The sequence below is a fragment of the Azospirillum tabaci genome (assembly GCF_014596085.1).
Taxonomy (GTDB): domain Bacteria; phylum Pseudomonadota; class Alphaproteobacteria; order Azospirillales; family Azospirillaceae; genus Azospirillum; species Azospirillum tabaci.
The window spans coordinates 1-55,315 of the sequence record NZ_JACCJY010000026.1 but is presented as its reverse complement, the minus strand read 5'-3'; the positions used below and the strand labels follow the sequence as shown (position 1 = coordinate 55,315).

The 55,315-nt window shown below is 69.9% G+C and carries 55 protein-coding genes (1 of these 55 cut by a window edge); 24 read left to right on the top strand and 31 right to left on the bottom strand.

The features are described from left to right. On the bottom strand, window positions 1–283 hold the start of the coding sequence (locus H0B54_RS21650) for a beta-glucosidase (protein WP_188262048.1). It extends 866 nt beyond the left edge of the window; 283 of the gene's 1,149 nt are visible here — the first part of the coding sequence; the start codon lies at window positions 281–283; its stop codon lies off the left edge, out of view. Between the two features lie 215 nt (window positions 284–498). Further along, window positions 499–2,814 carry a UDP-galactopyranose mutase gene (gene glf / locus H0B54_RS21645; protein WP_188262047.1) on the bottom strand — a complete coding sequence of 772 codons (2,316 nt, stop codon included), beginning with the start codon at window positions 2,812–2,814 and terminating at the stop codon, window positions 499–501. Window positions 2,815–3,388: 574 nt separating this feature from the next. Here glf and H0B54_RS21640 point away from each other — a divergent pair. Continuing rightward, window positions 3,389–3,781: a ribbon-helix-helix domain-containing protein gene (locus tag H0B54_RS21640; protein WP_188262046.1), complete on the top strand. Its 393-nt coding sequence runs from the start codon at window positions 3,389–3,391 to the stop codon at window positions 3,779–3,781. An 84-nt stretch (window positions 3,782–3,865) separates the two neighbouring features. On the opposite strand, the gene H0B54_RS21635 is transcribed toward H0B54_RS21640, so the two are convergent. The 3 genes from H0B54_RS21635 to H0B54_RS21625 form a co-directional block, all read right to left on the bottom strand. Continuing rightward, entirely contained in the window at window positions 3,866–5,437 is a 1,572-nt protein-coding gene (locus tag H0B54_RS21635; RefSeq protein ID WP_188262045.1) for a GMC family oxidoreductase, read from the bottom strand. Between the two features lie 28 nt (window positions 5,438–5,465). Beyond that, entirely contained in the window at window positions 5,466–5,984 is a 519-nt protein-coding gene (locus H0B54_RS21630; protein WP_094306071.1) for a Twin-arginine translocation pathway signal, read from the bottom strand. 101 nt (window positions 5,985–6,085) lie between these two features. After that, complete coding sequence (locus H0B54_RS21625) at window positions 6,086–6,481, bottom strand: VOC family protein (protein WP_035682787.1); 396 nt, start codon at window positions 6,479–6,481, stop codon at window positions 6,086–6,088. A gap of 191 nt (window positions 6,482–6,672) precedes the next feature. Between H0B54_RS21625 and H0B54_RS21620 the strand changes: the two genes are divergently transcribed. Both H0B54_RS21620 and H0B54_RS21615 read left to right on the top strand, forming a co-directional pair. Next, entirely contained in the window at window positions 6,673–7,056 is a 384-nt protein-coding gene (locus tag H0B54_RS21620) for a hypothetical protein (protein WP_188262044.1), read from the top strand. Between the two features lie 102 nt (window positions 7,057–7,158). Then, entirely contained in the window at window positions 7,159–8,070 is a 912-nt protein-coding gene (locus tag H0B54_RS21615; RefSeq protein ID WP_188262043.1) for an MBL fold metallo-hydrolase, read from the top strand. Between the two features lie 13 nt (window positions 8,071–8,083). Here H0B54_RS21615 and H0B54_RS21610 read toward each other — a convergent pair whose 3' ends face one another. Next, window positions 8,084–8,299: a YjiS-like domain-containing protein gene (locus tag H0B54_RS21610; protein WP_188262042.1), complete on the bottom strand. Its 216-nt coding sequence runs from the start codon at window positions 8,297–8,299 to the stop codon at window positions 8,084–8,086. Between the two features lie 117 nt (window positions 8,300–8,416). Between H0B54_RS21610 and gcvA (H0B54_RS21605) the strand changes: the two genes are divergently transcribed. Both gcvA (H0B54_RS21605) and H0B54_RS21600 read left to right on the top strand, forming a co-directional pair. After that, entirely contained in the window at window positions 8,417–9,337 is a 921-nt protein-coding gene (gcvA, locus tag H0B54_RS21605) for a transcriptional regulator GcvA (RefSeq protein ID WP_188262076.1), read from the top strand. Between the two features lie 29 nt (window positions 9,338–9,366). Continuing rightward, on the top strand, window positions 9,367–9,897 hold the full coding sequence (locus H0B54_RS21600) for an ankyrin repeat domain-containing protein (RefSeq protein WP_188262041.1): 531 nt from the start codon (window positions 9,367–9,369) through the stop codon (window positions 9,895–9,897). A 6-nt stretch (window positions 9,898–9,903) separates the two neighbouring features. Here the strand turns inward: H0B54_RS21600 and H0B54_RS21595 are convergent, their stop codons facing one another. The 3 genes from H0B54_RS21595 to H0B54_RS21585 are packed head-to-tail and all read right to left on the bottom strand — an operon-like array spanning window position 9,904 to window position 11,407. Next, window positions 9,904–10,413, bottom strand: a complete 510-nt coding sequence (locus H0B54_RS21595) for a periplasmic heavy metal sensor (protein WP_188262040.1) — start codon at window positions 10,411–10,413, stop codon at window positions 9,904–9,906. After that, on the bottom strand, window positions 10,410–10,838 hold the full coding sequence (locus H0B54_RS21590) for a hypothetical protein (RefSeq protein WP_188262039.1): 429 nt from the start codon (window positions 10,836–10,838) through the stop codon (window positions 10,410–10,412). Before H0B54_RS21590 ends, H0B54_RS21595 begins: the two co-directional genes overlap by 4 nt. Further along, window positions 10,835–11,407 (bottom strand): RNA polymerase sigma factor, encoded by a 573-nt coding sequence (locus tag H0B54_RS21585; RefSeq protein WP_188262038.1) that lies wholly within the window; start codon window positions 11,405–11,407, stop codon window positions 10,835–10,837. Before H0B54_RS21585 ends, H0B54_RS21590 begins: the two co-directional genes overlap by 4 nt. Window positions 11,408–11,641: 234 nt before the next feature. Between H0B54_RS21585 and H0B54_RS21580 the strand changes: the two genes are divergently transcribed. From H0B54_RS21580 to H0B54_RS21570, 4 genes are all read left to right on the top strand, one after another. After that, window positions 11,642–14,281 (top strand): tetratricopeptide repeat protein, encoded by a 2,640-nt coding sequence (locus tag H0B54_RS21580; protein WP_188262037.1) that lies wholly within the window; start codon window positions 11,642–11,644, stop codon window positions 14,279–14,281. Then, window positions 14,278–15,408 (top strand): glycosyltransferase family 9 protein, encoded by a 1,131-nt coding sequence (locus tag H0B54_RS21575; protein WP_188262036.1) that lies wholly within the window; start codon window positions 14,278–14,280, stop codon window positions 15,406–15,408. Before H0B54_RS21580 ends, H0B54_RS21575 begins: the two co-directional genes overlap by 4 nt. A 207-nt stretch (window positions 15,409–15,615) precedes the next feature. After that, entirely contained in the window at window positions 15,616–15,741 is a 126-nt protein-coding gene (locus tag H0B54_RS30325) for a hypothetical protein (RefSeq protein WP_281390100.1), read from the top strand. Window positions 15,742–15,879: 138 nt separating this feature from the next. Continuing rightward, entirely contained in the window at window positions 15,880–16,581 is a 702-nt protein-coding gene (locus H0B54_RS21570; protein WP_211109483.1) for an SDR family oxidoreductase, read from the top strand. Window positions 16,582–16,660: 79 nt separating this feature from the next. On the opposite strand, the gene dctP is transcribed toward H0B54_RS21570, so the two are convergent. From dctP to H0B54_RS21555, 3 genes are all read right to left on the bottom strand, one after another. Continuing rightward, complete coding sequence (dctP, locus tag H0B54_RS21565) at window positions 16,661–17,692, bottom strand: TRAP transporter substrate-binding protein DctP (protein WP_094306082.1); 1,032 nt, start codon at window positions 17,690–17,692, stop codon at window positions 16,661–16,663. A 130-nt stretch (window positions 17,693–17,822) separates the two neighbouring features. Beyond that, on the bottom strand, window positions 17,823–19,025 hold the full coding sequence (locus H0B54_RS21560) for an MFS transporter (RefSeq protein ID WP_188262035.1): 1,203 nt from the start codon (window positions 19,023–19,025) through the stop codon (window positions 17,823–17,825). A 53-nt stretch (window positions 19,026–19,078) separates the two neighbouring features. Then, window positions 19,079–19,975 carry an HpcH/HpaI aldolase/citrate lyase family protein gene (locus tag H0B54_RS21555; protein WP_188262034.1) on the bottom strand — a complete coding sequence of 299 codons (897 nt, stop codon included), beginning with the start codon at window positions 19,973–19,975 and terminating at the stop codon, window positions 19,079–19,081. A 135-nt stretch (window positions 19,976–20,110) separates the two neighbouring features. Between H0B54_RS21555 and H0B54_RS21550 the strand changes: the two genes are divergently transcribed. From H0B54_RS21550 to H0B54_RS21505, 10 genes are all read left to right on the top strand, one after another. Then, complete coding sequence (locus tag H0B54_RS21550) at window positions 20,111–20,608, top strand: MaoC family dehydratase (protein WP_094306085.1); 498 nt, start codon at window positions 20,111–20,113, stop codon at window positions 20,606–20,608. A gap of 79 nt (window positions 20,609–20,687) precedes the next feature. Further along, window positions 20,688–22,094 carry an MmgE/PrpD family protein gene (locus H0B54_RS21545; protein WP_188262033.1) on the top strand — a complete coding sequence of 469 codons (1,407 nt, stop codon included), beginning with the start codon at window positions 20,688–20,690 and terminating at the stop codon, window positions 22,092–22,094. Between the two features lie 23 nt (window positions 22,095–22,117). Next, a complete protein-coding gene (locus H0B54_RS21540; RefSeq protein WP_014200019.1) occupies window positions 22,118–23,296 on the top strand; it encodes an acyl-CoA dehydrogenase family protein in 1,179 nt (392 codons plus the stop codon). Window positions 23,297–23,400: 104 nt separating this feature from the next. After that, window positions 23,401–24,591: a CoA transferase gene (locus H0B54_RS21535; protein ID WP_188262032.1), complete on the top strand. Its 1,191-nt coding sequence runs from the start codon at window positions 23,401–23,403 to the stop codon at window positions 24,589–24,591. Further along, window positions 24,588–25,352 carry a GntR family transcriptional regulator gene (locus tag H0B54_RS21530; protein WP_188262031.1) on the top strand — a complete coding sequence of 255 codons (765 nt, stop codon included), beginning with the start codon at window positions 24,588–24,590 and terminating at the stop codon, window positions 25,350–25,352. The genes H0B54_RS21535 and H0B54_RS21530 overlap by 4 nt, the downstream gene beginning before the upstream one ends. 76 nt (window positions 25,353–25,428) lie before the next feature. After that, a complete protein-coding gene (locus H0B54_RS21525; protein ID WP_188262030.1) occupies window positions 25,429–25,665 on the top strand; it encodes a hypothetical protein in 237 nt (78 codons plus the stop codon). Next, the gene (locus H0B54_RS21520; RefSeq protein WP_188262029.1) at window positions 25,662–27,050 is read left to right on the top strand and encodes an amidase; all 1,389 of its coding nucleotides are present in this window, start codon (window positions 25,662–25,664) and stop codon (window positions 27,048–27,050) included. Before H0B54_RS21525 ends, H0B54_RS21520 begins: the two co-directional genes overlap by 4 nt. A 14-nt stretch (window positions 27,051–27,064) precedes the next feature. After that, entirely contained in the window at window positions 27,065–27,667 is a 603-nt protein-coding gene (locus H0B54_RS21515) for a TRAP transporter small permease (protein ID WP_188262028.1), read from the top strand. Between the two features lie 44 nt (window positions 27,668–27,711). Further along, entirely contained in the window at window positions 27,712–28,983 is a 1,272-nt protein-coding gene (locus H0B54_RS21510) for a TRAP transporter large permease (RefSeq protein WP_188262027.1), read from the top strand. Window positions 28,984–29,064: 81 nt separating this feature from the next. Next, window positions 29,065–29,835 carry a GntR family transcriptional regulator gene (locus tag H0B54_RS21505; RefSeq protein ID WP_188262026.1) on the top strand — a complete coding sequence of 257 codons (771 nt, stop codon included), beginning with the start codon at window positions 29,065–29,067 and terminating at the stop codon, window positions 29,833–29,835. A 7-nt stretch (window positions 29,836–29,842) separates the two neighbouring features. Here H0B54_RS21505 and H0B54_RS21500 read toward each other — a convergent pair whose 3' ends face one another. Then, window positions 29,843–30,007 carry a hypothetical protein gene (locus H0B54_RS21500; RefSeq protein ID WP_188262025.1) on the bottom strand — a complete coding sequence of 55 codons (165 nt, stop codon included), beginning with the start codon at window positions 30,005–30,007 and terminating at the stop codon, window positions 29,843–29,845. Window positions 30,008–30,166: 159 nt separating this feature from the next. Between H0B54_RS21500 and arsC the strand changes: the two genes are divergently transcribed. Together arsC and arsB are read left to right on the top strand one after the other, a co-directional pair. After that, window positions 30,167–30,643, top strand: coding sequence for an arsenate reductase (glutaredoxin) (gene arsC / locus H0B54_RS21495; protein WP_188262024.1), 477 nt, complete (start codon window positions 30,167–30,169; stop codon window positions 30,641–30,643). A gap of 31 nt (window positions 30,644–30,674) precedes the next feature. Then, entirely contained in the window at window positions 30,675–31,715 is a 1,041-nt protein-coding gene (arsB, locus tag H0B54_RS21490) for an ACR3 family arsenite efflux transporter (RefSeq protein WP_188262074.1), read from the top strand. Between the two features lie 14 nt (window positions 31,716–31,729). Here the strand turns inward: arsB and H0B54_RS21485 are convergent, their stop codons facing one another. From H0B54_RS21485 to H0B54_RS21415, 15 genes are all read right to left on the bottom strand, one after another. Beyond that, window positions 31,730–32,533 (bottom strand): ABC transporter permease, encoded by an 804-nt coding sequence (locus tag H0B54_RS21485; protein WP_211109486.1) that lies wholly within the window; start codon window positions 32,531–32,533, stop codon window positions 31,730–31,732. A 5-nt stretch (window positions 32,534–32,538) separates the two neighbouring features. Continuing rightward, window positions 32,539–33,435, bottom strand: a complete 897-nt coding sequence (locus H0B54_RS21480) for an ABC transporter permease (protein ID WP_246472673.1) — start codon at window positions 33,433–33,435, stop codon at window positions 32,539–32,541. A gap of 38 nt (window positions 33,436–33,473) precedes the next feature. Further along, the gene (locus H0B54_RS21475; protein ID WP_188262021.1) at window positions 33,474–35,039 is read right to left on the bottom strand and encodes an ABC transporter substrate-binding protein; all 1,566 of its coding nucleotides are present in this window, start codon (window positions 35,037–35,039) and stop codon (window positions 33,474–33,476) included. 187 nt (window positions 35,040–35,226) lie between these two features. Next, window positions 35,227–36,282 carry a helix-turn-helix transcriptional regulator gene (locus H0B54_RS21470; RefSeq protein ID WP_188262020.1) on the bottom strand — a complete coding sequence of 352 codons (1,056 nt, stop codon included), beginning with the start codon at window positions 36,280–36,282 and terminating at the stop codon, window positions 35,227–35,229. A 159-nt stretch (window positions 36,283–36,441) separates the two neighbouring features. Beyond that, complete coding sequence (locus H0B54_RS21465; RefSeq protein ID WP_188262019.1) at window positions 36,442–36,849, bottom strand: glycine-rich domain-containing protein; 408 nt, start codon at window positions 36,847–36,849, stop codon at window positions 36,442–36,444. A 613-nt stretch (window positions 36,850–37,462) separates the two neighbouring features. Continuing rightward, complete coding sequence (locus H0B54_RS21460) at window positions 37,463–39,976, bottom strand: sensor histidine kinase (protein ID WP_343068996.1); 2,514 nt, start codon at window positions 39,974–39,976, stop codon at window positions 37,463–37,465. Further along, window positions 39,963–40,637, bottom strand: coding sequence for a response regulator transcription factor (locus H0B54_RS21455; RefSeq protein ID WP_014200002.1), 675 nt, complete (start codon window positions 40,635–40,637; stop codon window positions 39,963–39,965). The genes H0B54_RS21460 and H0B54_RS21455 overlap by 14 nt, the downstream gene beginning before the upstream one ends. Window positions 40,638–40,849: 212 nt before the next feature. Then, window positions 40,850–41,728 (bottom strand): universal stress protein, encoded by an 879-nt coding sequence (locus H0B54_RS21450; RefSeq protein ID WP_188262017.1) that lies wholly within the window; start codon window positions 41,726–41,728, stop codon window positions 40,850–40,852. Window positions 41,729–41,741: 13 nt separating this feature from the next. Beyond that, window positions 41,742–42,413: a TerC family protein gene (locus H0B54_RS21445; RefSeq protein WP_188262016.1), complete on the bottom strand. Its 672-nt coding sequence runs from the start codon at window positions 42,411–42,413 to the stop codon at window positions 41,742–41,744. A 27-nt stretch (window positions 42,414–42,440) separates the two neighbouring features. After that, a complete protein-coding gene (locus tag H0B54_RS21440) occupies window positions 42,441–43,973 on the bottom strand; it encodes a tripartite tricarboxylate transporter permease (RefSeq protein ID WP_188262015.1) in 1,533 nt (510 codons plus the stop codon). A 92-nt stretch (window positions 43,974–44,065) separates the two neighbouring features. Next, window positions 44,066–44,554, bottom strand: coding sequence for a tripartite tricarboxylate transporter TctB family protein (locus tag H0B54_RS21435; RefSeq protein WP_188262014.1), 489 nt, complete (start codon window positions 44,552–44,554; stop codon window positions 44,066–44,068). Window positions 44,555–44,623: 69 nt separating this feature from the next. Then, window positions 44,624–45,601, bottom strand: coding sequence for a Bug family tripartite tricarboxylate transporter substrate binding protein (locus H0B54_RS21430; RefSeq protein ID WP_246472672.1), 978 nt, complete (start codon window positions 45,599–45,601; stop codon window positions 44,624–44,626). Window positions 45,602–45,669: 68 nt separating this feature from the next. Then, window positions 45,670–46,641, bottom strand: coding sequence for a Bug family tripartite tricarboxylate transporter substrate binding protein (locus tag H0B54_RS21425; protein ID WP_094306106.1), 972 nt, complete (start codon window positions 46,639–46,641; stop codon window positions 45,670–45,672). A 53-nt stretch (window positions 46,642–46,694) separates the two neighbouring features. After that, window positions 46,695–46,862, bottom strand: a complete 168-nt coding sequence (locus tag H0B54_RS21420) for a hypothetical protein (RefSeq protein ID WP_172428649.1) — start codon at window positions 46,860–46,862, stop codon at window positions 46,695–46,697. Window positions 46,863–47,152: 290 nt separating this feature from the next. Then, on the bottom strand, window positions 47,153–47,905 hold the full coding sequence (locus tag H0B54_RS21415; RefSeq protein ID WP_246472671.1) for a TSUP family transporter: 753 nt from the start codon (window positions 47,903–47,905) through the stop codon (window positions 47,153–47,155). A 125-nt stretch (window positions 47,906–48,030) separates the two neighbouring features. Here H0B54_RS21415 and gcvA (H0B54_RS21410) point away from each other — a divergent pair, with 125 nt between their 5' ends. Further along, entirely contained in the window at window positions 48,031–48,945 is a 915-nt protein-coding gene (gene gcvA, locus H0B54_RS21410; RefSeq protein ID WP_188262012.1) for a transcriptional regulator GcvA, read from the top strand. Window positions 48,946–49,073: 128 nt separating this feature from the next. Here the strand turns inward: gcvA (H0B54_RS21410) and H0B54_RS21405 are convergent, their stop codons facing one another. From H0B54_RS21405 to H0B54_RS21395, 3 genes are all read right to left on the bottom strand, one after another. Then, entirely contained in the window at window positions 49,074–50,597 is a 1,524-nt protein-coding gene (locus H0B54_RS21405) for a UxaA family hydrolase (RefSeq protein ID WP_188262011.1), read from the bottom strand. Between the two features lie 169 nt (window positions 50,598–50,766). Further along, window positions 50,767–52,170, bottom strand: coding sequence for a glucuronate isomerase (uxaC, locus tag H0B54_RS21400; RefSeq protein WP_188262010.1), 1,404 nt, complete (start codon window positions 52,168–52,170; stop codon window positions 50,767–50,769). 230 nt (window positions 52,171–52,400) lie between these two features. Next, the gene (locus H0B54_RS21395) at window positions 52,401–52,835 is read right to left on the bottom strand and encodes a methylglyoxal synthase (RefSeq protein ID WP_014199988.1); all 435 of its coding nucleotides are present in this window, start codon (window positions 52,833–52,835) and stop codon (window positions 52,401–52,403) included. Window positions 52,836–53,100: 265 nt separating this feature from the next. Here H0B54_RS21395 and H0B54_RS21390 point away from each other — a divergent pair, with 265 nt between their 5' ends. Together H0B54_RS21390 and mgrA are read left to right on the top strand one after the other, a co-directional pair. Beyond that, window positions 53,101–53,892: a GntR family transcriptional regulator gene (locus tag H0B54_RS21390; protein WP_094306111.1), complete on the top strand. Its 792-nt coding sequence runs from the start codon at window positions 53,101–53,103 to the stop codon at window positions 53,890–53,892. Window positions 53,893–54,166: 274 nt separating this feature from the next. Further along, a complete protein-coding gene (gene mgrA / locus H0B54_RS21385) occupies window positions 54,167–55,207 on the top strand; it encodes an L-glyceraldehyde 3-phosphate reductase (protein ID WP_188262009.1) in 1,041 nt (346 codons plus the stop codon). Window positions 55,208–55,315 lie beyond the last annotated feature (108 nt).

Genomic DNA, 55,315 nt, shown 5'->3' with positions numbered 1-55,315 from the left:
AGAGGTCCCAGACGACCTGGACCCCGGCCTCGCGCGCCGCGCGGACCATGGGCAGCAGGCTGGACCAGTCGTAGTGGCCCGGCGCGGTCTCGATCAGGTGCCAGCGCACGCCGTCGCGCACGGAGCGCAGGCCATGCGCGGCCATGCGTTGGTAGTCCTGCGCGGCCAGCCGGTCATGGCCGGTCGCCGCGATCAGGTCAAGCCGGCGCCCGTCGTGCCGCCGGTGCGTCGAGCATTCGAAGCCGCCGAGAAAGACGCTGTCGAACAGGGTGGGGGTGTGCATGGGGGACTCTGTGTTTTTTGGGGAGTTCGGGGTGTGCGGAGTCTTGCCCCCTCCCTAACCCTCCCCCGCTGCGCTGGGGAGGGGATAAGAAAGCGCCCTCCCCCGCAGAGCCCTCGCACAAGCCAAAGGATTGTGCTGACGCGGCGGGCGGGTCTTCGGTCCGCCGAGAGCGGGGGAGGGGTCGGGTGAGGGCAAGGAGGGGGTGAGCGCTCCTCCTAATCCCCCATCCCCGCGACCCGCACCTCCCGCTCCGCGCCCAGCGAGCCGAAGGCCCGCGCGGCGGCGGCCAGTCCGCGGCTCTGCTGCTCCTCCTTCTCCAGACGGGCGTAGACCGCCAGCGCCTGGGCCACCACCTGATCCATGTTGTAGTAGCGGTAGGTGCCGAGCCGGCCCAGGAAGATCACGTCCGGCGTGCCGTCGGCCAGCGCCTGATACTTGCGGAACAGCTCCTGGTTCTCCGGGCGGGGGATCGGGTAGTAGGGATCGCCCTGCGCGGAGGGGTACTCGTAGGTGATGCTGGTCTTCGGGTGCTGCTGCCCGGTCAGATGCTTGTACTCGGTGACACGGGTGTAGGGCACGTCTTCCGACGGCTCGTTCACCACGGCGACGGGCTGGAACCACTCCTGGTCGACCGTCTCGTGCCGGAAGGTCAGGGAGCGGTAGGGCAGCTTGCCGAAGCGGTGCCCGAAATACTCGTCGATGGGACCGGTGAAGACGATGCGGTCATAGGCGATCTCGTCCCGCACATCGTCGAAGTCGGTGTTCAGCATCACCTTGATGTTCGGGTGGTCGAGCATGCTCTCGAACATCCGCGTGTAGCCGTTCAGCGGCATCGCCTGGAAGCTGTCGCCGAAATAGCGGTCGTCGTCGTTGGTCCGCGTCGGCACCCGCGCCGTCACCGCCTTGTCGAGCTGCGACGGGTCGAGGCCCCATTGCTTGCGGGTGTAGCCGCGGAAGAACTTCTCGTACAGCTCCCGCCCGACCGCGCCGACCACCACGTCCTCCGAGGTGCGGACGTCGGCCACCGGTTCCGCCCGGCTTTTGAGGAACTCAGCCACCCCAGCCTCGTCGAGGTCCAGCCCGTACAGCCGGTTGACCGTCGTCCGGTTGATCGGGATCGGAACCAGCTGCTCGTCAACCCGCGCCAGGACGCGATGCTCGTAGGGACGCCACTTCGTGAAGCGCGACAGATAGTCGGCGACCTGGGTGGAGTTGGTGTGGAAGATGTGCGGGCCGTAGCGGTGGATCAGCACGCCCGCGTCGTCGTAGTGATCGTAGGCGTTGCCGCCGATGTGCGGGCGCCGGTCGATCAGCAACACCCGCTTGCCCAACCCCGCCGCCAGACGTTCCGCCAGGACGCTGCCGGCGAAGCCCGCCCCGACGATCAGGTAATCGAAGCCGGAGCGGCGGCCGGCGGCGCGCCCGTTGACGTGCCTGACCGGGTGAGTGGCCGGATGGATCGCCGGCGCCGGGCGGTGGGCCGGCGGTGCGGCGCTTCCGCGGTGGCGGGCTTGATCCATCAACGTCTTCATGCGGCCCTGCGTCTTGTCCCAAGACATGTCGCGCAGGACGTGGTCGGCGGTGGCGCGCAGACGTTCCGGGTCGGCGGCGTCGGCCAAGGCGGCCTCGACGGCGGCGACGAAATCCTGCGGTGCGTCGGCGATGCGCACGACGCCGCTGTCGCCATAGCCGCGCACCACGTCGGTGATCGAGGTGGAGACGACCGGGCGCCCGGCGGCCAGATACTCCGGCGTCTTGGTCGGGCTGATGAAGCGGGTGGACTCGTTGCGCGCGAAGGGCATCAGGGCGACGTCCCAGCCCGCCAGATAATGCGGCAGGTCGTCGTAGCTCTTCGGGCCGAGATAGTGGATGTTCGGACGGCGGGGCAGGTCGGCCGGGTCGATCTTCACCACCGGGCCAACCAGGACGAACTGCCAGTCGGGCCGGGCCGCAGCCGCGGCGTCCAGCAGGGCGATGTCCAGCCGCTCGTCGATAACGCCGTAGAAGCCGAGCCGCGGGTGCGGGATGGCCGCTTGGTCGGCGGGCTCCTCCACAATGCCGCGGGCGGCGGCGAAATGGGCGACGTCCACGCTGCTGGGGAAGGCGTGGGCGTTGGGGTGCAGGCCGCGTTTGGCCTCATAGAGGCTGACGCCGCCGGTGAACACGACGTCGGCCCGCGCCATCAGCTGCCGCTCGCGCTCGACCAGCTCCGGGGGTGCGCCATGGAAGGCCGACAGCTCGTCCATGCAGTCGTAGACCACCAGTGCCCCGCGCAGATGGCCGGAGATGCCGAGGCTCATCGGCGTGTAGTACCAGAGGATCGGGTCGGTCACCCCCTCCTCGGCCAGATAGCGGTCGAGCAGCTGGCGCTGGGCGGTCAAGGCCGCCTCGCCGTCCATGTCGGCGGGAAGGCGGGGAACCAGGACAAGGACGCCTTCGTCTTCCCGCACATCCAGCCAGGGCTCGGGCGTGTCGTTGTGGATCGGCTCCTCGACGAACAGCACGCGGTGGTCGCGCGCGAACCGCGACATAAGATGTTGTGGGCGTTGATAAACGAAGCTCCAGCGCAGGTGCGAAAAGCAGATCAGGGTCTGCGATGGGGTCTCGATGATCTTGGAGTGTGGAGAGTCGGCGGTCTGACGTGTTCTTTTTCGGTTTCTGCCGATTGGGAACTGGTGTTGGCCGGCCCAACTCATGTTTCCATCCTCTCTGCTGTAACGTTCGTCGGTTGTTCCGCCGGAAATTCGCCACGAATACAATGGAATTTTGCGGCGCAGCGGAGTGACGTTGAAAACCGGAAACCAATAACGGGGTCGGCAAGGGTGGGTTCCGTGACAGAAATGCGCCGCGGAAACGGTTCCCCAATTTTTCAACGCTAGTTCTTTTGCGGCGGGTTGGCCGGGGTAAGCGCTTATTTCAGCGGGCGGGCGCGCGGCCTGTGGAAGACTCCGCGTCTCCGGTGCTTTTCAAGCTGCGCGGTTTTGGGATTGCCGTCTTGATGTCCTCAACCTCGAAGGGCGCCACTCTTCGGAAATTGATGCGATCTACTGATTTTCCGTTCATAGTGCATTCAAGGAGTCGGGGAAGTTTGGAAGGAGACGAGGGATGTGTCGAATTTTTGCCGGTCAGGACCCGGAGCGCTTCCGCATGGTAACTCGGCGGGTGCGTTTGAGCGGTCATTCGACGAGCGTCTGTCTGGAAGCGGCCTTCTGGGACGCACTGGAGGAAATCGCGGCGATGCAGGGGGTGTCGCTCGGCCGTTTCTTGTCAAAGTTGCACGATGAAGTCTTGGCCCGTGGGGTGGAGCGTCGCAACTTCGCCGGCCTGCTGCGCTGTGCCTGTCTGACCTACGCCCAGGAGGTGAAGGGTCACCGCCCCTGCGTGGAAGAACTGGAGCGGGAGGCACGCACCGATTTTGCCGCCGTGGCCGCCGCCGCCCTTCCGGCGGGAATTGCGGCCTCTTTCACCGCTCCGGAAAAGGAACGGGAAACGGCCTGAGCGCAAAAGAGTGCCCCCCTCCTCCGTCCGGAAGAGAGGGGCTGTAAACAGAGCGGCGTCCCGAATAATGGGACAGAACAGCGATCAGATCGCGTTCTTGGCCATTTGGCCGGCGATGTAGTCGGCTTGCCGCAGCGCCAGCGCGACGATGGTCAGGGTGGGATTCTCGGCGCCGCCGGTGGTGAACTGCGAGCCGTCGGAGACGAACAGGTTCGCCACGTCGTGGGTCTGGCCCCACTTGTTCACCACGCCGTCGCGCGCCTTCTCGCTCATCCGGTTGGTGCCCAGATTGTGGGTGGACGGGTAGGGCGGCGTCGGGAACGTGCGGGTCGCCCCCACCGATTCATACAGGGCCATGCCCTGCCGGTAGGCGTGCTGGCGCATGGCGACGTCGTTCGGGTGGTCGTCGAAATGGACGTTGGGGACGGGCATCCCGTACTTGTCCTTCTTGTCGGCGTGCAGGGTGATGCGGTTGCTCTCCTGCGGCATGTCCTCGCCGACCAGCCACATGCCGGCCATATGGTCGTAGCCGTCGAGCGCCGAGGTGAACTCCCGCCCCCAGGCACCGGGGTCGAGGAAGGCGGCCATGAAGGGCAGGCCGAGCGACAGGGTCTCGATCTCGTACCCGCCGACGAAGCCGCGGTCGGGCTTGTTCTTCGCCTCGTCGCGGATGATGCCGGCCATGGTGGTGCCGCGGTACATGCGCACCGGCTTCTCGAACACGCCGTAGACCGAGCCGGTCATGTGCCGCATGTAGTTCCGCCCCACCTGGCCGGAGGAATTGGCGAGCCCGTCCGGGAACATGGAGGACGCCGAGTTCAGCAGCAGGCGGGGGCTTTCGATGGAATTGCCGGCCACCGCGACGATGCGGGCCTTCTGGCGCTGGATCGCCCCGTCCTTGTCGGCGTAGAGGACGCCGGTCACCTTGCCCTTGGCGTCATGCTCGATCTTCAGCACCTGGGCGTTGGCGCGGACCTCCAACTTGCCGGTCTCCTCACCCTTGGGAATCTCGGCGATCAGGGTCGACCATTTCGCCCCGGACTTGCAGCCCTGGAAGCAGAAGCCGATCTGCTGGCAGCCCCCGCGCCCGTCGCGGGGCTCGGAGTTGATGGCCATGTTGCCGGTGTGGCACTCCTTGTAGCCCATCTTGTCGGCACCGGCCTTCAGGACCTTGAAGTTGTTGTTGCCGGGCAGGCCGGGAATGCCGTTGGTGCGGGTGACCCCCATGCGGTCCTCCGCCTGCGCGTACCAGGGCTCCAACTCCTCCAGCGTGATCGGCCAGTCCAGCAGGTTGGCGCCGGCGACCTCGCCGTAGGCGGTGCGCGTCTTGAACTCGTGCGGCTGGAAGCGCAGCGCCGCGCCCGCCCAGTGCACGGTGGAGCCGCCGACCGCCTTGACGATCCAGGCCGGCAGGCCGGGGAAGTCGCGCGACACCCGCCAGCTTCCCGACGTGGTCCGCGGGTCGAGCCAGGAGATCTGGGCGAAGCTGGCCCATTCGTCGTTCTGGAAATCCTCCATGTTGTGGCGGCCGCCGGCTTCCAGGATCACCGTCCTGATGCCCTTCAGCGCCAGTTGGGTACCCAGCGTGCCGCCGCCGGCCCCGGAGCCCACGATCACCACGACGCTGTCGTCGTTCAGGTCGAATTTCGCTTCCATGGCTGAAACATCCTTCCTGAGACGGTGGTCAGAGCCACTCGATGTCGTTGAATCCGCGGTCGATGTAGCCGCCCTTGGCCGCGCTCTCGCCCTCGTAGCCGAAGAGCGGCCAGACCTCCTGGTTGTTGTAGATCCCGGTCACCAGCCCGCCGCGCACGGTCTGGAAGAAGGGGTCGGCCTCGATCTCGTGCAGCAGCCGGACCCGGTCGGCCTCCCAGCCGACCTCCGCGTAGGGCGCGTCGTGCTTGGCCTTGGCCAGCCGGTCGAGCTTCGCCATGCCGGACTCGTACAGCTCCTTGAGCGCGGCGTCGGCGGACGCCTTCTCGTCCTGCGCCTTCATGGCGATGGCGTAGAAGCGGTCGGCCAGCCGGTCGTGCGGGTAGATGTCCCGCGACACCCGGATCAGCGAGCGCATGGTGTCCGGCGCCAGCGCCTTGGTTTCGTACCCCCAGGCCTCGCGCGGGCAGAGGATCGCCCCGCCCGACACCAGGATGGCCGTCGCGGCGGCGGCGGTGGCCGACGCCGCCAGGAAGGCGCGCCGGTGCATGGTGGGATTCGGGGCGGGTTTTGCTGTTGTGCTCGTCGGAGAACGCATGGCTTCCTCCCAAGACCGATTATGATTTTTGCTTCGAGTGGGCCGCGCCCGTGTCAGCGGTAGCGGCCGTGGCGCTGGAGGACCTCGATCTTGTAGCCGTCGGGGTCCTGGACGAAAAAGAAGCGGGCCATCAGCGCGCCGTCCCGCGCGAACTCCTTGATCGGGTTGGGGCCGTAGCCGAGCGCGGTGAAGCGCCGGTGTTCCCCGTCCAGATCCTCCACGCAGACGGCCAGATGGCCGTAGCCGTCGCCGTGGGCGTAGGGTTCGGTGCGGCCGTGGTTGATGGTCAGCTCGATCTCAAAGTCGTTTTCGGCGTTGCGCAGATAGACCAGGGTGAAGCCGTCGAAGGCGTAGCGGTCGGCGCATTCCAGGCCGAACGCGCGGGCGTAGAAGTCCCGCGACCGCTCTTCGTCGAGGACCCGGATCATCATGTGGATGGCCTTGGCCATGGGGGCTGGCTCCGTTCCGGTTGGTGGCTCCAGCGTGAATGTTAGTGACACTGATTGTTGGTGTGGCAGTAAGTATCTACTACAGGCCGGACGCGAAGGGGGTAGCCCGGACGGCAAGTCCTTCTCCCTCGCGCCGGGACGGCATTCAGGACGCGATGGCGTATGCTCACGGCCCGGAAAAGGAGCTTCCCATGCGACACAGGATGGCCCGGACCTTCGCTGCGGCGGGTCTTGCCACGCTGGCGCTTGTGGCTGCGCCGGCGTCCCAGGCGGCATCGCCGACATCGGAGTGGCGCGGCTGGCTGACCGACAGGACGGACGGGCTGCGCGACGGGGCGGAGCGCGCAATCATCCTGGGCGGCGCCCTGCTGTACCAGAACCGGCACACGGTGGCGGGGCTGACGCTCGGCTGTCTGGCCGGTGGAGCGGTGGGGGCGACGGGCGCCGTCGCGGCGGGTGCTGCGACCGGCGGGGCCGCCTTGCCGGCGACCGGCCCGGCCGCGGCGCTGGGCTGCGCCCTGGGTGCGGTGGCGGGAGGGGCGATGGGGCGCCCGCTCGACCAGCCGATGGAGTAGCCGCCACCACCGCGCGTTGGGGAACCATCGCCGACAGCTTCAGTTTGCCTAAGAACGGTGAGCGGAACCGACCCTCACCCATCGCAGCAAGGAGGACGGCGCATGGCGCGGCAGATCCCTCTCGATTCCGCGGGACGTGCCGACGATCCGGAGCGGTACCGGGCGCGCGACGATGGCACGCGGGAGATCGCCTCCGATCTGGCCTACCGGCGCCTCGCCATCGTCAACGTGGTCTTCGTCGGCGCGCCGGGGGCCGCCGACCGGCCCAGCGACCGGCAATGGGTGCTGATCGACGCCGGCGTGATGGGCACGGCGGGCCTCATCGCCAAGGCGGCGGAGGAGCGGTTCGGGCCGGATGCACGTCCGGCGGCCATCGTGATGACTCACGGCCATTTCGACCATGTCGGCGCCCTTGAGGAATTGGCCGAGCGCTGGGAGGCGCCGGTCTACGCTCACGGGCTGGAGCATCCCTATCTCGACGGCAGCGCGTCCTATCCGCCACCCGACCCGTCGGTCGGCGGCGGCCTGATGTCCCTGATGGCGCCGCTCTACCCCCGCGGACCGGTGAATGTGGGCCGCTGGCTGCGCCGCCTTCCGGAGGACGGCAGCGTGCCGGGCATGCCGGGATGGCGCTGGCTTCCCACACCGGGGCACAGCCCGGGGCATGTCTCCTTCTGGCGGGAGGCGGACCGGACCATCATCGCGGGCGACGCCTTCATCACGACGCGCCAGGAATCCGCCTACGCCGTGGCCGTGCAGGACCCGGAGATGCACGGCCCGCCCATGTACTACACGACGGATTGGGGGAAGGCGCGGGACTCGGTGGTTCTGCTGGCGGGGCTGGAGCCCGAGCTTGTAGTCACCGGCCACGGCCCCGCCATGCGGGGAAGCGGCATGCGGGCGGCGCTCCATGACCTCGCCCGCGATTTCGACCGGATCGCCGTGCCGGACCACGGGACCTACGTCGACACGCCCGCCCGCGCCGAGGACGGCAGCGCCTACCGTCCGCCCTGAACCGCCGGTCCGCTTACCCTTTCCAGAAGGGCTTGTCCATCTCCTCCCGCGCCGCCGCCTCGTCGAAGCCGAGATCGGCCCAGAGATGCGCGTCCATGCGGGCCAGGGCGCGGCGCAGCGCCCGCCGCTCCCGCCAGCCGTTCAGGCGGGCGAGCCAGGAGCCGGCGGTGGGGCCGGCGGTCGTCGTTCCGCCGCTCCGCTTGTCGTGCGTTCCGCTCATGCTCGTCATGCGGCCCTCCCGCCGGTCGGTCATTCCTCGAAGCCGGAAAATCGCGCGTCGGTGCGTGGACGACAAACCATGCTTTCTCATAAGATGGATGAGCGAGACTCATCCATGGAGCATCCGATGCGGCGTGCCCTGCCGCCCCTTCACGCCCTGCGCGCCTTCGAGGCGGCGGCCCGCCACGAGAGCTTCTCCAAGGCGGCGGACGAACTGTGCGTGACGCAGGGCGCCGTCAGCCGGCAGATCATGGGGCTGGAGGAGTGGCTGGGCGTGCCGCTGTTCCGGCGGCTGACCCGCCGGGTCGAGCTGACCGACGACGGGCGGGCCCTGCTGCCCGTGCTGTCGGAGTCCTTCGACCGCATCGCCGGAACGTCGGCACGGCTGGCGGCGCGGGGGCGGGACCTGCGGATCAAGGTGGCCTTCTCCTTCGGCATCCGCTGGCTGATGCCGCGGCTGGTCCGCTTCCAGGCGCGGCACCCCGACGTGCAGGTGCGGGTGACCGTCGCCTGGAGCAGCGGGCTGGAGTTCGACCCGCAGGAGTTCGACGCCGCCATCACCTATTGCCGGGAGGTGCCGCCCGGCTTTTCCGCGGTGCAGGTGCTGCCGGAACGCTTGACCGTCGTCTGCCCGCCGGCCCTGGCGGAGCGGCTGCGGGTCCCGATGGATCTCGGTTCCATCCCGTTGCTGCACGGCTGTTCGGAGGGGCAGGACTGGCGGGTCTGGCTGGCCGCGGCGGGGCTGCCCTTCTTCGAGGCGCTGCGGCAGGGCGCGGTGTTCGACGCCATGGACCCGGCGATGCAGGCCGCCGCCGCCGGGATGGGCGCCACCGTCGCCGACCGCATGCTGTGCGCCGAGGATGTGGCGGCGGGGCGCCTCGTCCTGCCCTTTCCGGAGATCGAGGCGTCCTCCGGCAGCTACTGGTTCGTCTGCCCAGAGGGCATGCAGGACCGCCCCGCCGTCGCCGCCTTCCGCGGCTGGCTGCTGGAGGAGGCGCGCGACGAGACGGCGCAACAAAGTGCTGCGGCGGCTGTTTCCCCGGTTTGAGCCGAAACCTTGACCGGGGGAGCGCCGCCATGGGAGCGCAGGGGGAGCCGCGCAGAGAACTCGACGAGGACACCATCGCCTTCGCCGGGAAGCTGTTCCACTGGGCGCGGTCCGGCGGCACCGCCGAGTTGACCGAGCTGCTGGAGATGGGCCTGCCGGCCAACCTGCGCAACGACAAGGGCGACAGCCTGCTGATGCTGGCCAGCTACCATGGGCACGCCGAGCTGGTCCGCAACCTGATGCGCCACGGCGCCGATCCGGAGCTGGCGAATGACCGCGGGCAGACTCCGCTGGCCGCCGCCGCCTTCAAAGGGGATGAGGCGGTGCTGCGCGTCCTGCTGGAGGAGGGAGCCGCCGTGGACGGCTGCGGGCCGGACGGGCGGACGGCGCTGATGACCGCCGCCATGTTCGACCGCGTCGCCATGGTGGACCTCCTGCTGGCCCGCGGCGCCGATCCCGACGCGCGGGACACCCGCGGCCTGACCGCCCGCGAGGCGGCGCTCGCCATGGGCGCCGCGAACGCCGCCGCCCGGCTGTCACCCGGCGGCGAAGCGGCCTGACCGCCCTCAGCGGGGCGGACCCAGTTCCAGCAGCTTGCGGCGTCCCTCGGGAGACAATTGGCTGAGCACCTCGATCGCGCGGCCGTCCAGGCGGCCGCGCAACTCGGCCTCGGTCGCGTGGGCCTGTTCGAGCGCGTGCCGCAGACCTTCCGGATCGAAGGCGGGGGCCTGCATGCTGTCGTGAAGCCGACGGCGCATGGACTCCATATTCTCGCGCATGCGGCTGATCGTCGTGCGTTCCGCCTCGTAGCCGCGGCGCAGGATGGTCGCGTCGGCGGGCGACAGCTCGCGTTCGGCCCGCTCAACCAGCCGCGCGATCCCCTGACCGGGATCGGGCGGCGGCGGCGGGGGCATGAGATGCAGCGCCTGCGCGGCCAGGATGCCGCCCAGCAGCATGTTCACGGCGAGCGAACCGACCAGCAGATACCAGGGCCAGCGGCGCGGCGCGGGGATACCCGTCCCCGGATGGCGTCCCGACGGGCGGAGGGCGGCGGAGTCGCCGACGGGCCGGCTCATCGGATCGCCCCCAGATAACTGCTGTTCACCACGACCTCCGCGTAACCGTTCGCTTGGGCGTTCCGCACCGGCAGGATGCCCTGGACGGCGGCGAGGAAACCCGCCATCCCCATGACCGCGAGGAATCCGGCGGTCGGCCAGAAGCGCATGGGCGGCGCCGACAGGGTCCAGGGGGCGGGGGCCGGTTCCACCGGCGCGTCCAGCCTTGCGGCGATGCCGTTCAGCACCCGCTGCACGCTGTCCTCGGCGACCGCCGGTGCGGCGCGGTCGAGCAGGGCGTCCAGCGCCGCGGCGTCGGCCAGGATGGCCCGTGCCTCGGCGGAGTTTTCGAGAAGGGTCAGGGCATCGACGCCGTCCGTCGCGGGCCAGCGGTCGATGTCGCCGCCATAGAGGTCGGCGAAGCGCTTGAACTCTTTGAGTGTCATTTCTCGTCGCCGTCCTTCTGACGGATCAGGGAGTTGAGACGGGTGCGGACCATGCGCCGCGCCCGGACCAGCAGGCTTTCCATGGCCGAGACCGAGACGTGCAGAACCTCCGATGCTTCCGCGCAGCTCATCTCCTGGTAGTAGCACAGGCTGAGCGCCGCCCGCTGCCGTTCCGGCAAGGCGGCGATCGCCGCGTCCACTGCCGCGCTGAGCTGACGCTCCGCCAGCAGCCCGTCGGCGCCGACGGCCGGGTCGGCCATCTCCACCGCGTCGTCCAGAGACTGGAAACTCTTGCGGCGGCGGTAGTCGATCGCGCGGTTGACGACGATGCGGTAGAGCCACGTGGAAAAGCGGGTCCCATCGCCGCGCCAACGGTCGGCGTGCGTCCAGATCTGCAGGAAGGCATCCTGCACGACCTCCTCCGCGTCGCTCGCGTTGCCGACCACCCGGTGGGCGAGCGCGAGGCTCCGGCGCAGGTGACGGCGGGTCAGCCGGTCGAAGGCCGTCCGGTTCCCCGCGGCCGTTTCGGCCATCAGCGATTCGTCGTCGTCCTCGTCGATCACCGCCACGCGGCCATCCTCTGCTCCTTCCTAGGTTTTGGCCTGCGTCCGGGGCCGTCCGACCGGCTCCGGGGAGCCTGCTGGTGGTGATACGCGCTCTACCGGGATCTCCTGCGCGGTCCGGACTGAAAATTTGCGGTCGGCTGATCCCGGCGGCATCAAGGCATTCGTACCCGCGGTCACGCGGTCGCGCTACACTGCGCGCCCCGACGCCCTGTCCATGGGCCAGCCGAACGGACCGTCATGAGTGCCAGCCGCGACCCTTCCACTGCCACGCTCCAGGAGACGCTGGCGCAGGCCGTCGTCCATCACCAGAACGGGCGGCTGGCGGAGGCGCGGCCCCTCTACGAGCGGGTGCTGCGCCATGCGCCCGACCAGAGCGACGCGCTGCATCTGCTGGGCCTGCTGACGGCGCAGACCGGCGATCCGGAGGCCGGGATCGCGCTGATCCGCAAGGCCGTTGCGAAGGATGGGACACAGCCGGTCTTCCGCCTCAACCTGGGCCGCGTGCTGGAGGCGGCGGGGCGCTGGGCGGAGGCCGCGGACGCCTACGGCCACGCCGCCCGTCTCGCCCCGCTGGTCCCCGACCATCACCGGCTGGAGGCGGCCGCCCAGGCGAAGCTGGGCCGGGCGGAGGCAGCGGCGCGGGCCTTCCGCCGCCTGCTGACCTTGCAGCCCGAGGATAGGGAGGCCGCCAACGCGCTGGCCGACGCGCTGTACGATCTGGGGCGGCCCGGCCCGGCGGCCGGCTGGTACGGGCGGGCGTCTGCGCTCACTCCCGGTGAAGTGCTGGCCGTCTACAACCAGGGGGCTGCGCTGCGCGACGCCGGGCGCCCGCGGGACGCGCTCGCCGCCTTCCGCCGCGCCGCCGCCCTGGCGCCGCTGCTGGTCCAGGCGCAGGAGCAGGTGACCGGCCTGGGCCACGCGCTGGGCGACATGGCCGGCGCGGCGGAGGCGGGGCGACGGCTGATGGCGCTGGAGCCGGGTCACGGCGAAGGCGCGAAGATCCTGGGCGCGGCGCTGGCCGTGGCGGGACCCTGGCGCGAGGGGGCGGCGTGGCTGGAACGGGCGGCGGTGCTGGCTCCGGCGCCCGACTCCCTTCTGGTGCTCGGCAACCTGTGGCAGGAGCGGGGGCATCCCGCGGCGTCGCCGCGTTGCTACCGGCGCGCCCTGGCGCTGGCCCCGGACTCCGCGCCGGCGCTGACCGGGCTGGCCATGGCGCTGTCTGCCCTGGGTCCGATGGAGGAGGCCGCGACCGCCGCCCGCCGCGCCGTCCGCGCCGCCCCGGAGGACGCCGGCTACGTTCTCAACACCGGGGCTGTCCAGCATCGGGCCAAGCGTTCCGAGGCCGCACGGGCGTGGTTCCGCCGCGCGGTGGCGCTGCAGCCCGACGGGGCCGCCGGCTGGACCAACCTCGGCACCCACGCCATCGACGCGGGCGCCTTCGACGACGCGCTGACCCTGCTGCGGCGGGCGCTGGCCCTGCGCACGGCGGAGCGGGAGGCGCTGGCCAGTTCCAACCTGGGCGTCGCGCTGATGGCGCTGGGGCGCCATGGCGAGGCGGTGGCCGCCCTGCGCGCCGCGCTGGACCGCGCGCCGCAGGATGCGGAGGTCCGCTCCAACCTGCTGTTCTGCCTGTGCTTCGCCGAGGAGGCGGACCTCGGTGCGGTGTTCGAGGAGCACCGGCGGTTCGAACGCGCCGTGACGCCAGTGCCGCCCGCCGCTCCGCGCTTCGACGCGGTGAACCGCGATCCGGAGCGCCGTCTGCGCATCGGCTATCTGTCGCCGGATTTCCAGCGCTATCCGGGGCCGGGCTATCACTTCCTGCTGCCGCTGATCGAACGCCACGACCGGTCGGCGGTGGAGGTGACCTGCTATTACGCCGACCTGCCGAAGGACGCCGCGACCATCCGCTTCGCGGCGCTGGCCGACCGCTGGCGCGATGTCGCGGCCCTGCCGGACGGCGACTTGGAGCGCCTGATCCGGGCGGACGGCATCGACGTGCTGGTGGACTGCGGCGGGCACATGTCGCGCAACCGCATGCCGCTGTTCATCCGCCGCCCGGCGCCGCTCCAGGTCAGCCTGCCGCTCTACCCGAACACGACGGGGCTGACGGCGATGGACTACCAGTTCTCCGACCACCGCTTCGCCGCGGCGAGCGCGGACGCCCTGCACACCGAGAAGCTGATCCGCCTGCCGGGAAGCGTGCTGTGCTACCGCCCCGCCGAGTCCGCCGCGACACCGCCCGACCGCCCGCCGGTGGAGACGACAGGGGTGTTCACCTTCGGCTCCTTCAACAACCTGACGAAGCTGAACGCCTCCACGCTGGCGCTGTGGGGGCGGGTGCTGGCGGCGGTGCCGGAGGCGCGGCTGATGCTGAAGTGGCGCGGGCTGTCCGGCGGCGGCGTGGCGCGGCGGGTGCTGGACGCCTTCGCTGCCCATGGCGTGGAGGAGTCGCGGCTGTTGCTGCGCGGCACCGCCCCGGACCCCTACGAGGATTATCGGCTGCTCGACTGCGCGCTGGACCCTGTCTTCGCCAACGGCGGCACGACGACCTGCGACGCGCTGTGGATGGGGGTCCCCGTGCTGTCCATCGCGGGGGAGGCGATGATCTCCCGCTGGGGCGCCACGATGCTGGGCAGCGTCGGGCTGGGCGGGCTGGTGGTGGAGCGCGAGGACGATTATGTGGCGCTCGCCGTCCGGCTGGCCACGGACCGTGCCTTCCTGGAGGCGCAACGCGCGGGCCTGCGCGAGCGGATGGCGCGCTCCCCGCTGATGGACGAGGCGGTGTACGTCCGGGCGGTCGAGGCCGGCTACCGCATGGCGTGGCGGCGCTGGTGCGCCAGCCTGCCGCCCGCCCGCATCGACATGAGCGCGGCATGACGGACGCTCCCATCGACCTTGCCGCCGCCCGGCGCATCCTGGTGGTGAAGCTGGACGAGGCGGGCGACTTCGTGCTCGCCACGCCCTTCCTGCGCGGTCTGCGGGACTCGGCGCCGCGGGCGCGCATCGTGCTGGCGGTGCGCCCCGCCGTGGCCGACCTCGCCGAGACCTGCCCGCACGTCGATGCGGTGGTGGCGCCGCATCCGAAGCCGGGCGGCGGCATCGATCTGCGCGGCGTCACGTCCGGCGGCGCCGCGGCCTTCGCGGAGGCCTTCCGCGCCGGCTTCGACCTGACGCTAATCCCGCGCTACGATTTCGACCGCCACGGCGCCACGGCGCTCGCCGCGGGCAGCCGCGCCCGCGCCGTCCTCGGCTTCTCGGAGACGGTCACGCCCTGGAAGGCGTCGGGCAACGCCGGCTTCGACCGCGCCTACACCCACCGGCTGACGCCCCCGCCCGGCCGCCACGAGGTGGAGCAGAACCTCGCCTTGCTGCGCTTCGCCGGCGGCGTGCCGGACCATGCCGGGGTGGAGGTGCATCTGACCGCGGAGGACCGGGCGGAGGCGGCCCGCCTGCTGGCCGGTGCGGCGGCGGAACGGATCATCGCCGTGGCGCCGGGAGCCGCCGCTTCACGCCGCGAATACCCCCCGGAGCGGCTGGCGGCGGTGGTCGCCGTGGTGGCGATCGCGCTCGGCGCGCGGGTGGCGGTTCTCGGCACGGAGCTGGAGCGGGCGGCGGCGGAGCGGATCGCCGCGACCCTGCCGGGGCGGGTGACCGACCTCACCGGGCGGACCGGGCTGCGCTTGGCGGCGGCGGTGATCGAGCGGACGGCGGGGTTGATCGCCATGGATTCCGGCCCGGCCCATCTCGGAGCCGCCGTGGGGGCGCCGGTCGCCGTCTTCTCCTGCCATCCGGAAGGCGGCGACCCCAACCATTTCCACGCGCCGGAACGCTTCCGCCCCTGGTGCGCGCGCGTGCTGGTGCTGCGGCCCGCGGCGGCGCTCGCGCCCTGCGTGGCGGAAAGCTGCACGGCGGCCGAGGCGCATTGCATCGCGTCGATTCCGCCGGAGTTGGCGGCGGCGCGCATCCTCGCCCTGTTCGGCGGGAACGGCGGCGCGCCGTCCTGATCCTCCCGTCCATCGAACCCTGTGGCCGATGGGCAACCTTTGACGGCGCCGGTCCGCCGAAGCCCTTTCGGAGTGCCGCTTTCCGGCCTGTGGCGGCGCTGCATCACCCCCTGATATTTCGCGATACGGAAGCCACGCCCCTGGCACGAACGCCCCCGGAAACCGTATCTTATATGCATTGCAACATCAGCCGGTCCGTGAGGGATCATGAAGTCGTTCTTGTCCTCGCTTCAGCGGGATTGGGCGTCCTGGAGCCCGGTCGAGCGCTTTGTCGCCGTCGGCTTCGTCACCGTGGCTCCGGTCGCGTCGCTGGCCTTCCTTTTCGTCCGCTGACCGACCCTGAATCCGGCGCCGTCCTTTCGGCGCCCGAGGGCGCGCGCACGCTTCCCTTGGCCCCGTCCTGCATCCGGTGCGATACAGGAGGAGAGAAGGAACGGACGAACCGTTCCGGCAGGAGAGGGATGACGAATCATGGGCGATAAGGTTGCCATCATCACCGCGGGCGGCAGCGGCATGGGCGCCGCGGCGGCGCGGCGCCTCGCGGCGGACGGATTCAAGGTCGCGGTGCTGTCCTCCTCCGGCAAGGGCGAGGCTCTGGCCGAGGAACTGGGCGGCATCGGCGTGACCGGCTCGAACCAGTCCGCCGAGGACCTGGAGCGTCTGGTGACCCGAACGATGGAGCGCTGGGGCCGCATCGACGCGCTGGTGAACAGCGCCGGCCACGGCCCGCGCAAGCCGCTGCTGGAGCTGACCGACGAGGACTGGCACAAGGGGGTCGAGGTCTATTTCCTGAACGTCGTCCGGGCGGTCCGGCTGGTAACCCCGGTCATGGTGCGGCAGAAGGGCGGGGCGATCATCAACATCTCGACCGCCTGGGCTTTCGAGCCGAGCCCGATGTTCCCGACCTCCGCCGTCGCGCGGGCCGGGCTGGCCTCCTTCACCAAGCTGTTCGCCGACCAGTACGCCGCCGACAATGTGCGGATGAACAACGTGCTGCCCGGCTGGATCGACAGCCTGCCGGCGACGGAGGAACGGCGCCAGGGCGTGCCGATGGCCCGCTACGGCAAGAGCGAGGAGATCGCGGCGACCGTCGCCTTCCTCGCCTCCGACGGGGCCGGCTACATCACCGGTCAGAACATCCGGGTGGACGGCGGCCTCATGCGGTCGGTCTGAGCGCACTTAAAAAAACGGTGCGGGTGGCGCCCCTTCCGGAACGCTGCCCGCACCGCGAGGTGAAGCGAGGGGGATCGCCTCAGCTCTTGTTGCCGACGATGGCCTGATACTGCTTCCAGACCTCAGGGTAGCGCCGGACATAGTCCTGGTTGACCTTGTTGGCGACCTCGCGGAACTTCGCCTGCTCCGCCTCGGGCGCCACGGCCAGACGCCCGCCCTGGGCGATCATCTGGTCCATGGTCTTCTTGTCGGCGTCGATGGCGCGCTGCCACTGCTTGGCGATGATCTCGTTGGTGGTCGTCTCCACCACTTGGCGCAAGTCGTCGGGCAGGCCCTTCAGCCACTTGTCGTCGACCAGGACGGAGTAGGTGAGCAGGCTCATGCCCGGCACCAGCGAGGCGACCTTGGCGGCGTTGGTGCCGACCATCTCCCAGCCGCCGGCGGAGGTGTAGATGCCGTCGATGGCCCCCTGCATCAGCGCCGCCGCCATCTCGGAGGCGGGCATCGACACCGGGCTGGCCCCGAAGTCGCGCATCAGCAGCTGCAGGACGCGCCCGCCGGTCAGGCGGATCTTGCTGCCCTTCAGGTCGCCGACGGAGTCGACCTCCTTGTCCTTGAACAGGAAGATCAGGTCGGCGGTGCGCATCAGCCCCATGACGCGGATGCCCTTGTCGGCCACCAGCCCGGACAGCAGCTTCGAGACCTCTTGCGCGGTTTCCGGCTTGGACATCGCGGCGTCGGTGACGGCGAAGGGCAGATTCACCACACCGTATTGCGGGGCGATGCTCTCAAGCTGCACGCTGACCGGCCAGACCATGTGCACGGCGCCCGACCCGAGGGCGGCGACGGCGTCCTTGTCCTTGTAGAGCGTGCCGGAGTGGAAGACCTTCGGCTTGATGCGGCCCTTCGAGCGCTCCTCGATGAGGGCCGCATACTCGTCCATCATCTTGGCGGTCCAGTGGGACGTCGCGATCTCGTCCGTCATCACCATCTCGACCGGCGCCGCCTGCGCGCGGGCCTGCCCCGGGGTCCCGGCGGCCAGCCCGGCCACGGTCATTCCGACCAGCAGCGTCTTCGCCCAGAATGGCCTGAAGAGTGACGGATTGAACATTGGCTTCCCTCCCATGGCTGCGTTCGGACGCTTCTGGCCCGCTTGTCCGAACGATCATAGGGGAAAACAGTGGGGAGCGCCAACATTATTGTACGGACAACTCTGCGCGATGGGCCTATGACCCCCGCCATCAAGTTTTGCGGCGCGACCAGAACAGGACGGCCGCCGCCCCGGCAAGCGGGAAGGCCATCATCAGGGCGAAGGTCTCGCCGTAGCTGCCGACCGCGTTGAACAGGGTGGCGAACAGCGCCGGCCCGACGACCACGCCGGAGAAGGTGAACATCAGCGCGCCGCCCGTCGCCGTGCTGGCCGTGCCCTTCGGCGCGACCCGCGCCACCTCCGCCAGGAACACGCCGTTCCAGCCGATGGCGGCGACGCCGAACACCGTCAGCACGCCGATCACCGCGGGCACCGGCCAGCTCGGTCCCAGACCGGCGGTGACCAGGGCGGAGGCGGCGGACAGCCCGCCGATGCCGCCCAGCACCGCCACGCCGGAGCGCAGCCGGTCGGCCAGCAGCCCCCAGCCGATGCGCGCCGCCGCCCCCGCCGCCTGCATGACCGACACGGCCAGCCCGGCGGAGACGATGGACCAGTGCAGGTCGTGCACCAGCATGTTCACCGTGAAGGCCATCAGCGACAGCTGGATCGCCGAGAAAAAGAAGCCCATCAGGGCGAAGCCGCGCAGCGCCGGCACCCGCCAGACCAGCCGCGGCCCCTCCATCAGGTTGCCGCGGATCGGCAGGCCGGGGCTGCGGTCGTCGTCCCACACCCGGCGGCCCGGCGCGAAGAGGACCAGCAGCAGCGCGAACATGGCGGCCACCGCCAGCGCCGCCCCGCGCCAGCCGGCGATCTCGCCGATCCCCGGCAGGGTCAGGCCGGCCAGCACGCCGGCCAGCGGCACGCCGGTCTGCTTCAGCGAGAAGACCAGATTGCGCCGCGCCGGCGGGGTGAAGCGGTTCAAAAGATGGGAGGAGGACGGGTTCACCAGCCCGTAGCCGATGCCGAGCAGCACCGAGGCCAGCGCCGCCACCCAGAGGAAGCCGGTGGCGATGCCCAGGCAGCCCACCAGACCCAGCCCCAGCGCCAGGACGCCCACCGTCCCGGCGCCCCAGCGGCGGACCACCAGACCGGCAAAGGCCGACACCAGGGCGGCGGCGCTGTAGATGACGCTGATCTGGTAGCCGACCGCCTCCGACCCCACGCCCAGCGAGGCCGCGGCCAGCGGGGCGACCGTCGCCAGTGTCAGGACCGACAGGGTGGCGACGGTCTGGACGCTGGTCACCTCCGCCAGCAGAAGGGGGAAGGGGGCGGGCGGGGTTTCTTGCGTGGTCATGGGAGTCCGGACAAGTGGCGGTGGCGCGGCGCGCGTGAACGGTCGATTCTGGCCTACAGCATTCCGGCGCGGCGGGCCAATGCCAGGATTCGATGGGACCCCAGCACCAGAGGCCGCTCGACCAGCTTGCCGTCCAGCACGCAGACCCCGCCGCCCGTGGCCTCGAAGGCGGCCAGGACCCGCCCGGCGCGGAGAACCGCCTCCGGCGACGGGGTGTAGGCGTCGTGGATGGCGGTGATCTGCTTGGGGTGGATGGCCGAGCGCGCGGTGAAGCCGTGGAGGACGCTGCGCGCCAGCTCCTGCCGGTAGCCCTCCTCGTCGTCCAGCGCGATCCACGGCATGTCCAGCGCGTCCAGCCCGAATCGGGCGGCGGCGTGCACGATGCGGGTGCGGGCCTGGACCAGCGGCTCCCAGGCCAGCGGCACGCGCAGCTCCGCCGACAGGTCGGCCCCGCCGAACATCAGGAAGGACAGGCGGGGGGAGGCCGCGGCGATCGCCATGACGTTCTCCAGCCCGTCGGCGCTTTCGATCAGCGCGCCGAGCGCGCCGGGCAGTTTGCGCTCGTCGAGAAGCCCGGCGGCCAGCCGGACGTCCTCGGCCCCGTCCACCTTCGGCAGCAGGATTCCCGCCCAGCGCGGCGCGGCGCCGTCCAGCAGATCCGTCAAAGCGAGGATGTCGAGCAGGCCGGTGCGGCTGCGCACCGAATTGGTTCGAACGAAAATCGCCGGCCCGCCCGTGTCGGTGTGCTCCCGCAGGAAGGCGCAGACGGCGGTTCGGGCGCTGTCCTTGTCGCCGGGGGCCACCGCGTCCTCCAGATCGATGATGACCGCGTCGGCGCCGGCCCCCAGGGCCTTGGCGAAACGGTCCGGGCGGGCTCCGGGGACGAACAGGTAGGAGCGGCGGACCGGCGATTCCGGCGCCGTTGCTGCGTTCTGCGGATTGTTGGACATGAAAACGCTTTCCAAGGGTGAGGGGGCGTGTTATTTGTACGTACAACATGCTATCACACGCGCTGAACATGTCACCTTGAAATGATCGGCGCCCTGCACTCATCCCTTCGATCCGCAGACAAGAGACGCCCGCCCATGCCCGATGTTCAGGAACCGCGGACCATCGTCGCCGACCTTGGCCGCTACCTCGAGGATTTCACCGTCGGCGATGTCTACGAGCACCGCCCCGGCCGGACCATCACCGAAGCGGACAACATCCAGTTCAGCCTGCTGACGATGAACCGCCACCCCATGCACTGCGACCACGCCTTCGCCGAGAAGTCGGAATTCGGCAAGCCGCTGGTCAACAGCGGCCTGACGCTGGCCATGGTGCTGGGCATGACGGTGGACGACGTCTCCTACAAGTCCGTCGCCAACCTCGGCTGGAAGGAGATCAAGCTGGTCGCCCCGGTCTTCCCCGGTGACACGATCTACGCGCGCTCCAAGGTGCTGGACGTCCGCGAATCCAAGAAGCGCCCGACCCAGGGCATCGTGACCACCTACACCGAGGGCTACAAGGCCGACGGTACGGTCTTCGTGACCTTCGAGCGGGCCAGCCTCGTCCCCAAGCGGGGCCACGGCATCGGTGACTGATCCGGGACGATCGATCCGGGGCGACTGATCCGGACAACCCGAAAGCACCGACGGCCTGAAAAGAACAAAGGGAGGAACCATGCCCGCCACCGATCCGACCAGCAACTCGATCGCCGCCACGCTGGCGGCCTTCGTCGCCGACACCCCCGACGACGCCATCCCGGCGGAGGTCCGCACCCGCGCGCCGCACCACATGCTGGACGCCGTGGGCATCGCGCTCGCCTCGACGCGCTACGACTTCGCCCACAAGACGCTGACCGCCCTGCGCGGGCTGGCGGGGGAGGGGCCGGTGCCGGTGATCGGCATGCCCGCCTCGCTGCCCGCCCGCGACGCGGCGACGGTCAACGGGCTGCTCTGCCACGGCCTCGACTACGACGACACCCACATCGGCGGCGTCATCCACCCGACGGCCAGCGTGATGCCCGCCGTGCTGTCGGCGGCGGCGATGACCGGGGCGGACGGCCGTTCCGTGGTCAGCGCCTATGTGCTGGGCGTCGAGGTGGCGGCCCGGCTCGGCGCGGTGGCGCGCGGCGGCTTCCACCAGGTGGGCTTCCACCCGACGGGCATGATCGGCGTGTTCGGCTGCGCGCTAGCCGCCGGCCGTCTGCTCGGCCTGACCCGCGCGCAGCTCGCCGCCGCCCAGGGCATCGCCCTGTCGATGGCGAGCGGCAGCCTGGAGTTCCTGCAGGACGGCGCCTGGAACAAGCGCCTGCATCCCGGCTGGGCGGCGGCGGCGGGCATCACCGCGGCGGCGCTGGCCCGCGAGGGCTTCACCGGCGTCACCCGCCCCTATGAGGGCCGCTTCGGCCTGTTCAACGCCTATCTCGGCAAGGAGGCCGGGCGCGCCGAGCTGGGCATCACCACCGCCGGCCTCGGCGAGACGTGGGAGCTGATGGCGACGGCGATCAAGCCCTATCCGGCCTGCCACTTCACCCACGCCTGCGTGGACGCCGCCCTGGAGCTGCGCCGCGACGGCCTCGACCTCGCGCGCATCCGCCGCATCGAGGCGCTGGTGCCCGAGCAGGTCGTCAAGACCGTCTGCGAGCCGGAGGCCAACAAGAAGCGGCCCTCCAACTCCTACGACGCGCAGTTCAGCGTGCCCTTCCTGGTCGCCGCCGCGCTGGTGCGCGGGCGCCTGACCCTGGCGGAGCTGGAGAACGACGCGCTGGGCGACGCGGCGATCCTCGACATCGCGTCGAAGGTGTCCTACCGCCACGACCCGGACTCGCCCTTCCCCAAGGCTTATTCGGGCGAGCTGATCATCACGCTCGACGACGGGCGCGAGCTGCGCCACCGCGAGCACATCAACCGCGGGGCCGCCGACCGCCCGCTGTCCAACGCCGAGATCGTGGACAAGTACCGCGGCAACGCCGCCATGGCCGTGCACGAGACCGCCGCGGCGCGCATCGCCGACGCCGTCCTCGGCCTCGACGCCAGCCCGCGCGCGGCGGACTCCCTGTCCGTGCTGTCGCCGTCCGTCCGCTGACCATCCAAACCGGGAAACACGCCATGAGCGAGACCACCACCAGCATGACCGACGCGGAACGCGACGAGCAGGACCGCCTGATCCTCGACAGCGTGGACCGCTTCCTCGACCGCCATGTCCGGCCGGTCGCCCTGAAGCTGGAGCATGACGACACCTACCCCGACGAGATCGTCGAGCGGATGAAGGAGCTGGGCCTGTTCGGGGCGACGATCCCCGAGGAATACGGCGGGCTGGGCCTGCGCCCCTCCACCTACGCCAAGATGATCGAGCGCATCTCCTCGGTGTGGATGTCGCTGTCCGGCATCATCAATTCGCACCTGATCATGGCCTTCATCGTCACCAAGACGGGGACGGAGGAGCAGAAGGCCGCCTTCCTGCCGCGCTTCGCCACCGGCGAGCTGCGCGGCGGCCTCGCTCTGACGGAGCCGGACTGCGGCACCGACCTGCAGGCCATCCGCACGGTGGCCAAGCGCGACGGCGACGATTACGTCATCAACGGCTCGAAGACCTGGATCACCAACGGCATCCAGGGAAGCTGCTTCGCCCTTCTGGTCAAGACCGATCCGACGGCGCAGCCCCGCCACAAGGGCATGACGATGTTCCTGGCTGAGAAGGGGCCGGGCTTCAAGGTCAGCCGCAAGCTGGAGAAGCTGGGCTACAAGGGCATCGATTCCGCCGAGCTGGTCTTCGAGGACTACCGCGTCCCGGCCGACCGGCTGATCGGCGGGGTCGAGGGCCGCGGCATGGCCTGCGCCATCTCCGGGCTGGAGCTGGGCCGCGTCAACGTGGCGTCGCGCGGCGTCGGCGTTGCCCAGGCGGCGCTGGACGAGTCCGTCAAGTACAGCCAGCAGCGCAAGACCTTCGGCAAGCCGATCCATGAGCATCAGGCCGTGGCGATGAAGCTGGCCGACATGGCGACCCGCGTCTCCGCGGCGCGGCTCCTCGTCCAGCAGGCGGCCAAGGCGCTCGACCGCGGCGAGCGCTGCGACTACGAGGCCGGCATGGCCAAGCTCTTCGCCTCCGAGGCGGCGGTGGAGAACTCCCTGGACGCCATGCGCATCCACGGCGGCTACGGCTATTCCAAGGAGTTCGTGGTGGAGCGGCTCTACCGCGACGCCCCCCTGCTGTGCATCGGCGAGGGCACCAACGAAATCCAGCGCATCATCATCGCCAAGCGGCTGATCGAACAGAATCCGGTGTGAGGAGAAAAGCCCTCCCCTGCGTCAGCGGGGGAGGGTTGGGTGGGGGGCCAGTGCAACCACCCCCACACTCCACACCCCGCACACCCCCACCAGGGAGACACCGCGTGCTACCCCTCGAAGGCGTCACCGTCATCGCCGTGGAGCAATACGGCGCCGGCCCGTTCGGCACCATGCTGCTGGCCGATCTCGGGGCCGAAGTCATCAAGGTCGAGAATCCCGCCGAGGGCGGCGAGGTCGGCCGGCATGTCGGCCCCCATTTCTTCGGCCCCGGCAACAGCCACTTCTACCAGTCCTTCAACCGCAACAAGCGCAGCATCACCCTCAACCTGAAGCACCCCGAGGGCATGGCGGTGCTGCACGAGCTGGTGCGCCACGCCGACGCCGTGCTGGACAACCTGCGCGGCGACCTGCCGGACAAGCTGGGCCTGACCTACGAGCATCTGAAGGCGGTCAACCCGAAGATCGTCTGCGCCCACCTGTCCGCCTACGGGCGCACGGGGCCGCGGCGGGCTTGGCCGGGCTACGACTATCTGATGCAGGCGGAGGCCGGCTACCTGTCGGTGACCGGCGAGCCGGACGGCCCGCCCGCCCGCTTCGGCATGTCGGTGGTGGACATGATGACCGGCCTGATGACCGCCTTCGGCCTTGTCTCCGGCGTGGTCGGGGCGCGGGCCAGCGGCAAAGGCTCGGACGTGGACGTCAGCCTGTTCGACACGGCGCTGCACAACATGACCTATCTCGCCACCTGGTACCTCAACGGCGGCCACAACCAGGGGCGGGAGCCGCGCTCCGCGCATCCGTCCCTGACCCCGTCGCAGCTCTACCGCACGCGCGACGGCTGGCTGTTCGTGATGTGCAACAAGGAGAAGTTCTGGCCGGTCTTCTGCGACAAGATCGGCAAGCCGGAATGGGGCGAGGATCCGCGCTTCCGCAGCTTCAAGGACCGGCTCGCCAACCGCGAGCTGCTCACCGTCCTGCTGGACGAGGTGCTCGGCCAGCGCGACACGGCGGAGTGGGTGGAGATCCTCGGCGGTGCCGTTCCCGCCGCCCCGGTCCTCGACATCGCGCAATCGCTGGAGAACCCCTTCGTCCGCGACAGCGACCGGGTGGCCGACTTCTCCTACCCGGACGGGTCCGGCGGGGTGCGGATGCTGACCGGGCCGGTGCGCATCGGCGGCGAGCGGCTTCCCACCCGCACCGCCCCGGCGCTGGGCGCCGACACCGAGGATGTCCTGGGCCGCATCGGCATCGGGCCGGAGCGCATCGCCGCCCTGCGCGAGCAGGGGGCGCTGTGAAGTCCGCCGTTCGCCCGGCCTCCGTCCGCCCGTCCGCCGCGGAGGGGCCGCGCTTCCAGGAGATCCTGGACGCGCTGCGCGCCGACATCTCGGACGGACGGGTCGGGGTCGGCGAACGGCTGCCGACCGAGCAGGAGCTGTGCCTGCGCTTCTCCGCCAGCCGCTACACGGTGCGGGAGGCGCTGCGCCGGCTCCAGGATCTCGGCCTGATCGCGCGCCGTCAGGGCTCGGGATCGGTGGTGACCGCCGCCCGCCCCGACGGGCGGTTCCACAACACGCTGTCCAGCCTCGCGGAGATCGGGCAGTACGCCTCCTCCACCCGGCTGGAGGTGCTGGCGGTGGAGAAGATCCTGGTGGAGGGGCGGACGGCGGAGCTTCTGCGCTCCCAGCCGGACACGCCCTGGGTCCGGGTGGTGGCGCTGCGCCGCCAGCCGGGGGAGCGGACTCCGCTCTGCTACACCGAGGTGTTCCTGCCCGCCGCCTTCGACGACGTGGCCCAGGCCATCGGCACCTTTCCGGTCGCCGTCTACGCGGTGCTGGAAAGCCGCTACGGCCTGCGCATCGAGGAGGTCGTGCAATCGATCGAGGCCACCTCGGCGGACGCCAATCTCGCGTCCCGCCTGTCGGTGGAGGTCGGCACCCCGATCCTGGTGGTGATCCGCCATTATCTGGACGCCGAAGGAAACGCGCTGGAGGTGGCGGTCAGCAGCCACGCGGCCGGACGATACCGCTATGAAATGACGCTGCAACGATCCGGGTAAGGGGGTCATTAAGGCCCTGCCCGCGGCGAACGGCCGGAAGAGCCGCGCGGGGACAGCACCGGAAGGGAGGGAAGGAATGACGGAAAACCTCATCGGGGACGCCGCGGCTTGCGCGCGGACCCTGGCCAGGATTCAGGGGGTGACCCTGGACGATGCCGACGCCGCCCTGTGCGGGCGCCTGCTGGCCGCCGTGCCGGGCGTGCTGGCGGCGGCGCATCCCGGCGGCTCGCTGTTCGACGTGCCGCTGGGCGCCCATGCCGCGCTGGTGGCCGGGACCATCGCCGCCGGAACCATTGCCGGGGAGCTGGCATGACCGATCCCACATCGCTGACCCTGACGGACGCCGCAAGGGCGGTCCGCGACGGCGCGCTGCGGGCGGAAGCCCTGGTCGACGCCTGTCTGGACCGCATCGACCGGCTGAATCCGACGCTCAACGCTTTCCTGTCGGTCGAGCCGGAGGAGGCGCTGGCCGCCGCCCGCGTCGCCGACAGGGAGGCGCGGGCCGGACGGCCGCGTGGGCCGCTGCACGGCGTGCCGCTGGCCCACAAGGACATGTTTTATCGCGCTGGCAAGCGCTGCACCTGCGGCTCCCCGACGATCCGCGGCGGCTTCCGCCCGGAGCGGACGGCCACGGTGCTGGAGCGGCTGGACGCGGCCGGGGCGGTGACGCTCGGCACGCTCCACATGGCGGAATTCGCCATGGGGCCGACCGGGCACAACGCCCATCTCGGTCGCTGCCGCAACCCCTGGGACCCCGACCGCATCACCGGCGGCTCCTCCTCCGGCTCCGGAGCGGCGGTGGCGGGGCGGCTGGCCTTCGGCTCGCTGGGCTCGGACACCGGCGGGTCGGTGCGGCTTCCGGCGGCGCTGTGCGGCGTGGTCGGGCTGAAGCCGACGCAGGGGGCGACGCCGATGGCCGGCGTGATGCCGCTGTCGGAAAGCCTGGACTGTGTCGGCCCGCTGGCCCGCAGCGCGGAGGACGCGGCGACGCTGTTCTCGGTCATCACCGGGCGGACGGACGCCGTGGACGGCATCGGCCAGGGGGTCGAGGGGCTGCGGCTGGGCATTCCACGCCAATTCTATTACGACGGCCTCGACCCCGCCGTGGCCGCCGCGCTGGAGCGGGCGCGGGCGGTGCTGGAGCGCGCCGGCGCCCGCGTGGTGGACGTGGACATTCCCGACCACGAGCCCTACGGCGACCTCGCCAACCTCGTCTTCACGCCGGAGGCGGCGGCCGTCCATGCGCCCTGGCTGCGCGAGCGCCCGCAGGATTACGGACCGCAGGTGCGCGCGCGGCTTCTGCAAGGGCTGATGGTGCCGGCGGCCTCCTACCTCCAGGCGAAGCAGCTTCGCGCGCTTCATCTCCGGGCGATGATCGACGGCCCCTTCGCCCAATGCGACGCGCTGTTCGTCCCCGCCCTGCGCAGCCGCGTGCCGACCGCCGCCCAGACCGACGTGGGAGCCGGGCCGGCGATGGCCGCGGTGGTGGCCGGGGTGGCGGCGCTGACGCGCCCGGTCTCCTACCTGGGCCTGCCGGCGCTCGTCACGCCAGCCGGATTCGATCCGGACGGGATGCCGATCGCCATGCAGCTCATCGGCCGCCCGCAGGCGGAAGCCACGCTGCTGCGCATCGCCGACGCCTATGAGCGCGCCGCCGGCTGGCTGAGCCGCGTCCCCCAGACACAGGTCTTCTCGTGAAGGGAGTTCCACCCATGCCGGGAACCGATACATTGACCTCCGCGTCTCCGCACGGCCAAGCCGTCGCTCCCGACACCCAGACCGCCGGCGCGGTCCAGCCGCGCGGCCTGCCGGGCTGGTGGAGCTTCATCGAGGACCGCCTCCTCCTGAACGTCGCCACGATCCTGATGATGGTGGCCATCGGCATCATGTTCTACGAGGCGTCCAGCCGCTCCCTCCTGTCGGAAAGCCACTGGTGGGCGGAGGAGCTGGTCCGCTTCCTGGTGGTGTGGAGCGTGCTCCTGTCGCTGGGCGTCGGCACGCGGCACGGCCACTACATCCGCATGGACCTGCTGCTCAACATGATGCCGCAGGGGCTGCGGCTGGCCTTCTCCTGGGTGAACAGCCTGATCGGGCTGGGCTTCAGCGTGCTGCTGGTGGTCGCCGGAGTTCAGGAGGTCGCGCACCTCCAGGCCATCGGCATGTTCACCGAATCCAACCTCGACCTGCCGCTCTGGATGGTCCGGCTGGTGCTGCCGCTGGGCGGGGTGCTCTACGGCTTCGCCTTCGTCGGCAACATCATCCTGCTGCTGCGCGGCCAGGACCCCGATCCGCCCACCGAGGGCGAGAATCTCTAGGCGGCGATAAGAAAAGGGCAACCCAGTAAGGGGGAGGAAACACCATGACATCCATCATCGCCGTCGTCAGCCTGCTGCTTCTCGTGGCGGGGGGCGTGCACATCGCGCTGGCGCTGGGCGTCATCGCGGTCGGGCTGCTGACCTTCAACTTCAACATCCCGGTGGTCCTGGTCGCGCAGATGGCCTGGGACTCCGTGGACAAGTACGCGCTGGTCTGCATCCCGTTCTTCATCTTCGCCGGCAACCTGATGTCGCGCGGCAATCTCGCGCTGGTCATCCTCGAGCTGGTCGGGACGGTGATCCGCTGGTTCCGCGGCGGCGTCGCCCTGGCGCTGGCCATGTCCAGCGTGTTCTTCGCGGCGGTCAACGGCTCGTCGGTGGCCTGCGCCGTGGCGCTCGGCCCGGCGGCGGTGAAGCTGCTGCCGAACGAGGGCTATCCGCCGCGCTTCGCCGCCTCGCTGGTGGCGGTCTGCGGCACGCTGGGTCTGATGATCCCGCCGTCGCTGACCTTCATCCTGATCGGCTCCATCGTCGGCCTGCCGATCACCGACCTGTTCATCGCCGGCATCGTGCCCGGCCTGTTCGAGGCGTTCCTGCTCGGCCTCACCACGCTGATCGTCAGCCGGATCAACGGCTACGGGCGGGTCGGCGAGCGCCCGGACTGGAAGGGCTTCGGCCAGCGCCTGCCGGGTGCCGCCGGGGCGCTGATGATGCCGGTGATCATCATCGGTACGATCTACATGGGCTGGTTCACCCCGACCGAGGTGTCGGCGCTGGCCGCGGTCTACGCGGTGGTCCTGGTGACGATGGTCTACCGCACGGCCAACCTCGCCGCGGTGTGGGAGACGGCGCGGGAGTCGGTGCTCCAGACCGTGATGATCTACGGCGTGCTGCTCGGCTCCGGCCTGCTGACCGCGGTGCTGACGCGCCTCGGCCTGTCCGCGGAGCTGACCGCGATGCTGAAGGAGGCGCAGGTCTCCCCCTTCGAATTTCTGCTGGCGGTCAACCTGCTGCTGCTCGTCGTCGGCATGTTCCTGGACGGCGTGTCGATGATCGTGCTGCTGGCGCCGATCCTGTTCCCGATGGCGCAGGCGGTGGGGGTGAACCCGATCCATTTCGCCGTCATCATGACCGCGCTGGTGGAGGTGGCGACCCTGACGCCGCCGGTCGGCCTGAACCTGTTCGTGATGAGCCGCATCACCAAGATGCCGCTCCATTCCATCGTGAAGGGGGTTCTGCCTTTCTACGGGATGCGGGTGGTCGCGCTGGTCGTCATCAACGCCTTCCCGGCCCTGTCGCTGGTCCTGCTGACGTAAGCCGTCCCTCGCGGATCATCCTCGTACGCCGGTTGCATCGGCGCCCGCGCTCGTCCATGTTCCGGCATCATGAGGGATGCGATGTCGGACGAAGCGGACAGCCTGAAGGACAGCGGTGGCGCGGCGGAGCGGGCGGAAACCCCGCTCTATCAGGAGATCGTCCGTACCCTGCTGGAGGAGATCGACGCCGGGACCTACGCCGTCGGCGACCGCCTGCCGACCGAGCAGGAGCTGTGCAGCCGCTTCGCCGTCAGCCGCCACACGGTGCGCGAGGCGCTGCGCCGGCTTCAGGAGATGGGCTACATCCTGCGCCGCCAGGGATCGGGTTCGGTCCTGGCGGCGCGCCGCGCCGACGGACGCTTCGTCAATTCCATCAGCTCCTTGGACGAGCTGGTGCAGTACGCCACCTCGACCCGGCTGGAAATCCTCTCGGTGGACCGCATCATCGTGGAGGAGGAACTGGCGGGCCGGCTGGGCTGCCGCCCCGAGACGCAATGGTTCCGCGTCAGCGCGTTGCGCCGCACCCGCGAGACGTCGGAGCCCTTCTCCTACGTCGAGGTCTACATCGACGCCGCCTATTCCGACGTGGTGCGCAACCTGGAGGTGGTGCAGTACGCCATCTACACGGTGCTGGAGCAGCGCTACGGTGTCCGCATCGCCGAGGTGATGCAGGACATCGAGGCCGCCCCGGCCAGCCTGAACGTCGCCTCGCGCCTGCATGTCCCGCCGCAGTCGCCGATCCTCGTCATCACCCGGCGCTATTTCACCGACGATGGACGTCTGGTGGAGATCGCCGTCAACACCCATCCGGGCGCCGGCTTCCGCTACACCATGTCCCTGCAGCGGCGCTGAGCCCGCCTTAGTCGCGGTCAGGGGTGCAGCCGCCCGGACGTGGCGGGCAGAGGTCCGCGTTGCCCTGGCAGCAATTCTCGGTCAGAAGGCTGAGCAGCGCCTGGAAGCGCCCGGCATCGACGCTGTGGATGATCTGCCGGCCCTGGCGGCGTGACGAGCCCGGCGATGACATCCTTGACGTTCATGGGGCGCACCCTATCGGACGGGCATCCTACCGGCAAGCGCTCCGCCGGTCGCGCGTTGACGGTGGAACGGTCACATACGAATCCACTGTTCCATATTTCGGCAAATGTGGAAATATGCAGGCCCCAACGGCCCCGGCGGACATCCCATGACAGCCATCACCATCTTCCACAACCCGGATTGCGGCACCTCGCGCAACACGCTGGCCATGATCCGCAACAGCGGCGTCGAGCCGGTCGTCATCGAGTATCTGAAGACGCCGCCGAGCCGCGCCGACCTCGCCGACCTCATTCGCCGCATGGGCGTGCCGGTGCGCGCCGCGCTGCGCGAGAAGGGCACGCCCTACGCGGAGCTTGGCCTGGACGATCCGGCGCTCGATGACGACCGGCTTCTCGACGCCATGATCGCCCACCCGATTCTCATCAACCGGCCCATCGTCGTGACGCCGCTCGGCGTGCGGCTGTGCCGCCCGTCGGAGCGGGTGCTGGACATTCTCCCCGACCGGCAGCGCGGCGCCTTCGCCAAGGAGGACGGCGAGGCGGTGGTGGACGGCGCCGGACAGCGCATCGGTTCGGACACCGCACCAGCCACGTCCACCGAGGAGGCAGCCCGGCATGACCGCTGACGTCCATCAAAACCAAGCTCCCCGTCCGGCGATGGGGCTGTTCGAACGCTACCTCAGCGTCTGGGTGGCGCTGTGCATCGTCGCGGGCATCGCCCTCGGTTCCGTGGCTCCGGGCCTGTTCCGGGCGATCGCGGCGGCGGAGCTGGCCCAGGTCAACCTGCCGGTGGCGGTGCTGATCTGGCTGATGATCGTGCCGATGCTGCTGAAGATCGACCTCGGCGCGCTGGGGCGGGTGAGGGAGCATTGGCGCGGCGTCGGCGTGACGCTGTTCATCAACTGGGCGGTGAAGCCCTTCTCCATGGCGCTCCTGGGCAGCTTGTTCATTGGCCATCTGTTCGCTCCCCTGCTGCCTCAGGACCAGATTTCCTCCTACATCGCCGGGTTGATCCTGCTGGCCGCCGCGCCCTGCACGGCCATGGTCTTTGTCTGGTCCAACCTGTGCGAGGGGGAGCCGCATTACACGCTGAGCCAGGTGGCGCTGAACGACATCATCATGGTCTTCGCCTTCGCGCCGCTGGTCGGTCTGCTGCTCGGCGTCGCCTCGATCACGGTGCCGTGGGGCACGCTGCTGCTGTCGGTGCTGCTCTACATCGTCATCCCCGTGATGGCGGCTCAACTGTGGCGGCGCGGCCTGCTGGCTGCCGGCGGGGAGGGGGCGCTGAGTCGGATGCTGGGCGTGCTTCAGCCGGTGTCGCTGCTGGCCCTGCTGACCACGCTGGTTCTGCTGTTCGGTTTCCAGGGTGAGCAGATCCTGGCGCAGCCGCTGGTCATCCTGCTGCTGGCCGTGCCGATCCTGATCCAGGTCTATTTCAACGCGGGGCTGGCCTATTGGCTGTCCCGCCGGTTCGGCGTGGCTTGGTGCGTCGCCGCGCCGGCGGCGCTGATCGGGGCGTCGAACTTCTTCGAGCTGGCGGTGGCCGCCGCCATCAGCTTGTTCGGGCTGGGGTCCGGCGCCGCGCTGGCCACCGTGGTCGGCGTGCTCGTCGAGGTGCCGGTGATGTTGTCGGTGGTCCGGATCGTGACGAAGACCCGCGGCTGGTACGAGCGCGGAGAGGCAGCCGGACAAGGATGACGCTGCGGCCCCCGCTACCGCCTGCGCGGATCGAGGCCGTCGCGCAGCCCTTCGGCCAGCAGGTTGATGGCCAGCGCGATGGCGGCGACGGTGACGGTCGTCGCGGCGATCAGGTGGGGGGCGTCGCGCAGGTCGGCCAGCCCGTCGCGGATCAGGGTGCCCAGCGACACCGCCGGTTCCTGGATGCCCAGACCGAGACCGCTCAGCGTCGCCTCCGCCACCATGACGGGACCGATGGAGAGGGCGGCGCGGACGGCGACCGGCCCGGCGACCGCCGGCAGGAGATGACGGCCAACCGTGTGCAGCGGTCCCGCTCCAAGGGCGGTGGAGGCCCTCACATGCTCGGCGGTCCGGTTGGACAGGGCCAGCGCCCGGCACCAGCGGACCTGCGAGGGCCACGCCGCCAGGGCGAGCGTCAGCACCACGGCCTCCGTGCCCGGACCCAGCAGCGCGGCGGCGACGATAGCGAGCGACAGCTCGGGAAAGCCGTGCAACAGGTCAGCCAGCCGAAGCACCGCCGCGTCCGCGCGTCCGCCGATCCAGCCCGCCAGCCCGCCCGACGCGACGCCCAGTCCCACCGCCATGGCGAGCGCCAGCCCGGCGATGGCGAAGGAGGTTCCCGTCCCGGCAATCAGGCGGGCGGCGACGTCGCGGCCCAGCCCGTCGCATCCCAGCGGGTGGGCGGTCGATGGACCGGCCCAAGCCTGCCCGAGATCCATGGCGGACGGATCCAGCGGCAGCAGAAGGGCGGCCATGGCCAGCGGCACCGCCAGCGCCGTTGCGAGCAGCAGACCGGCGCGTCCGGCGAAGGAGCGCATGGCGATCACGGCGCCTCCGCATCGGCGCGCAGCCGCGGATCGGCGAGGCCGATCAGCAGCTCGGCGGTCAGGCCGATGGCGATCTGCATCAGGACGAAGACCAGAACGGCGGCCCCGGCCACCGTGTGGTCGCGGGCCAGCACCGCCTGGACGGTCAGCCGCCCGATCCCCGGCATGGCGAAGACGGTTTCCACGGCCGCCGTGGTGGTGAGAATCGTTCCGGCCACCGATCCGACCGCCGCGGCCAGCGGCACCAGGGCGTTCGGCAGGGCGTGGCGCAGCAGAACGGCGGCCCGCCCCAGCCCCTTGGCCTGGGCGGTGCGGATGAAGTCGCGTCCCAGCACGTCCATCACCTGGGTCCGCGTCAGGCGGGCGATCATCGCCGACGCCGGCAGGGCCAGCGCCGCCACGGCCCACGGCGCCGTGCCGGACCCTGCCAGCATCAGCCACGTCGCCAGCGCCAGCGGCGGCACGGACAAGGCCAGCACGGACCCGACGGTGAGGGCCGTGCCCGGCCATGCCCGCCGGACATCGGCCGCGGCGAGGCCCAGCGCGAGCCCGAGGGGCAGAGCCAGCGCCGCCCCGCCAGCCATCAGCCCAAGCGTCACCGGCAGGGCCTCGCCCAGCAGCGCCGTCACCGGTACGCCGCCGTACCGCAGCGACTGGCCGAGGTCGCCCCGCAGCAGATCCAGCGTGTAGGACAGGAATTGAACGGCCAGCGGCTGGTCCAGGCCCGCGTCCTCCCGCAGCCGGCGGATCATCTCCGGGTCCGCCGCCCGCCCGTCGACCATGAGCATGACCGGATCGCCGGGAAGCGCATGGGAGGCCAGAAAGCTGGCCAGCACGGCGGCTCCGGCCAGAATCAGCAGCCCCGGCAGGCGCCGGGCCAATCGCCAAGCCAATCGCCAGGATAGCCCGCGACGGCCAAGCCGGCGTCCCGTCATGGCAACCGGGCGGAGTGGAAATCCGTCGTTCCGTCGGGCCGGATGACCACTCCGGTCACGCCCGGCCGCATCAGCGCCACGAACTGAGGCGCCGGGAGGGGCACCGCCACGGCCTGTTCCCGGAGCAGGGCTTCGGCATCCCGGTAGAGCGCGTTGCGGACGGTGGGGTCGGCGAGGCTGCGCGCCCGCTCCATCAGCCGGTCGAAGTCCGGGTTGTGCCAACGGCTGCGGTTGGTCGGGCTGGCGCTGTGCCACTGGGTGGCGAGCTGGTCCATGGGGTCGGGAAAGTCCGCCGTCCAGCCATTGATGAACAGCGCCTCGCGTCCCTCGTTGATCGCCGACACGAAGGCCGCGCGTTCCTGGATGCGCACGCCGACCGGGACTCCCAGCACCGCGGTGAGCTGGGCGGCGAAATAGGTGGCCTCCTCGCGCACGTTGGGGCCACCGGCGATCAGGAGCGGCGGCAGTCCCTGCCCCCCGGCATGGCCGGCCTCCGCCAGCAGCGCCTTGGCCCGCCCCGGATCGAATGGCGGCAGCGGCACCGCATCGGGCCGGTAGCCGCCCAGGCCGGGCGTGACGAAGCCGTTCGCCAACACCGCGCGCCCTGCGTGAAGGCCATTGACCGTGGCGACGCGGTCCAGCGCGAGGCCGAACGCCTCGCGCACGCGTCGATCGCGGAAGGGCGGGTAGAGATCCTGATTGAGGGCGAGATAGCGCACCTGCGCGCGGGCGAAGGCCGCGACCTGCCCGTCGTAGCGCGGCTGGCGGATCACGGTGCGCACGGCGTTGTCGGGCAACGGCGCGATGTCGAGGTCTCCGGCGTCGTAGCGCGCCAGCAGCGTGTTGGTGTCGGGCAGCACCGCCAGGGACACCGCGTCCACGACGGGGGCACCGTCCCAATAATCGGCGTGGGCTTCCAGACGCACGGAGTCGCCGCGCCGCCACGACATGAGGCGGAACGGCCCGGTGCCGCCGGACGCCCGCTCGTGCCACGCCGGTCCGAACTCGGCCTCCATCCCACGGTCGACGAACAGGAACGGGTAAAGCGGGAACAGCGCGTCGGGTTCGGTCAAACGCACGACGAGCGTGTGGGGGTCGGGAATGGCCACGCCGGATAGGGATGTGGCGGTTCCCTGCTGCAGTGCCGTGGCCCCCTCGATGCCGCGCAGGTAGAAGGCGCTGTAACCGGGCTGGGGCTTGCGCGTCAGATGGCGTTCCCAGGTCCACAGCACGTCGGCGGCGGTGAATGGGCGTCCCGAATGGAACCGCACGTCCGGGCGCAGGGTGAAGCGCCAAGTCCGCCCGCCGTCCGGCGTTTCCCAGCGGATGGCCAGCGCCGGGACGGCGTTGCCGGCGGCGTCGATCGCGGTGAAGCCCTCATAGACCTGCCGCAGGACCCCGGAAGAGACCAGTCCGGGAAAGACAAACGGATCGATGGTCGTTAGGTCGTCGGACAGGCTGGCCCGCAAGGTTCCTGCCGTTGCCGGAAACGCGGCGACGCCGACGCCGGTCGCGATGGCCAGGACGGTCAGGAGCAGGCGGAGGACGGTGGGCAGAGGCATGGTGCGGGACGTTGCAGGGCGGTGGGCGGGAAGTGGGAAAAAACAGCCGCCCCTGCTTCCTTCACGGCCTCCGGCCAGAGCGGAGCCGGAACTGCACCGGACGTCCGCCATATGTATGCACAAGAGTGCGTCCATATCCAGGTATTCGCTCTGCCGGCGATGCCTCGGGCACCATACCCGGATTCGATCAGGCGCGCGACCCGAAATGCCAGCAGAGCATCGTCACCTGACGCACGATTCCCGCTTGGTTGCGCAGCCCCGTCTTGCCCAGGATGGACGAGACCTGATTGTAGACGGTCCGCCGCTCCACCCCGCGATCCTCGGCGATCTCATCGACGCTCCGGCCGGAGCACAGGGCCAGCGCGATCTCGGCTTCCGATCCGGTGATCTGGAGAAGCTCGGCGACGGCGCGCGCCGACACGGCGGGCAGGATGTCCGGATCGACAAGGGTCAGGAGGAGAATGCCGGTCATCGGGCCGCCGCTTCCGACGCTCTGGGCCGGCGGCTCCGACAGGGTGGCGAAGTAGGGCGACGGCTGGTCCAGGCGCGACACGCGCAGCGTGATCGGCGTGCGGGTGCGGCGGCGGAAGAAGCCGGCGGCCCGCTTGGACAGCTCCGCCTGTTCGGTCGGGGTGTCGGGGATGCACAGCCGGCCGCCGACCATGGACAGCCCGTCCCCCCGCGACACGATGGAGGCGAAGGACTGGTTGCCGTCGATGACTTGGCAGCGCGGCGTCAGAAGCGCCGCCGGGTAGGGCAGAGCGTCGAGAAGGCGGACGACGAAGGAGGGCTGGCCCGACGGCGGCAGGACGCTGCCGCCGTTGAGCGAGATCAGGCTGTCGAAGCCACCCCGGACGCTTTCCTGGACGTTGCTGGTGACGTCGCGCCGGATCTGGTACCACCAGCCGTCCGTGTCATCCAACCGCTCGTAGGTGATCTGGATGACCCGGCCGTCGGAATGGAGCGTGAAGGACTGCCAGAACCGGTTGAACCGGCGGAGATCCTCCGCGTAGCCGATCCAGCGCGCCGGGTCGGAATAGATGGTGTCCGAGCTGAACTTCTTGTGCTTCACGCATTCCCACACGATGTCGCGGAACGTCACCGAGCGTGAGAAGTCGATGAAGGGATAGATCGTCTTCTGCTTGTCGTTGGTGGCCAGCAGCGTGTCGCTCTTGTCAAAGACGGTGAGCGCGGCGTTCATGTCCCGGGCGCGGCTGGAGAGGTCGTAGACCAGATCGGACATCAATCCTTCCTCCCTTTCGCTGCCGGGTGTGACGGGATGCGCCCCTGACCGTGGCCTGGGCCGCCGGTCAGGAGAGCGTTCGCGGAACGCGTTGCCATTCGAGCGAATTTAGCAGCAAAACGGCCGCATCATGCAACGGTCAATACGATGGTATGACGCTCAGGCCGCCTCGACCGTGAGGTAGCAGCCGGCGAGTTCCTCCGTCCGCAGCTCGACGCCGAGCGTCGCCCGGAAGGCGTCCTGGGTGTTGGCGACGGCCTTCTGCCAAGCGCCGGCGTCGGGAGCGTCGGGGTGATGATGGACCCGGGCGCCGACCAGCCGCATCATGTCCGCCTCGTAGCGGTCCATGAACAGGATGTGTTCGTGCCAGGCCGCGTCCGCCGCCTTGGTCGGGACCAGGATCAGGTTCGGCTTCGCCGCCACCACGACGAGGAACTGGCGGTAGGCCTCGACCGATTCCGTGGCCTGCTCCGCCGTGTAACCGGCCATCTCGAGCCGCGTGTTGATGAAGGAGAGATCCAGGTTCGCCGGCTGCACGGACGGGGCGCGTTCGCTGTTGTCGTTCATTGTCGATGATCCTTTCAAAAGGGAATGAGGTTCACTGCGGTCCTCAAGGGCCTCCACCCGGTGACATCGGCCCGTGCGCTGCGGCAAAACGGTGACCGTCGGCACGTCCGGGCCGGCTCAAGCGAGAGGAGGTCAGACTGGCGGTGTCCCACCGGCCGGCGTGGCCCGGCTGCCGCCGGGGGCGAACCGCCAAGGCTGCGTTCGTGTGCACACCGACCCGTAGCAACAGGCCCGCCATGCACCCTTCCTGCATACCCGAGTGTATCATAGTAGCGGTTGTGCAAGTGCTCAAGAGCATATCGCGTATTTGTATCGAATCTGAACCAACAATCCTTCAGGATGGCATACATATGCAACCTTTGCCGCGGAAGTCATGGTCGCTTCGTGTGGAGCGTCGCCCTTGACGGGGGCGAGTGTTTCTCTGTCCGCGGGAAAATTGATATTTTCCGGGAAAGGTTGCGGATCCACTGGAAATCCACTGAAGTCAGGTTGTGGCGGCAGCCGATGGCTCCCTTTTCGCTGATGCACAGGCACCGCCATTCAGGGGACCGCAACGATCGGCAGCGGGTGAAGGCGCGTTGCCGAGAACGGCGGGCTTCGGGAGGTCCCCGGCTCAGGGCAGCAGGATGGCCGACTGCCATTGCTGCAGGAAGCGCTCCCGCTTCAGCCGGTCGAGGAACACCAGCAGAGCCGGGCTGAGCGCTATGGGATGCAGCGGCGCCGCCGTGCTGGAGCGCAAACCCGACGCCGACGCCTCCCGCTTGATGCCGGAGGAGATGGCGTAGAGGGCGGAGCGGTCGGCCACCACCTCCTGCCCGCGCGGCGACAGCAGATAGTCGATGAACCGACCGGCAAGCTGCGGCCGGGGCGCCGTCTTGGGAATTACCGCAACGCGGGAGATGACCAGCGTGTAGTCCTCCGGCACCACGATGCCGATGGGCGCTCCCGCCGCTGCCCGCGCCCGCGCGTAGGAGCCGAGGACGTTGTAGGCGATCAGCACCTCCCCACGCTCCACCATGTCGAGGATCTCGCCCGAGCAGCAGGCCAGCCGCGCCTGGGTGTTGCCCATCATCGCGACGAGCTGCCAGTACTGGCCGAACAGCAGGGCGTCGTGGGCGGCCAGCAGATAGCCGATGCCGCTGGTGGCGGTGTCGTAGGTGGCGACGCGCCGGCCGAAGCGCGCCGGGTCGTCCCGCAACAGCCGGATCAGCGCCGGGCGCGTGCGCGGCACCTGGGCGTCCGGCAGAAGGTCGCGGTTGTAGGCGATCACCGCCGGCTCGAAGGTGAAGCCGAACGCCTCGTCCCGCCAGTTCGCCCAGTCGGGCAGCGCGTCCGTCAGGGCGGACCGGTGGGGCTGGGTGTAGCCGTCGTTGACCAGCTTCACCTGCAGGTCGGAGGCGGAGCTGATGAGCAGGTCGGGCGTCTCGGTCGCGGCCCCCTTGACCGGCACGGCCACCGCCTCGGCGTAGAGGTCGGCGGTGTCCATGTCCTTGTACTCGACCGTGACGTCGGGGTGGAGCTGCTGGAAGTCGAGGACCAGCGGCTCGATGGCCTGCCGGTCGGTGGCCGAATGGATGCGCAGCCGCTCCCGCTCGCCGCCGGGAGCGGGGTAGGTGATGAGTTGCGCCGCTTGCGCCCAGGGCGCCCAGAGCAGGGCGAACAGGACCAGAAGCGGCAGCAGGGCCCGCGCGGCACTTTCTCCCGCCGTGGTGGTGTTGTCCGCCGCCGGGAAATCGATGCGCGCGACCAGCCCGCCGCCGGGGCGGTCGAGCAGGGCGAAGCCCGCCCCGTGCGCCTCCACCACCGAGGTGACGATGGCGAGGCCCAGACCGCTGCCCGCCACCCCGGCGGCGGAGCTGCCGCGCCCGAACCGCTCCAGCACGCGGCGCTTCTCGGCGTCCGGCACGCCGGGGCCGCGGTCGGCGATCTCCACGCGCAGGCCCCGCCCGTTTGGCAAAGGGGTCAACGACAGGTCGATGGGGCCGGACGGGCCGGCGTACTTCACCGCGTTGTCGAGCAGGTTGGTCAGCGCCTCGCGCAGGCTGATGGCGTCGCCGGGGACGGTGGCCGGCTCCGCCGCCCGGTCGATGTCCAGGCGGATCGCCGTGTCGCCGGCCACCGCGCGGGCGCGCTGGAACACCTGCTCCAGCAGGGCGCCGAGATCGACGTCCTCCGGCTTCAGCGCCTCGCTGCGGTGGATCACCATGGCGTGGTTGAGGAGCTGGCTGGTGAGCTGGCTGGCCTCCACCGCGTTGCGGTGCACGCGCTGGGCGATGCGGTGGAGCGCGTCTGGATCGTCCTCGTCGATGGCGAGTTCGGCCTGCAGGCGCAGGCTGGCCAGCGGGGTGCGGATCTGGTGGGCGGCGTCGGCAAGAAAGGTCTGCATGGTGTCGAGGTTGGCCTTGAGCCGCGCCATGAGCTGGTTGATCGCCTGGACGAGCTGCGACACCTCCTGAGGCGGCGGCATGGCGATGGGTGAGAAGTCGTGGGGCTGCCGTTCGCGGATCATCCGCTCCAGCGAGCCGAGCGGGGCCAGCGCCTGCCGCACCCCGAACCAGATCAGTCCGCCCGCCGCGACCACGGTGAAGGCGATGGGAAGGAAGGCGTTCGCCAGGATGTCGCGGGCCAGGGCGCCGCGCTCCTCCCGTGTCTGGGCGACGGCGATGGTGACCCAGCCACTGAGGTCCGGCTGTGCCGCGAACCGCTTCAGGACGGCGACCCGCACCGACATGCCGCGGAAGGTGGCGTTCTCGAACCGGGTGGCGGAGTCGCTGCTGGCCGCGTCGGCAAGCCCGGCCTTGGCGGGCGCCACCGGCAGGTCGTGGTAGCCGGTGACCAGCTCGCCGTCCGGGGCGGTGATCCGGTAGAACACGCGGTCGCGCCGCGCCTGGGCCAGGATGCCCAGCGAGGAATAGGGCAGGTCGACGGAAAAGCGCCCGTCCTCCACCCGAACCGTGTCGGAGATCGACAGGGCCGACGCCATCAGGAGCCGGTCGAAGGCGGCGTCGGCGGCGCGCTGGGCGTAGGCGCTGACGAACAGGAACAGCCCGGCGGTCAGGACGGCCAGCACGCCGAGCAGCCGGATGAACAGCCGCCGCCGCAGCGAGAATCCTTCAGCCTTCGGCACACACTTCCGCCACATACCCCAGCCCCCGAACCGTCCGGATCTCCACCGACGCGCCCTCCAGCTTGCGCCGGAGGCGGGAGACATACAACTCGATGGCGTTCAGCGCGGTGGGCTGGTCGAGGCTGAACAGCCGGTCCATCAGGTCCTCCTTGGACAGGACGGTGTTCAGGTTGCTGAGGAACAGCTCGAGAAGCCGGAACTCACGGCCGCCCAGATCGACGGGGCGGCCATCGACCAGCACCTTCTTGGCCGCGGCGTCGAAGACCAGATTGCCGAATTGCGTGCGCGAGGAGGCGAGCCCGTGCGAGCGGCGCAGCAGGGCGCGGCAGCGGGCTTCCAGCTCCCGCAGGTCGAAGGGCTTCACGATGAAGTCGTCGGCCCCGAGGTCGAGCAGATCGACCCGCACATTCACCTGCGAGCGGGCGGTCATCACCAGGACCGGCGTAGCGTCGCGGCGCTGGCGCAGGCGGTTCAGCAGCGTCTGTCCGTCCACCCCCGGCAGCATGATGTCGAGCAGGACGAGCTGGTACGCCTCCTGGCGGAGCAGCTCCTCCGCCTCGTCCCCGGTCGGTGCCCAGTCCACCGCGTAGCCCAGCTTGCGCAGCCGGTGGACGATGGCGTCGGCCAGATCCTCGGTGTCCTCGACGACGAGTATGCGCATGGTCTGTCTCCGGCCTTATAGCCCTCTCCCCTCCGCTCCCGCGCAAACGAAGTGTGCGCTGACGCGACAGGCGGACCTTCGGTCCGCCGAAGGCGGGGAGAGGGTGGCCCGAAGGGCCGGTGAGGGGATGCGCGTGGCGGATGTCCGGCAAATGCGCAACCCCCTCACCCCAACCCTCTCCCCGGAGGGGCGAGGGGAATTGAGTCCGTGTATCAGTGCGCCATGAAGATGGGAATGGCGGGCGGTTCGCGCAGCACGTCGAGCGTCACGCCGCCCCACACCCGTTCACGGACGCGGCTGTGGCCGTAGGCGCCCATCACCAGCAGGTCGCAGCCGGCCTCCGCCGCCGTCTCCTGCAAGGCCCGCCCGACCGCGCGGCCCGACGCCGCGACCCTGCGGATCGACGCCGCGACGCCGTGCAGCGCGAGATAGGCCGACAGGCGGTCGGGATCGGCGGCGCGCCCGGGGTCGGCGACCTCCGCCGACAGGATGACCGCCTTGCCGGCGCGTTGCAGAAGCGGCAGCGCCGCCGCGACCGCCCGCGAGGCCGCCGCCCCGCCGTCCCAGGCCACCGCCGCCGCGGACCCGACCGATGCCGGTTCGGCCGCCGGCGCCAGCAGCAGCGGGCGGCCGGAGCCGAACAGGGTGGCCTCGATGGCCGGTCCCATGGCGTTGGTCCCGTCGGAGGTCTGGGCGATCACCACCAGATCGGCGAGCCGGGCTTCCTCCGCCAGGGTTTCGGCCAGCGGGCCGGTCGCCTGCTGCCAGGAGGCGGACAGGCCGTCCGCGTCCTCGCCCCCACCGGTCAGGCTGTCCGCCTCCGCGGCGCCGAAGCGGCTGCGGAACTCCTCGAACAGGCCATGGGCGGAGTCGACCACCCGCGCCTGATCCTCCTGCCCGATGCGGATGAGCTGCTCGACCAGCGCCTTGGGGATCGCGGCGCTTTCCACGGAGGTGCGGATTTCGACCTGCGGCATGACGTTCAACCCCTCCACATGGGCGCGGAAGCGGTCGGCGAGCAGAAAGGCCGTGGCGATGGCGCGGCGGTCCAGCGGCCGTCCGGTCAGGGGAACGAGAACCTTCTTGATCATCGGAAGCGCTCCGTCACGATAGCCAGGAGGTGTGCATCAGGACTTCGTTGCTGCCGCGCCAGATCATGTCGAGCGCCACATAGGTGATGATGACGAGACCGACCCAGCCGACCCAGCGGTGCTTGTGCAGGACATGCGCGATCATGTTGGCCGCCGCCCCCATCAGAACGACGGACAGCAGCAGGCCGATCACCAGGATGGTTGGATGGTCCTTGGCGGCGCCTGCCACCGCCAGCACGTTGTCGAGCGACATCGACACGTCCGCCACAACGATCTGCCAGATCGCCGCGCCCACCGTGACGCCGCCCACCGCAGCACCGGCGGCGGCGTTTCCGGACACGCCCACCGGCGTGTCGGGGGCGTCCATCGCCTCGTCGGGCGCCACTTCGTCCGTCCCGTGGGAGCGCAGCTCGCGGAACATCTTCCAGCACACCCACAGCAGCAGCACGCCGCCGGCCAGGGTCAGCCCGATGATGGCGAGAAGCTGCGTGGTGATCAGGGCGAAGAAGATGCGCAGGGCAATGGCGGCGCCGATGCCCCAGAAGATCACTTTGCGGCGCTGCGCCAGCGGCACCGCGGCGGCGGCCATGCCGACCACGATGGCGTTGTCGCCGGCCAGCACGAGGTCGATGGCGATGACCTGTCCCAAGGCGGCGAGCTGGGACCAGAGATCGACGCTTTCCATGGAGAAGTCCTTCGAAGGAGGGCGGTCTTACGTCGCGGGATGGGTGCCGGATGGCGAGGCGCTGTCGTTCTTGCCCGCCCCGTTGCTCCGGTGGCGCAGGATCATCGGGCCGATCACCAGCAGGGCCGCGATGATCAGCAGGGCCGCCGAGATCGGGTGCGTCAGGAAGACCGACGGGTCGCCCTGGCTGATCGCCAGCGCCCGGCGGAACTGCTGTTCGGCCAGCGGTCCCAGGATCAGCCCGACCACGCAGGGCGCCACCGGCACGTTCAGCACGCGCATGCCGAAGCCGAGCAGGCCGATCACCCACAGGATGACCAGATCGATGACGTTGTTGTTCAGCGTGTAGGCGCCGAGCGACGAGAAGACCAGGATGCCGGCGTACAGCCAGGGCCGCGGGATCAGCAGCAGCTTGACCCAGAAGCCGACCAGCGGCAGGTTCAGCACCAGCAGGAGCACGTTGCCGATGTAGAGGCTGGCGATCATGCCCCAGACCAATTCGGGGTTGTTGTCGAACAGCGTCGGGCCGGGCTGCAGGCCGTATTGCTGGAAGGCGGCCAGCATGATGGCGGCGGTCGCCGAGGTCGGCAGGCCGAGCGACAGCAGCGGGGCGAGCACGCCGGCGGCCGACGCGTTGTTGGCGGCCTCCGGACCGGCGACGGCCTCGATGGCGCCCTTGCCGAACTCCTCCGGCTTCTTCGCCAGACGCTTCTCGACCAGATAGGACAGGAAGGTCGGGATCTCGCTGCCGCCCGCCGGCAGGGTGCCGATGGGGAAGCCGAGCAACGTGCCGCGCAGCCATGGCTTCCACGAGCGCCCCCAGTCCTCTCGGCTCATCCATTTGGAGCCCTTGAGCGCGTAGATCTCCTCCGTCTCGAAGCGGTGGCGGGAGGCGACGTAGAGCGTCTCGCCCACCGCGAACAGGCCGACCGCGACGACCACCGTGTCGATGCCGTCGAGCAGCTCGGGCACGCCGAAGGCCAGCCGCGCCTGACCGGTCTGCATGTCGATGCCGACCAGACCCAGCGCCAGCCCTAGGAACAGGCTGGCCAGACCGCGCGCCAGCGAGCTTCCCAGCACCGCGGTGACGGTGGTCAGGGCCAGCACCATCAGCGCGAAATACTCGGCCGGGCCGAACAGCAGGGCCAGCTTGACCATCAGCGGGGCGACGAAGGTCAGCGCCGCGGTGGCGATGGTGCCGGCGATGAAGGAGCCGATGGCGGCGGTCGCCAGCGCCTGGGCGCCGCGGCCTTGGCGGGCCATGGCGTGGCCGTCGATGGCGGTGACGATGCTGCCGGACTCGCCCGGCGCGTTCAGAAGGATCGAAGTGGTGGAGCCGCCGTACATCGCGCCGTAATAGATGCCGGCGAACATAATGAAAGCGGAGGTCGGCTCCAGCCCGTAGGTGACCGGCAGCAGCAGCGCCACGGTCAGCGCCGGGCCGATGCCGGGCAGCACGCCGACCGCGGTGCCAACCGTCACGCCGATCGCCGACCACAGCAGGTTGTAGGGCGTCAGCGCCACGAGGAAGCCGTGGCCCAGGGCGGCAAGGGTGTCCATAGTGCAGTTTCCTTCCCGAAGCGGGGGCCCGAAGCGGGGGCCCGAAGCGGGGGCCCGAAGCAGGGGCCCGCAGCAGGGCTTGTCCGGCGTTCCTACTCGGCGTCGGGGGACGTGAGCCGTTCGACGATGCTGCCCTCGGGCAGGTTCAGGCCGAGCCCGTAATTGAAGGCCACGAAGGTGAAGGCGGCGAGCGCCAGTCCGATGGCCAGATTGACCAGGAGCCGCCGGCCGCCGAAGGCGCGGGAGACCGCGGCGAAGAGGATGGTGGTGGAGGGTATCCAGCCCAGCGTGTCGAGCAGCAGGAACTGGACGGCCAGCCCCGCCGCGACCAGCGCCACCGCCCAGAGGTCCAGTTCCAGCCCTTCGGCGTGGGCGACGGCTCCGGCGAAGGCCTCGCGCAGCAGGGACAGGCCGACCAGGACGAGGCCGCCCGAGATCAGGTAGGGGAACAGGGCGGGGCCGACCACCGCCCGGCCGACGCTCGGGGTCAGCATGGTCTCGACCGCGATCAAGCCCCCAAGGGCGATCAGCCCGCCGCCCAGCACCGCCTCTCCGGCGCGCATGCTCCGACCGGTGGTCATCGCTTCATCCTCCCAGACTGTTTTTTGCGGACCGGTGGGCGCGGCGACCGCGCCCACCATGTTCGGTCCTTACTTCACCAGACCGATGTCCTTCAGCGTGCCCTCGATCTGCGCGCGCTCCTGCTTCAGGAAGGAGGCAAACTCGGCGGAGGGCTGGTAGAGGTCGATCCAGCCGCGCTGCTTCACGGCCTGCTTCCACTCGTCGCTGGCGACGGCCTTGGCGACGGCCTCCTGGAGTTCCTTCAGCTCCGCCGGCTTGGCGGAGGACTGGGCGAAGACGCCGCGCCAGTTGACGAACTCCAGGTCGACGCCCTGCTCCTTCATGGTCGGCGTGTCGGAGCCCGGCAGGCGCTGCGGGGCGGAGACGGCGATGGCGCGCAGCTTGCCCGCCTGGAACTGCGGGGCGAACTCGCTGTAGCCGCCCATGCCGAGCGTGACATGGCCGCCGAGCGCGGAGGCCAGCAGCTCGCCGCCGCCCGCGGTGGCGACGTAGTTGACCTTGTTCGGATCGACGCCGACCGACTTGGCGATCAGGCCGGCCAGGATCTGGTCGCTGCCGCCCGCCGAGCCACCGCCCCAGGAGACCGAGCCGGGGTCCGCCTTGAACTTCTGGATCAGGTCGCCGAAGGTCTTGATGGGCGAATCCGGGGGAACGACGATGGCCGTGTATTCACCGGTCAGCCGGGCCAGCGGGGTCACCTGGTCGAGCGTCACCGCCGACTTGTTGGTGACGATGGCGCCCAGCATGATCTGGCCGCCGACCAGCACCGTCGGCGTGCGCTTCTTGGCGGTGACGAACTGGGCGAGGCCGACCGTGCCGCCGGCGCCGGGGATGTTCACAACCTGGATGTTGGAAGCCAGCTTCTGGTCCTGGAGAACCTGCTGGAGGGTGCGGGCGTGCTGGTCCCAGCCGCCGCCGGGGCTCGCCGGGGCGATGATCTCCAGTCCCTTGATCTCGGCCAGCGACGGGGTGGCGGCGAGGGAGGCCGTGGCGAGAACCGCGGCGGTCAGGACGCCCTTCACGGCGCCCGGCATGCGGATGGTCATGACGCTTCGCTCCATGCGTGTGTTTTGTTTTGATGCTTTGCTCCCGGCGGGCCACCGCCGGGGTCCGGTCACTTGACGAGGCCCAACTCGGTCAGGACGCCTTCGATCCGCGTCCGCTCGTCCTTCACGAAGGCGGCGAAGCGGTCGGACGGCAGGTAGAGGTCGATCCAGCCGCGCTCCTCGGCGATGCGCTTCCACTCGTCGGTGCGGACCATGGCGCCGACCGCGTCGTCCAGGGCCTGCTTCTCCGACGCCTTCAGGTTCCCCGGCGCCATCACGGCGCGCCAGTTCACCAGCTCGACATCCACGCCCTGCTCCTTGAAGGTCGGGACGTCGATGCCGGGGATGCGCTGCGGGGCGGAGATCGCCAGCGCGCGCAGCTTTCCGGCCTGGAGTTGCGAGGCCATCTCGTTGTAGCCGCCGGTCGCCACGGTGATGTGGCCGCCGAGCACCGAGGCCATCATCTCGCCGCCCGCTCCGGCGGCGATGTAGTTCATCTTGGACACGTCGCCCCCGATCGCCTTGACCAGCAGGCCGTAGAGGATGTGGTCGGGGCTGCCGACGGCGAAGCCGCCCCAGGAGACGGAGCCCGGATCGGCCTTGAACTTCTTGACGAGGTCGTCGAGCGTTTTCAGCGGCGAATCCGCGGCCACGACGATGGGCTGGTACTCGCCGGTCAGGCGGGCCAGCGGGGTCACCTGATCGAGCGACACCGGCGACTTGTTGATCAGGATCGCCCCGATCATGCCGAGCCCGGAGATCATCAGGCCGGGGTTGCGCTTCTTGGCGGTGACGAACTGGCTGAGGCCGATGGTGCCGCCGGCTCCCGGAATGTTGACCACCTGGACGCTGGAGGCCAGCTTGTGGTCCTGCAGGACCTGCTGCATGGCGCGCGCGTGCTGGTCATAGCCGCCGCCGGCGTTGGCGGGGGCGATGATCTCCAGGTTCTTGATCTCCGCGGACGCGGGAACGGCGAAGAGGGCGGCAGCGGCCAGCACGGCCGCCGCCAGCATCCCCTTGGCGGGGTTGCCGAGGCTCATGGTGTTTCCTCCGAATGGACTTTTTGTTTTTCTAGGATGGCGCTTGGCGCGCCTTACGGTGCCTTGGCGGTGGGGCGCTGCGGACGCACCTCGTAGAGGAGGACGGAGCCGCCGGCCCCCGCGCCGCAGGCGGCGCCATAAAAGAGCGGGGTCCGCTCGTCCGCCGATGCGGTCTTCGCCGTGGTTTTCGCCGACGTCCTGGCTGCGGATTCGGTCGCCATGGTGGAGTTTCCGGGAACGGTGGTTGGTTGTTCAAACTGTTTAACAGGCGAACCTGTCATGAACCTGTCAGCCACCGTCCGGGCACGCAAAATTTCGGCGCTCCACCCGGAAGAGGCGGAGACCGGTCTTCGGCGGTTTTCCCCCCGCCGGGGTGATGGGGAGGAGGCAGCCTTGCCCCCTCCCTAACCCTCCCCCGCTTCGCAGGGGAGGGAACTGCCGCCGCTTTGCCAAAATCTCCCTCCCCTGCGTCAGCGGGGGAGGGCCGGGGTGGGGGCAATACCCCCCGAACCTACCCCACCACCAGCAGGAACAGCCCCTGGCCGAGATAGATGGTGCCGGTCAGGGCGACCAGACGCTGGCTCCAGGTGCGGAACTGGGCGTCGCTCATGGCGTCGAGCACGCGGCGCGACAGGTTGGTGCCCAGAACGGCCATGCCGATGCAGACGAGCGTCACCGTGACGTCCAGCGCCTCCGCCTCCGACGCCGCGACGAGGGAGCCGAAATAGACCGTCTTGAACAGGTGGCCGAAGACCTGCATCGTCGCCTTGGTCGCGACGACGCTCTGCCGCGGCAGGCTGGACTTCACGAAGAAGACGTCGAGCAGCGGCCCCGAGATGCCGGCGATCAGTTGCACGCCCATGCACAGGACGCCGGCCAATGTGCTGTGGCCGCGCCGCGACACGTTCGGCGACCAGTGCGACGGAACCGCCATCGCCATGAAGGGCGACAGCCCCAGCACGATCAGCGACTCCGCCTTGCCGGGCACATAGCGGATCAGGGTGAAGACGGCGACCGCCACCGCCCCGCCCAACAGGAACTGGGCCACGATCCCCCATTGCACGTGCCGCCGCCACAGCCACGCCCGCCAGCCGTTGGCGGTCATCTGCGTGATCCCGTGCAACAGCATGGCGGAGGACACCGGCAGCAGAACCAGCAGCAGCCCCATCAGGACCATGCCGCCGGCCATGCCGAACAGGCCCGACAGGAACGAGGTCACCAATGCCGCAAGGCCGAGTCCGAGTGTCAGGGGAACCGTCAGCATCCCGCTCATCCGAAAGTTTTCTTTGGCTGTGAACGGCATGATGCCCCTGGCGCGCTTGCGCCGCAAACGGGATTGTCTGATGCTGACCCCCAGGAAATGTTGGGGTGCATGGAGGAGGGGATCGGATGCGGCGCCTGCCATCGCTGAACGCCCTGCGGGCGTTCGAGGCCGCGGCCCGCCATGGCAGCTTCACCGGGGCGGCGAGCGAGCTGAACGTCTCACAGGCCGCGGTCAGCCGCATGGTGCGCCTGCTGGAGGAGCGCATGGGCTTCCCGCTGTTCGAGCGGCGGGCCAACGCGCTGGAACTGACCGACCGCGGGCGGGCGCTGCAACCCGGCCTGACCGGCGCCTTCGACGCGATCGCGGACAGCGTCGAGCGGGTCGCCGCCATGCGCGACGGCCCGGTGCTGACGTTGGGAGTGGGCGCCACCTTCGCGGTGCGCTGGCTGATTCCGCGCCTGTCGGCCTTCCACGAGCGCCACCCCGACGTGGAGGTGCGCATCGCCACCGGCGGCGCCGGCGCGCCGATCCGCGAGGACTGGACCTGCGCCCTGCTGCTGGGCGACGGGCATTGGCCGGGCTACGAGGTGGAAGAGCTGTTCACCGCCGACATGCTGCCGGTCTGCGCGCCCGCCCTGGCGCGGAGCCTGCGCCGTCCGGAGGATCTGCTGTCGGCGACGCTGCTCTCGGTGTCGCACTGGGCGGACGACTGGCCGCAGTGGTTCGCCTCGGCGGGGCTGGCGCCGCCGGCCGTGAAGGGGCTGTCCTTCGGCAGCTACGCCATGACCTTGCAGGCGGCGGCGGACGGGGTGGGGGTGGCGTTGGGGGCGCGGCTCTACATTGCCGACGATCTGGCGGCGGGCCGGCTGGTCACGCCCTTCGCGCTGGCCGTGCCGATGGGGCGGGCGTGGTATCTGGTCTCGCGGCCGGCGCGGCACCGGGAGCCGGGCTTCACCGTCTTCCGGGACTGGCTGCGCGCCGCGGTCGGATCGCCGGACCCTGAAAAGAAAAGACCGCCGGAGCGTGCCCCGGCGGTCTGAAGTCGCACTTTGGAGAAACGTCACTCGGCGGGGACGCGCGCACGGTGCGGCCTGCCGACTGGGTTTCAAAGGATAACCGAACGAAAACACTTATACTAGTATATCACTCTTGGCGCAAGCCCTTTCGCTCACATGACGGCGCCCATCTGCCAAGGGGTGAACTCGTCGGAGCCGAAGCCCAGCTCCTCGCTCTTGGTCTTCTTGCCCGACGCGGTGTCGAGGACGAGCTGGAAGATCGCCCGCCCGACCTCCTCGATGGTGGCGTCGCCTGTGGCGATGGGGCCGCAGTCGATGTCCATGTCGTCGGTCATCTTGCGGTAGAGCGGCGTGTTGGTGGCGAGCTTCAGCGACGGCGTCGGCTTGCAGCCGAAGACGGAACCGCGTCCCGTGGTGAAGCACAGCACGTTGGCGCCGCCCGCCACCTGCCCGGTGGCCGACACCGGGTCGTAGCCCGGCGTGTCCATGAAGACGAGGCCCGGCCCGGTGATCGGCTCGGCGTAGCGCACCACCTCGACGAGGTTGGTCGTGCCGGCCTTGGCGACCGCGCCCAGCGACTTCTCCAGGATGGTGGTCAGGCCGCCCTTCTTGTTGCCGGGGGACGGGTTGTTGTTCATCTCACCGCCGGTGCGGCTGGTGTAGTCCTCCCACCAGCGGATGCGCTCGACCAGCGTCTCGCCGACCGCCGGGCTAACGGCGCGGCGGGTCAGCAGATGCTCGGCGCCGTAGACCTCCGGCGTTTCGCTCAGCACCGCGGTGCCGCCGTTGCGGATCAGCAGGTCCACGGCGTGGCCCAGCGCCGGGTTGGCGGTGATCCCCGAATAGCCGTCCGACCCGCCGCATTGCAGCGCCAGGATCAGGTGGCTGGCCGGCACGGTCTCGCGCTTCACGTCGTTGACGCGCGGCAGCAGCGCGCGGATGCGCTCCACGCTCGCCCGCACGGTGGCGGCGGTGCCGCCGCTCTCCTGGATCGCCAGCGTCTGCAGCGTGTCGCCGACGGTCAGCCCCTCGACCTCGACCAGCTTGTCGATCTGGTTCACCTCGCAGCCGAGGCCGAGCACGAGCACGGCGGCGAAGTTCGGATGGCGGGCGTAGCCGGCGATGGTCCGGCGCAGCGCGTCGATGGCGTCGCCCTGGGAACCCATGCCGCAACCGTAGGCGTGGGTCAGCGCGACCACCCCGTCGATGTTGGGGTAGGCGGCCAGCGCGTCGCCGCGGAACTGGTCGGCGATCATCCGCGCCGCGGTGGCCGAGCAGTTCACCGTGGTCAGGATGCCGATGTAGTTGCGGGTCGCCACGCGTCCGTCCGGACGGACGATGCCCTGGAAGGTGGCGCGCTCGGCCTCCGGCACGAAGTCCGTGGGGTGGGAGTCGGCGCCGAAGGCGTGGTCACGCTCGAAGCTGTCGCCCATGCCGATGTTGTGGACATGGACATGGTCGCCCGGCGCGATGGGGGCGGTCGCAAAGCCGATGACCTGGTTGTACTTGCGCACCGGCTCGCCGACCGCGATCGCCTGCACCGCGACCTTGTGGCCGGAGGGGATCGTGGTCCGGGCGACGACGTCGGTGTCGGGCAGGGGAGTGCCCTCCGGCAGGTCGGCGCCGGCAACGACGACGTTGTCCGCGGGATGCAGGCGGATGGTCAGCGATGCCATGGTGTTGTTCTTTTTCCTGAAGTCCCCTCCCCCGCCCGGGGAGAGGGGGGGCCCCGCCGCGTTGGGGCGGGAGGGTGAGGGTGCCGGCAAGGATAAACATCTCGACCCTTGCACGGCCCTCACCCGGCCCTTCGGGCCACCCTCTCCCGGGGCGGGAGAGGGGGCTGGATCAGAGCTTGTAAGCCTTCTTCGCCAGCGTGTAGGCGAGATCCACTGCCAGCTCCGCGGCCTCGTCCTCCTCCAGCCGGTGCTCGGCGACGAGCCGGGCCAGGAAGGCGCAGTCCACGCGGCGGGCCACGTCGTGGCGGGCCGGGATGGAGCAGAAGGCGCGCGTGTCGTCGTTGAAGCCGACCGTGTTGTAGAAGCCCGCCGTCTCCGTGATCATCTCGCGGTAGCGGCGCATGCCCTCGGGGCTGTCGTGGAACCACCAGGCCGGGCCGACGCGCAGCGCCGGGTAATGGCCGGCCAGCGGCGCCAGCTCGCGGGCGTAGCTGGTCTCGTCCAGCGTGAAGAGGATGATGGTCAGGTCGCGCTCGTTGCCGACGCGGTCGAGCAGCGGCTTCAGCGCCCGCACATACTCGGTGCCGGTCGGGATGTCGGCGCCCTTGTCGCGGCCGAAGCGCTCGAAGACGCCGGGATTGTGGTTGCGGAAGCTGCCGGGGTGGATCTGCATGACCAACCCGTCGTCCAGGCTCATCTTGGCCATCTCGGTCAGCATCTGGCCGCGGAAGATCTCCGCCTCGGCCGCCGTGATGGTGCCGCGCAGCGCCTTTTCGAACAGCCGCTCGGCGTCGGCGTCCGACAGGTCGGCGGTGGTCGCCGTGGCATGGCCGTGGTCGGTCGAGGTGGCGCCCCCGACCTCCTTGAAATACTGGCGGCGGTTGCGCAGGGCGGCGAGGTAGCCGGCCCAGGTCGAGGTGTTCTCACCGGACAGCGCGCCCAGGGTTTCCACATTGGCCTGGAAGCCTTCGAACTCCGGATCGACGACCGGGTCGGGGCGGAAGGCGGTGATGACGCGGCCCTTCCAGCCGCTCTCGCGGATGGCGCGGTGATGCTCCAGCGTGTCGAGCGGCGACTCGGTGGTCGCCAGCAGCTCGATGTTGAAGCGCTCGAACAGGGCGCGCGGCAGGAACTCCGGCTTCTGCAGGCAGGCGTCGATCTGGTCGAAGATGCGGTCGGCGCTGGCCCCGCTCAGACGCTCCGTCACGCCGAACACCGTCTCGAAGGCGTGGTCGAGCCACATGCGCGTCGGGGTGCCGCGGAACAGATGCCAGTTCTGCGCCAGCAGGCGCCAGATCTTGCGCGGGTCGCTCTCCACCGCCCCGCCGTCCTTGCGCGGCACGCCCAGGCTCTCCATCGTCACGCCCTGGCTGTAGAGCATGCGGAAGGCGTAATGGTCGGGCACCACGAACAGCGACGCCGGGTTCGGGAACGCCTCGTTCTTGGCGAACCAGGACGGGTCCGTGTGGCCGTGCGGGCTGATGATCGGCAGGTGGCCCACCTCCGCGTACAGCCGGCGCGCGATGTCGCGCTGCGTGGGATCGCTGGGGAAGAGGCGGTCGGGGTGGAGCATCGTTCATCTCCGGAAAGAGGGATGCCGGACAGGGGTCCGGTGCCCATTTGAATGGGTGGTTCGGGTGTGGCGCCCTGAGCGGCGCCGGTCGTGCCCCGCATGTCGGAATATATTAATATATCAGTTCCCGATGCAAGGACTTTGTGCGTCTCGCCCACAATTCTGCCTGCGCGCCGGCCAATTCAAGAGGAAACGGCCAACTCAAGAGGAATCAGCTCAATGGAAGCCGGTCAGAGGCGGCGCGAATCGTGGGCGGCGAAGTCCACGGCCCGCGGGCGGTAGCCGCTGGTGAAGAGGGGGGAAGAGATCACCATGTCGGCGGTCGCCTCGTTGCAGGCCATCGGGATGTTGTAGAGCGTGGCGAGGCGGGTCAGCGCCTTCACGTCCACGTCGTGGGGCTGGGCGGTCATCGGGTCGACGAAGAAGACGAGAAGGTCGATCCGGCCCTCCGCGATCATCGCGCCGATCTGTTGGTCGCCGCCCAGCGGACCGCTCTTCAGCGAGGTGATGTCCAGCTGGGGATGGGCTTCCCGGACCAGCCGGCCGGTGGTCCCGGTGGACCAGAAGACGTTGCCCTCCAGCGCGTGGATGTTGGCGCCGAGCCAGCCGATCAGGTCGGGCTTGCGGGCGTCGTGGGCGACGAGGGCGATGCGTTTGCGGTCCACGGTGACGGTCCTTGCGCTGTGCGCTCCGCGGTGGAGCTTTTTTCAATATACTAGTATACTGATGGGTGGCGCAACGCGCTTCCCGGTGGGACAAACTGGCGCGGAACCGGGGCGCCGCGCGGGGTCAAGGGGTTTGACCCACCCCGCCGGGTATTAGTATATTGCGATGAAGGGCGGACCGTCTGCGGCGTGAACCAGTGGGTTCGACGCCGGTGTCCGACGTCCGGGAATCCGGCGCCCTGAATTTTCCTGGCAGGAGCGGGTGTTGAAAAAGGCGGCGCAGACATCGGCGGTGGATTCGGAACAGGCGGAGGGCGTCAAGACGCGGACCCGGCGCCGCACGGCGGCGGCGGTCGCCCGTCCGGCCCAGCGCGGCACCACCGTGGCGGCGACAATCTACCGCGACCTGCGCAACGAGATCGTCTCGCTCCGCCGCAAGCCGGGCGAGCCGGTCGCGGAGAAGGTGATCGCCCAGGATTACGGCGTCAGCCGCACCCCGGTGCGCGAGGCCGTGCTGCGTCTGGCGGACGAGGGACTCATCGAGATCTTTCCGCAATCGGGCACCTTCGTCTCCCGCATCCCGCTGGGCGCCCTGCCGGAAGCCATCGCCATCCGCAAGGCGCTGGAGGAGGCGACCGTCCGCTACGCCGCCAAGCGCGCCACCCGCAGCCAGATCGCCAAGCTGCGCGCCAACCTGGAACTCCAGCGCGAGATGGAGGCCGCCCAGAATTTCGAGGGCTTCCACCAGGCCGACGAGACCTTTCATGCGCTGCTGGCGGAGACCGCCGGCTATCCCGGATTCTGGAACCTGACGCAGCAGGTGAAGGTGCAGGTGGACCGCTACCGCCTGCTGACCCTGCCGGTCCTGGGCCGCGTGCCGGACGTGATCGCCGAGCATTCGGTCATCATCGAGGCCATCGCCAACAACGACCCGGAGGCGGCGGCGAAGGCCATCGACCTGCATCTGGACTATCTGCAGGTCACCATCGCCGACGCGCAGAAGGCCAACCCGCTCTATTTCACCGCCCCCTCGGAAGACGAGGCGGAACCGGTCTGACGTCATTGCACACATCCCCTCTCCCGTCCCGGGAGAGGGAAGGGGCCCGCGCAAGGCGCGGGAAGGGTGAGGGTATCGGCAATGGGCTGATGCGTAATCCTTGGATGTACCCTCACCCGGCGCCTTCGGCGCCACCCTCTCCCGGGGCGGGAGAGGGCATCGCGGCATTCTTAGGACTGACTGCTGGCTTGCGCTGTTGGTGTTCGGATGCATCTGTGGGCTAATATATCAGTCACGTTCCTCCCACACCGCGCAAGACAGCCAGGAGACCGCGATGCAATCGCTCTACCGCGCCGATCCGGCCCGCTACACCGCCATGACCTACCGCCGCAGCGGGCGGAGCGGGCTCGACCTGCCGGCCATTTCGCTGGGGCTGTGGCAGAATTTCGGCGGCACCGACGTGTTCGAGACCGGGCGCGCCGTGCTGCGCCGCGCCTTCGACCGCGGCGTCACCCATTTCGACCTCGCCAACAACTACGGCCCGCCACCGGGCTCGGCGGAGGAGAATTTCGGGCGCGTCCTGGCGACCGATTTCAAGGCCCACCGCGACGAGCTGATCGTCTCCACCAAGGCCGGCTACGACATGTGGCCCGGTCCCTACGGAAGCTGGGGCTCGCGCAAGTACCTGACGGCCAGCCTGGACCAGAGCCTCAAGCGCATGGGGCTCGACTATGTGGACATCTTCTACTCGCACCGCGTCGATCCGCGCACCCCGCTGGAGGAGACGATGGGCGCGCTCGACCACGCCGTGCGGCAGGGCAAGGCGCTCTATGTCGGCATCTCCTCCTACTCGCCGGAGATGACGCGGCGGGCGGCGGCGATCCTCAAGGATCTCGGCACGCCCTGCCTGATCCACCAGCCGTCCTACTCGATGCTGAACCGCTGGATCGAGGGCGGGCTGCTCGACGCGCTGGAGGAGACCGGGATCGGCTGCATCGCCTTCTCGCCGCTGGCCCAGGGCATGCTGACCACCAAGTATCTGAACGGCCAGCCCACCGACGCCCGCGCCGCCAAGGGCGGCACGTTGAAGGCGCATTTCCTGTCGCCGGAGAATCTGGAGCGGGTGCGCGCCCTGGACGCCATCGCCCAGCGGCGCGGCCAGACGCTGGCCCAGATGGCCATCGCCTGGGTGCTGCGCGACCCGCGGGTGACCTCCGCCCTGATCGGCGCCCGCAACGTGGAGCAGCTCGACAACTCGCTCGACGCGCTGAAGAACACCGCCTTCACGCCGGAGGAACTGGCCGAGATCGACCGCCACGCCGTCGATGGCGGACTGAACCTGTGGCAGAACTCCTCGAACGCCGAAGCGGGCTGACCCGTCGCAGGCGGAATTGAAAAGGGGCGCGCCGGGATGCCGGCGCGGCCCTTTTTCATTGCCCCTGGGAAGCGCCTCCGCGCATGAGGGGGGGGGGGGGGCAGAGGG

What these genes read in the sequence shown, in the direction of transcription:
- glf (WP_188262047.1), bottom strand. Translation starts at nt 2,814, where the DNA reads ATGTCGCGGTTCGCGCGCGACCACCGCGTGCTGTTCGTCGAGGAGCCG.
- H0B54_RS21640 (WP_188262046.1), top strand. Translation starts at nt 3,389, where the DNA reads ATGTGTCGAATTTTTGCCGGTCAGGACCCGGAGCGCTTCCGCATGGTA.
- H0B54_RS21635 (WP_188262045.1), bottom strand. Translation starts at nt 5,437, where the DNA reads ATGGAAGCGAAATTCGACCTGAACGACGACAGCGTCGTGGTGATCGTG.
- H0B54_RS21630 (WP_094306071.1), bottom strand. Translation starts at nt 5,984, where the DNA reads ATGCACCGGCGCGCCTTCCTGGCGGCGTCGGCCACCGCCGCCGCCGCG.
- H0B54_RS21625 (WP_035682787.1), bottom strand. Translation starts at nt 6,481, where the DNA reads ATGGCCAAGGCCATCCACATGATGATCCGGGTCCTCGACGAAGAGCGG.
- H0B54_RS21620 (WP_188262044.1), top strand. Translation starts at nt 6,673, where the DNA reads ATGCGACACAGGATGGCCCGGACCTTCGCTGCGGCGGGTCTTGCCACG.
- H0B54_RS21615 (WP_188262043.1), top strand. Translation starts at nt 7,159, where the DNA reads ATGGCGCGGCAGATCCCTCTCGATTCCGCGGGACGTGCCGACGATCCG.
- H0B54_RS21610 (WP_188262042.1), bottom strand. Translation starts at nt 8,299, where the DNA reads ATGACGAGCATGAGCGGAACGCACGACAAGCGGAGCGGCGGAACGACG.
- gcvA (WP_188262076.1), top strand. Translation starts at nt 8,417, where the DNA reads ATGCGGCGTGCCCTGCCGCCCCTTCACGCCCTGCGCGCCTTCGAGGCG.
- H0B54_RS21600 (WP_188262041.1), top strand. Translation starts at nt 9,367, where the DNA reads ATGGGAGCGCAGGGGGAGCCGCGCAGAGAACTCGACGAGGACACCATC.
- H0B54_RS21595 (WP_188262040.1), bottom strand. Translation starts at nt 10,413, where the DNA reads ATGAGCCGGCCCGTCGGCGACTCCGCCGCCCTCCGCCCGTCGGGACGC.
- H0B54_RS21590 (WP_188262039.1), bottom strand. Translation starts at nt 10,838, where the DNA reads ATGACACTCAAAGAGTTCAAGCGCTTCGCCGACCTCTATGGCGGCGAC.
- H0B54_RS21580 (WP_188262037.1), top strand. Translation starts at nt 11,642, where the DNA reads ATGAGTGCCAGCCGCGACCCTTCCACTGCCACGCTCCAGGAGACGCTG.
- H0B54_RS21575 (WP_188262036.1), top strand. Translation starts at nt 14,278, where the DNA reads ATGACGGACGCTCCCATCGACCTTGCCGCCGCCCGGCGCATCCTGGTG.
- H0B54_RS30325 (WP_281390100.1), top strand. Translation starts at nt 15,616, where the DNA reads ATGAAGTCGTTCTTGTCCTCGCTTCAGCGGGATTGGGCGTCCTGGAGC.
- H0B54_RS21570 (WP_211109483.1), top strand. Translation starts at nt 15,880, where the DNA reads ATGGGCGATAAGGTTGCCATCATCACCGCGGGCGGCAGCGGCATGGGC.
- dctP (WP_094306082.1), bottom strand. Translation starts at nt 17,692, where the DNA reads ATGTTCAATCCGTCACTCTTCAGGCCATTCTGGGCGAAGACGCTGCTG.
- H0B54_RS21560 (WP_188262035.1), bottom strand. Translation starts at nt 19,025, where the DNA reads ATGACCACGCAAGAAACCCCGCCCGCCCCCTTCCCCCTTCTGCTGGCG.
- H0B54_RS21555 (WP_188262034.1), bottom strand. Translation starts at nt 19,975, where the DNA reads ATGTCCAACAATCCGCAGAACGCAGCAACGGCGCCGGAATCGCCGGTC.
- H0B54_RS21550 (WP_094306085.1), top strand. Translation starts at nt 20,111, where the DNA reads ATGCCCGATGTTCAGGAACCGCGGACCATCGTCGCCGACCTTGGCCGC.
- H0B54_RS21545 (WP_188262033.1), top strand. Translation starts at nt 20,688, where the DNA reads ATGCCCGCCACCGATCCGACCAGCAACTCGATCGCCGCCACGCTGGCG.
- H0B54_RS21540 (WP_014200019.1), top strand. Translation starts at nt 22,118, where the DNA reads ATGAGCGAGACCACCACCAGCATGACCGACGCGGAACGCGACGAGCAG.
- H0B54_RS21525 (WP_188262030.1), top strand. Translation starts at nt 25,429, where the DNA reads ATGACGGAAAACCTCATCGGGGACGCCGCGGCTTGCGCGCGGACCCTG.
- H0B54_RS21520 (WP_188262029.1), top strand. Translation starts at nt 25,662, where the DNA reads ATGACCGATCCCACATCGCTGACCCTGACGGACGCCGCAAGGGCGGTC.
- H0B54_RS21515 (WP_188262028.1), top strand. Translation starts at nt 27,065, where the DNA reads ATGCCGGGAACCGATACATTGACCTCCGCGTCTCCGCACGGCCAAGCC.
- H0B54_RS21510 (WP_188262027.1), top strand. Translation starts at nt 27,712, where the DNA reads ATGACATCCATCATCGCCGTCGTCAGCCTGCTGCTTCTCGTGGCGGGG.
- H0B54_RS21505 (WP_188262026.1), top strand. Translation starts at nt 29,065, where the DNA reads ATGTCGGACGAAGCGGACAGCCTGAAGGACAGCGGTGGCGCGGCGGAG.
- H0B54_RS21500 (WP_188262025.1), bottom strand. Translation starts at nt 30,007, where the DNA reads ATGTCATCGCCGGGCTCGTCACGCCGCCAGGGCCGGCAGATCATCCAC.
- arsC (WP_188262024.1), top strand. Translation starts at nt 30,167, where the DNA reads ATGACAGCCATCACCATCTTCCACAACCCGGATTGCGGCACCTCGCGC.
- arsB (WP_188262074.1), top strand. Translation starts at nt 30,675, where the DNA reads ATGGGGCTGTTCGAACGCTACCTCAGCGTCTGGGTGGCGCTGTGCATC.
- H0B54_RS21485 (WP_211109486.1), bottom strand. Translation starts at nt 32,533, where the DNA reads ATGCGCTCCTTCGCCGGACGCGCCGGTCTGCTGCTCGCAACGGCGCTG.
- H0B54_RS21475 (WP_188262021.1), bottom strand. Translation starts at nt 35,039, where the DNA reads ATGCCTCTGCCCACCGTCCTCCGCCTGCTCCTGACCGTCCTGGCCATC.
- H0B54_RS21470 (WP_188262020.1), bottom strand. Translation starts at nt 36,282, where the DNA reads ATGTCCGATCTGGTCTACGACCTCTCCAGCCGCGCCCGGGACATGAAC.
- H0B54_RS21465 (WP_188262019.1), bottom strand. Translation starts at nt 36,849, where the DNA reads ATGAACGACAACAGCGAACGCGCCCCGTCCGTGCAGCCGGCGAACCTG.
- H0B54_RS21455 (WP_014200002.1), bottom strand. Translation starts at nt 40,637, where the DNA reads ATGCGCATACTCGTCGTCGAGGACACCGAGGATCTGGCCGACGCCATC.
- H0B54_RS21450 (WP_188262017.1), bottom strand. Translation starts at nt 41,728, where the DNA reads ATGATCAAGAAGGTTCTCGTTCCCCTGACCGGACGGCCGCTGGACCGC.
- H0B54_RS21445 (WP_188262016.1), bottom strand. Translation starts at nt 42,413, where the DNA reads ATGGAAAGCGTCGATCTCTGGTCCCAGCTCGCCGCCTTGGGACAGGTC.
- H0B54_RS21440 (WP_188262015.1), bottom strand. Translation starts at nt 43,973, where the DNA reads ATGGACACCCTTGCCGCCCTGGGCCACGGCTTCCTCGTGGCGCTGACG.
- H0B54_RS21435 (WP_188262014.1), bottom strand. Translation starts at nt 44,554, where the DNA reads ATGACCACCGGTCGGAGCATGCGCGCCGGAGAGGCGGTGCTGGGCGGC.
- H0B54_RS21430 (WP_246472672.1), bottom strand. Translation starts at nt 45,601, where the DNA reads ATGACCATCCGCATGCCGGGCGCCGTGAAGGGCGTCCTGACCGCCGCG.
- H0B54_RS21425 (WP_094306106.1), bottom strand. Translation starts at nt 46,641, where the DNA reads ATGAGCCTCGGCAACCCCGCCAAGGGGATGCTGGCGGCGGCCGTGCTG.
- H0B54_RS21420 (WP_172428649.1), bottom strand. Translation starts at nt 46,862, where the DNA reads ATGGCGACCGAATCCGCAGCCAGGACGTCGGCGAAAACCACGGCGAAG.
- H0B54_RS21415 (WP_246472671.1), bottom strand. Translation starts at nt 47,905, where the DNA reads ATGCTGACGGTTCCCCTGACACTCGGACTCGGCCTTGCGGCATTGGTG.
- gcvA (WP_188262012.1), top strand. Translation starts at nt 48,031, where the DNA reads ATGCGGCGCCTGCCATCGCTGAACGCCCTGCGGGCGTTCGAGGCCGCG.
- H0B54_RS21405 (WP_188262011.1), bottom strand. Translation starts at nt 50,597, where the DNA reads ATGGCATCGCTGACCATCCGCCTGCATCCCGCGGACAACGTCGTCGTT.
- uxaC (WP_188262010.1), bottom strand. Translation starts at nt 52,170, where the DNA reads ATGCTCCACCCCGACCGCCTCTTCCCCAGCGATCCCACGCAGCGCGAC.
- mgrA (WP_188262009.1), top strand. Translation starts at nt 54,167, where the DNA reads ATGCAATCGCTCTACCGCGCCGATCCGGCCCGCTACACCGCCATGACC.